The sequence below is a fragment of the Buchnera aphidicola (Anoecia oenotherae) genome, assembly GCF_005080765.1.
In the GTDB taxonomy this organism is placed as follows: Bacteria; Pseudomonadota; Gammaproteobacteria; order Enterobacterales; family Enterobacteriaceae; genus Buchnera_E; species Buchnera_E aphidicola_AB.
Map to the genome: position 1 here is coordinate 1 of NZ_CP033012.1, position 57,671 is coordinate 57,671.

Here is a 57,671-nt window from a genome sequence, read left to right on the forward strand (position 1 = left end):
TTTTATTTTTACTTTAAAATCTATATTTTACTTATTCTGTTCAATTAATTATTGAAAATTTTTCTCAATATAATCAATTTATTAAAAATAATTATTATCTTTTTTTAAAATTACAGCATATTATTATTTTAATAATAATAATAGTTAATACTTATAAATTTAAAGAAACTATTCTTTATAAAAGAAATCGTATTTTATACGTTTCCTATTCATAATTATTATATTCTATTTTATCCTGTAAATAGGAGTTGAAAATGTTAGAAATTAATACATTTAAAATAATAGTTGTAGGTGGTGGTCATGCTGGAATTGAAGCGTCATTAGCATCTAGTAGAATGGGATATTCTACTTTACTTATTACAAAAAATAAAAACACTATAGGCGCTTTATCCTGTAATCCAGCAATTGGAGGAATAGGAAAAAGCCATTTAGTAAAAGAAATAGACGCTTTAGGTGGTATTATGGCTAAAGCTATTGATAATTCTGGAATTCAATTTAAAATATTAAATTCTAGTAAAGGACCAGCGGTAAGATCTACACGAGCTCAAGCTGACAAATTTTTATATAAAAAGTATATTCAAGAAAAATTAGATAAAGAAAAAAACTTAAGTATTATTGAAAGAGAAGTTATAGCATTAATTATAAAAAATAATACTGTATTAGGAATAATAACTGAAAAACAAGAAAAAATTTATTCCGTATCAACAATTTTAACTATGGGTACTTTCTTAAAAGGAGAATTATATACTGGATTTAAAAAAACATGGGGCGGTCGAATAGGAGATCATTCTTCAGTTAAATTAGCAAATTTTTTATCTCAGATACCACTAAAAAACAATAGATTAAAAACTGGAACGCCCCCAAGGATTAAAAAAGATTCTATTAATTTTGAAAAATTAATCGAACAAAAAGGCGATGTTCCTATTCCTCATTTTTCCTTTATAAAACCATCTTCATTTCCTATACTCCCTCAAGTATCTTGTTTTATAACTTATACTAATCAAAAAACTCATGAGATAATACACAAAAACTTACATAACAGTCCTATTTATACAGGCATCTTAAAAGGAAAAGGACCTCGATATTGTCCTTCCATTGAAGATAAAGTTGTTCGTTTTTCTGATAAATTGAGTCATCAAATATTTTTAGAACCAGAAGGATTATATTCTAACGAAATTTACCCTAACGGAATTTCTACTAGTTTACCTATAACCGTTCAAGAAGACTTTGTTCATTCTATCTGCGGACTAGAAAATGCTCAAATAACTCAGTTTGGATATGCTGTAGAATATGATTTTTTTGATCCACGAGATTTAAAGTTAACTTTAGAAAGTAAAGCAATCAAAGGATTATTTTTGGCTGGGCAAATAAATGGAACAACAGGTTATGAAGAAGCTGCTGCTCAAGGAATATTAGCAGGAATAAACGCCGCTCTAAACGTATGTAAAAAAAAATATTGGATCCCAAAAAGACATGAAGCATATTTAGGAGTATTAGTTGACGATTTATGTACACAAGGTGTAAAAGAACCATATAGAATGTTTACTTCACGTGCTGAACATAGATTGATTTTAAGAGAAAATAACGCTGATTTAAGACTAACTGAAAAAGCTTATAAATTAGGATTAATAAAAAAAAATAGATGGATTTCTTATAATAAAAAAAAAGAAATAATAAAAAAAGAAACACAACGAATTAAAAACATAATAATTCCTTGTTCCTATAAAATAGTTAAAAAAAATCTAAAAATAATAATAAATAAAAAAACAAATGGTCTAACCTTATTGAAAAGACCAGATGTAAATTACAAAACACTAATTTCTTTAGATATATTTCAACCTGGAATCAATAATAAAAAAGCTATCGAAGAAATAGAAATAAATGCAAAATATTCAGGATATATTCAAAGACAAAATCAAGAAATAAATAAACAGAAACTTCAAAAAAACTTTTCTTTACCAGCATCTTTTAATTATAAAACAATAGCGGGATTATCTAATGAAGCAAAAACAATCCTAAACAAACATAAACCTACATCTATTAGTCAAGCAGCTAGAACGTTTGGAATTACTCCAGCTACAATTTCAATTTTACTAATTCACATAAAACGTGGAACTTTTAAATAAAGGATTTTTTTAAACACATTTAAAATAAATTTCACAATTTTTTATAATTAAATTATAATAATAATTATATATTATGTACATTAAAAGCTATTTAATGTTTTTTAAAATAAAAAATATTTATTTTCTTTAATAAAGTATATATTTGAATTTTACTTTTATTGCAAAAATACAATAGTTTTTTACTTATATATAAATGCAAATTGATAAAATTGACAAAAACATATTTTTATTTAAATACATATTATATTTTATATTATTCATTAACTTTACATAAACTATTTATTTAAAATAATTTACTGTATCTTCACGTACTATAAATTATATATATATATATATATATATATATTTCTCATGCATATATACTATATATATTTATAATACTAATAAATTTTTTAAATAGCATTAACAGTTAATATAAATTAAATTTTCATAAAAAATCTATAACTATTTATCATCTACGACTTTTTAAAAATTTATTTCTATTAAAAATACAATCTCTTTAAAAAATTAACTATATTTAATAAATATATTTACATTTCTCTTAAATACATTTTTAATATCTAGATGTTTTTATCTATCCACTATTTTAAAAAATAAATAATTACGATATAAAATACAATATATTTATATATCGTAATTATTTTTTTAAAATAAATTTATTATAGACTCATTAATTTAATTAAATTTATTAATATACAAATTAAAAGATCTATGTAATATACAAAATATTTTAATACAAATATTCCATATAGTTTAAACAAGGATTTATAACTATGGATTTTAACAACATCAACAATTCTAAAGAATATATTCTTCACCATTTACATCATTTACAACTTAATTTAAATACTTTTAAAATAGTTAATTTTCATGACATTAAAAATACTTTTTGGATAATTAATATTGATTCTATAGCTATATCTTTTTTACTTGGATCTATATTTTTAATAATTTTTTATATAGGATCAAAATCATTCGATAACGAAAATCCTAAAAATTTGCAGATCTTTATAGAAATAATTATTACTTTTATTGAATCTAATATTAAAGACATGTTCAAAAAAAAAAATGAGTTAATAGCTCCACTATCTTTAACAGTATTTACTTGGATATTTCTAATGAATTGTATGGATTTAATTCCTGTTGATTTATTTCCATTAATAAGTCAATATGAACTAAAATTACCTTTCTTAAGAATCGTTCCAACTGCTGACATTAATATTACATTATCTATGTCTTTAGGAATATTTTTCTTGGTTTTATTTTACAATATAAAGAATAAAGGACTATTCTATTTTTTAAAAGAATTAACAACAAAACCGTTTTCTCATCCAATTTTTTATATATTTAATCTAATGTTAGAATGTATTAGCTTATTATCACAACCTATTTCACTAGGATTAAGATTGTTTGGAAATATGTATGCAGGAGAAATTATATTCATATTAATTTCTGGTTTAATACCCTGGTGGTTACAATGGACAATTAGTTTACCTTGGGCTATCCTTCATATTCTTGTCATAACTTTACAAGCATTTATATACATGGTTTTAACTATTGTTTATCTATCACAAACATGTAAAAAAAATTAGATAAGTTTTACCTACGTTTAACTAAATAATTAAAGAGGGAAATTATGGAACATGTAAATGTTAATTTTATATATATGGCTGTAGCTATTATGATTGGACTATCAGCAATAGGAGCGGCTATTGGTATTGGTATTCTTGGGGGTAAGTTTTTAGAAGGAACAGCTAGACAACCTGATTTAACCCCATTAATAAGAACTCAGTTTTTTATCGTTATGGGATTATTAGATGCAATTCCTATGATAACCGTTGGTTTAGCTTTATATATGCTATTTTCTGTAGCTTAATCTTATTATAAATATATATTTATATATAAATTATAATATTAAAAATTAATGCAGTAATTTTGCTGTTAATTATTCAAATTTTAAAATATAAAAATCTTTAAAATCATTTTTTATAAGGAATAGTATTTATGAATCTAAATGCAACTATGATTGGACAAACTATTTCTTTTATTTTTTTTGTATTTTTTTGCATGGTATATATCTGGCCACCTATTATTAATTCTATTAACAATCGAAAAAAAAAAATCCGTGCAGGTTTAATTTTTTCTAATCAAGCTAAACTTGATTTAATCCTTGCTAAAAAAATAGCAAAAAAAAAAATTGAAGAAGCAAAAATTTCAGCTTTCAATATTATTAACGAAGCCAATAAAAATAAAAATATTATTTTAAAACAAGCAGAAAATTTAGCAAAAAAAAAAGAAATAGAATCTATTAAAAAAATAAAAAAACAAATAAAAATACAATATCAGCAAGAAATTGAAAATTTAAAACATAAAATAACTAATTTATCTATATCTATTGCTGAAAAAATTATTCAAAACTCTGTAAATGAAATAAAAAGTAAAAAAATAGTAAAAAAATTTTTTTCTGACTTTACTTAATAGGTTAAAATAATGAATATCGAATATAATATATCTAAAATTTACGCAAAAGCTGCTTTTAAATATGCGAAAGAAAAAAATTGCATACCTAAATGGACATCTATGCTTAATTTATCTTCTTTTATTGTAAAAAAAAAACTATAAATTATCATTTATCTATATTTTTATCTGAAAAATATACTACAAAAATATTTTTACTAATTACTAGACATTATATTACTTTACAATTTAAAAATTTTATAAAAATAATAGCTGAAAATAAGCGATTTTTACTTCTTCCTAATATATTTAAAGAATTCATTAACTATGTAAATAAAGATAAAAAATTAATAACCGCTCATGTTATTTCTTCAAGAACGTTAAATAAAGAAAATATACAAAATATCAAAAATTTTTTAAAAAATCGTTTTTCTAACCAAATAACCTTAAAATTTTTAATTGATCCATCTATAATTGATGGTTTTTTAATAAAAATCAACGATAACGTTATAGATGGAACTATTAAGAATAATTTAAAAAATTTAAAAAATTTTTTATCTTTATAAAAGGATGTCATCTAATGCATTTAAATACTAGTGAAATTACTGACTTAATTAAACAAAGAATAAATAAATTTAAAACTTTCAATGAAACATATAATGAAGGAAAAGTTGTTTCGGTAGGAGATGGAATAGTCCGGATTATTGGATTGTCAGACGTTATGCAAGGAGAAATGTTATCTTTTCCAAATGATATATATGGTATCGCTTTAAACTTAGAAAGAGATTCAGTAGGTGCTGTTATATTAGGAGATTTCACGAACATATATGAAGGTATGACTGTAAAATGTACTCAAAGGATTTTAGAAGTTCCTGTTGGAAATAACTTTTTAGGAAGAGTTGTTAATAGTTTAGGAGAACCAATTGACGGTAAAGGAAAAATAAAACATGAAAATTTTTTTAAAATAGAAACAACTGCACCAGGAGTTATAGATAGGTCTCCTATTATAAAACCATTGCAAACTGGATACAAATCTATTGATACTATGACTCCTATAGGAAAAGGTCAACGCGAACTTATTATAGGAGATAGACAAACAGGAAAAACTACTCTAGCAATAGATACTATTATTAATCAAAAAAAAGAAAACATAAAATGTATTTATGTAGCAATAGGAAAAAAATTATCTACTATACTTAACGTAGTCACAACTTTAGAAAAGTATAACGCTTTAGACTATACTATTATAGTATCCTCATCTTCTTCAGAAGCAGCTGTATTACAATATTTAGCTCCATATTCTGGATGTGCTATGGGTGAATTTTTTAGAAACAAAGGAGAAGATGCACTAATTATATATGATGACTTATCTAAACATGCTATTGCATATCGCCAAATGTCTCTATTACTAAGAAGACCTCCGGGAAGAGAAGCTTTTCCTGGAGATATATTTTACCTTCATTCTAGATTGTTAGAAAGATCTTCTTGTGTTACAAAAGAATATGTAGAAAAAAAAACAGGAGTTAAAAAAATAGGTTCATTAACAGCTCTTCCTATAGTTGAAACTCAAGCTGGAGATATTTCTTCTTTTATTCCTACAAATATTATTTCTATCACAGACGGTCAAATATTTTTAGAATCAAATCTTTTTAATGCAGGAATTAGACCTGCAATTAATCCAGGAATTTCAGTATCTAGAGTTGGTGCAGCTGCTCAAAGTAATATTATAAAAAAATTTGCTAGTAATATTCGAACTTCATTAGCTCAATATAGAGAATTAGCTTCTTTTTCACAATTCTCATCTGATTTAGATATTTCTACTAAAAATCAATTGATTTACGGACAAAAACTTATTGAACTTCTAAAACAAGATCAACATAATCCTTTAAGTGTCCAAGAACAAGCTATTCTTTTAATAGCAGCAGAAAAAAATTTATTAAACGATATAGAAGTAAATAAAATTCGTATATTTGAATCACTAATTCTTACTTATTTTAGAACATATTATAAAGAATTATCAGATATAATTGGATCTAAAGGATTATATAACTCTGAAATCGAATCTAATGTAATTAATTGTATTAAACTATTTAAAAAATCTACTTCTTGGAAATCTATTTAATATTTCTATTTACTTTCTAAATTTTACAAAGAAAGGAATTTATAATGCTTTGTACTAAAGAAATTAAAAATAAAATTTATAGTGTGAAAAATACGCAAAAAATAACAAAAGCTATGGAAACGATATCAAATATAAAATTAAAAAAAAATCAGTTAAAAATTAATTCAATGCGTCCTTACTTAAATGCTATTCAAATAATAATTGATAATTTAAAAAAAGGAAGTCTAGAATTCAAACATTCATTTTTAAAAACTAGAAAAGTGGAGAATGTAGGTATTATAATTATTTCTAGTAATAAAGGACTATGCGGAAGTTTAAATAACAATTTATTAAAAACAGTGATAAATACTATAAAAAAATATGAAGAAAATGGTATCAATGTAAAATTAAACATATTTGGAGAAAAAGCATTTTACAATTTAAATACTCTTTTTAAAGAAAGTGTTTTTAATTTTCAAAAAATAGAAGAAAATTTAACTTTTTCTGAATATAAAACCTACTATAATAACTTTTTACAAGAATATATTGACAAAAAAATTGATCAAATCTTAATCGCATACAATAAATATAAAAATACTGTTTTTTATACTCCTACAATCATACAATTATTACCTGTACAACAAGAAAAAAAAAAAAATGAAACAAATAATTGGGATTATATCTACGAACCACACAATAAAGAAACTTTAAATCAATTATTGCATCACTATGTGGAAATAATGATATACCAAACAATTTTAAATAATCTATCTAGCGAACATTCAGCACGTATGCTAGCTATGAAAACAGCCAATGATAATAGCAACAATATAATAACAAACTTAGAATTAGAATATAATAAAACTCGTCAATCTAGTATTACTCAAGAACTTATTGAAATTATTTCAGGTGCATCTACAATAAATGTAGATTAATCTATATATATAGGTCATATAATATGAAAACTGGTGTAATAATCCAAATAATTGGTGCAGTGATAGATGTAAAGTTTTCATCTAAATTTGTTCCAAAAATATATCATGCTCTGCAAGTAGATACTGCAAAAAGAAAATTAGTTCTAGAAGTACAACAACACTTAGGGAGTGGAATTGTTAGAACTATTGCTATGGGATCTTCTGATGGTTTTAAACGTGGATTAAAAGTAAAAAATTTAAACCATTGTATACAGGTTCCAGTAGGAGAATCTTTACTTGGACGTATTATTAATGTTTTAGGAGAACCTATTGACGAAAAAGGACCTATACAAACAAAAGATAAAAATCTTAATTTAGAAAGATGGGATATTCATAGACCAGCACCAAAATATATTGAACAATCTACATCTCAAGAAATTTTAGAAACAGGCATTAAAGTAATAGATTTAATGTGTCCTTTTTCTAAAGGAGGAAAAGTCGGACTGTTTGGCGGAGCTGGAGTTGGAAAAACTGTTAATATGATGGAATTAATTAGAAATATTGCTACAGAACATCATGGATACTCTGTATTTACAGGAGTTGGAGAAAGAATACGAGAAGGAAGTGATTTTTACAAAGAAATGAAAGATTCTTCTGTATTAGACAAAGTAGCACTTGTATATGGACAAATGAATGAACCTCCTGGCAATAGATTAAGAGTGGCTTTGACAGGATTAACTTTAGCCGAAAAATTTAGACACGATGGGAAAGATGTATTGTTATTTATTGATAATATATACCGTTTTACTCTAGCTGGAACTGAAGTATCTGCTCTTTTAGGAAGAATACCTTCTGCTGTAGGATACCAACCTACTTTATCTGAAGAAATGGGAATTTTACAAGAACGGATTACATCAACAAAAAAAGGTTCTATTACTTCTATACAAGCTGTATACGTTCCAGCTGACGATCTTACTGATCCTTCTCCAGCTACCACTTTTTCACATTTGGACTCTACTATCACTCTTAGCCGTCAAATAGCGTCTCTTGGAATATATCCAGCAGTAGATCCTTTAAGTTCTACTAGTCGTCAGTTAGATCCAGCTATAATAGGAAAAAAACACTACCAAACAGCTAACTCTGTAAGAACAATTTTACAACGATATCAAGAACTAAGAGATATCATAGCAATTCTAGGAATAGACGAACTTTCTGAAAAAGACAAAACTGTTGTCAGTAGAGCTCGAAAAATACAACGTTTTCTTTCTCAACCTTTTTTTGTAGCAGAAATTTTTACTGGATATCCTGGAAAATATGTAAGCTTAAAAAATAGTATTTTGGGTTTTAATAAAATTATTACAGGAGAACTAGATCATTTACCTGAACAATCTTTTTACATGGTTGGATCTATTGAAGAAGCAATAAAAAAATCTAAACTATTGTAATCTCATATATTATACATATTCCTTATATTGTAAAAACTACAATTTATGTACTTAAAAAGTATATATTTCTATATAAAAATTATATAGTTATAAATCAAAATGAGAAATTAGTATGGAATTGCATCTAAACTTAGTGTCTATGACACACAAGAATATTTGTGAAAAAATAAAATCAATTAAAGTACCTGGAATTGAAGGAGGATTAAATATATATCCTCAACACACTCCTCTTCTTACAACTATTAAACCTGGGATTATATCCATTACAAAAAGTAATAATACTATAAAAAATATATATATATCTTCAGGAATATTAGAAGTACAACCATTTTTAATAACTATTTTAGGAAAAACAGTACTACAAAAAAAAGATATAGATGCAGAAAAAACTAAAAAAAATATTTTTATTATAAAAAAATATATAAATAACACTCAATTATTTTCAAAAAAAATAAAAATGTTACATGAATTAGAAAAACAATTAGCTCAATTAAAATTACTAAATATTAGTAATATATAAGAATTATTATTTTTTATAGTTCTTTATTATTTTACGGTAGGAAATTGTTTTAGCCTACCGTTTAATTAGACTAATTCTTTTTATTTAGTATTTATCAAAATTTAAGATTTATATATACAAAATACAAAGCAAATATTGATCTATATTAAAAACATTTTTTTATCTATCTAAATATCAATATTTTTAGCCTTCAATGCGTTTAATTCTATAAAAGCTCTACGCGGTTCAACAACATCCCCCATTAAAACAGTAAATAATTTATCTGCTGATTTTGCATCTTCTACTCTAATTTTTAACATACGTCTAGTTTTAGGATTCATAGTTGTATTCCACAACTGATCTGGATTCATTTCTCCTAATCCCTTATACCTTTGTATGTAAATATTTTTTTGAGATCTTTGAAATAACATAAATAAAACTTTTTCAAAATCTTCGATTAAATATTCTTCTTTATTATCTCGAATAACAAATTTATTTTTAATGAAAAATCTTAATTGTTTGCTAAATAAATAAATATCTTCATATAATTTACTATTAAAAAAAGATTCGTCTAACTCACAATATTTAATTTTTCCATACTCAAAAATTTTTAATATAGGTTTATAATTAGCATTATCTACATTTTTTTTTACTATTCCAGAATAATAAATATTCCCTGTATTTCTTATATTTAAATATTTAGTTAAACTCATAGTCCATTGATATGTTTTTAACTCTTTTTTTCTGTTACAGCACTTTTGATGTAATAATGCATTTAAAACACTATGAGGAGCATTTAAATTAGACATATTTATCAATTTTTGAATTTTTAAATACCTTTTAAAAAATTTTTTTAATTCATGATTCCCATTTTTATCGATCTGTAATACATTTAAATTATTAGATAATACTACATTTTCTAATGCTGTATTAAATTGAAACTCTTGCATTTCTATATCATCTTTAATGTATTTTTCTTTATTCCCTTTTTTTACTTTATACAATGGAGGTTGAGCTATATATATATATCCTTTATCTATTAATTCTGGCATTTGTCGATAAAAAAAAGTCAATAATAAAGTTCTAATATGAGAACCGTCTACATCAGCATCAGTCATAATAATAATTCGGTGATAACGCAATTTTTTTGGATTGTATTCATTTTTTCCGATTCCACATCCTAATGCAGTAATTAACGTAGCTACTTCTTGAGAAGAAAGCATTTTTTCAAACTTTGCTTTTTGTACATTTAAAATTTTGCCTTTTAAAGGAAGAATAGCTTGATTATTACGATTTCTACCTTGCTTTGCTGATCCTCCAGCTGAATCTCCTTCCACTAAATATATTTCAGACAAAGACGGATCTTTTTCTTGACAATCAGATAATTTTCCTGGTAATCCAGTTAAATCTAAAATGTTTTTTCTACGAGTCATTTCTCTCGCACGCTTTGCAGCTTCACGAGCTCTTGCCGCTTCTAATACTTTATTAACTATTATTTTAGCATCATTAGGATTTTCTAATAAAAATTCTAAAAAATATTCATTCATTAACGACTCTACTGCAGATTTTACTTCTGAAGATATTAGTTTATCCTTTGTTTGAGAAGAAAATTTTGGATTTGAAGATTTTATTGAAATCACTGCAACTAATCCTTCTCTCGCATCATCACCAGTTGTATTAACTTTATTTCTTTTTAAATAACCTTCTTTTTCAATGTAACTATTTAAAGTTCTCGTCATAGCTGATCGAAATCCAGCTAAATGAGTTCCACCATTTGGTTGAGGTACATTATTTGTAAAACAATTTATATTTTCTTTAAAAGAATTGTTCCACTGCATAGCTATTTCAACCTTTGTATTATATTTTTTAGATGAAAAATAAAACATCTTTCCATGAATATTTTTTTTTTTTTTATTTAAATATTTTACAAAAGCTTTTATACCACCTTTAGCAAAATAATGCTCATGCATTTTTTTTTTTACATTTTTTAAATATATACTTACTCCTGAATTTAAAAAAGAAAGTTGACGTAATCTATTAGATAATATACTAAATTGAAATTTAAAAATATTTGAAAAAATTTTATTACTAGGCCAAAACCGAATTTTAGTTCCTGTTTTTTTTGTAATTCCTACTTCTAATAAATTATTATTTGGAATACCATTACGGTATGTCTGTTTAAATATTTTCTTATCTCTGTAAATAGTAAGTTCCAATTTCTCTGATAATGCATTAACAACTGAAACTCCAACCCCATGCAATCCTCCTGAAACTTTATAAGAACTATCATCAAATTTTCCTCCTGCATGTAATACTGTCATTATTACTTCTGCAGCGGATACTCCTACTTCTGGATGAATATCTACAGGAATTCCTCTTCCATTATCTTTAACAGATATAGAATTATCAACATGCATTTTTACATTAATTTCTTTACAATATCCAGCTAAAGCTTCATCTATAGAATTATCAACTACTTCAAAAACCATATGATGTAAACCGCTTCCATCATCAGTATTTCCAATGTACATACCAGGACGTTTCTTTACAGCATCTAATCCTTTCAAAATTTTTATATTTGATGAATTATACAAGCTTGTCATAAAAATCCTTATTATTATTTAAGTAACCAAACATCATTGTTTATAAAACTAAAATTAACTTAACAAAATGATACATAAACTAAATATACATACTATTTCTAAATTTCATCTTTTACTAAATTAGTGAAAATTAGAAAAACAGTAAATATATTAATTATTATACTTTTTACTAGAAATAATTTGTTTTTATTTTACTTCATTAATTAATATACAAAACATAATTTATTACAATATTAAAGGCATAATAATATATATTAAATTAGAATCTGCCTTATCTTGAATATGAATATTATTAATAGGATTATTCAAAAAAATTATTATATTCTCTCCCAAAATAACATTTAATACATCCAACATATATTTTACATTAACTCCAAATTCTATAGGATTACCTGAATAATTAATTTCTATAAATTCTTTAGATATTTCATTAAAAGAATTTTTCGCAACTATAATTAATTTATTATCATTAATTGAAATATGTACTCCATTAAACTGTTCATCAGATAAAATCAAAGCTCTAGATAATATTAATTTTAATAACTTTGTGTTAATTTCTATTTTAGAACAAAAATTATTTAACACTAAATTAGTATAATTTGGAAATTTTCCATCAATTAGTTTTGATTTTAAAATTGTATTATTTACTTGTATAAAAATATTTTTATAATCGATATTAAAAACCATTGAACCTTTATTTTCCTTTACGATTTTAATTATTTCTAAAATAGCTTTTCTGGAAATTATAATAGAAAAATTAGATATGTTTAATTCTTTTTCTATACTTACTAGTGCCATTCTATGTCCATCTGTAGCAACCGTTTCTAATTTATTATCTTTATATAAAAAAAGCATTCCATTCAAATAATGCCGTATATCATTATTTCCCATAGAAAAAACTATAGATTCAACTAAATATCGAAACGTTTCTTTAGAAATAGAAAAATGGATGGATTTTTTTATATCTTTAAACAACGGAAAATTTTCTGAAGACATAGTACATAATTTAAAATAACTATTTTTATAATTTATAACAATTCTGTTACTATTTTTTTTAATTCTTATGCACATTTTTGAATCTTTTGGAAAAACTCTACATATTTCTAACAATTTACGTCCGGACGTAATAAATTCGAAGTTTAACGTACTTGAAAATGAATTAATTATAGAAGTTATTTCTATATCTAAATTGGTACTAATTAACACTAGTCTATTATACTGTAATTTTATTAATATATTTTCAATTACCACCATTGTTGGGTTTTTAGCAACAATGGATATGACTTTTTTTACTGAAGATAATAATAAGTCTCTATGTATAGTTAATTTCATATTTATAATAAAAGTAAACTCTTAATAATAATTATTGATAATTTAACATTTTTTTTTAACTAATTATAATTTGTTTTTTATACGAACAATTTTAACTATTACTTATACCTAGGTATTAAATACTTTTATATAAAATCTAAAAATCTACAAAAATATTGTATATGTTATAAACAGTTAATTTAAATCATATAAAATATATTTATTTATATAATGTTATTTATTATTAAAATAATTATAATGGTTATTAATATTTACTCTATTTTAAAATATTAAACATATTTATATAAATATATACATATTTTTTACATAGATAAATTAATAGTCCATATTCTGTATATTTTTTATATTAAACTCATATTTTTATACTTTTATATATATACAATATGCAGTATATTGTATTCCTAATGTATATATTTGAATATTTTAAAAAATAATAATTTTATTCAATTAATTAAATTAATTCATTATTTTTACTTATAAATAAAGTTATTAATTTTGTAAATTTTATATAGAAAATTTATTTTAAACATATGATACATCAGTCTTAATAATTAAAAGTTAATTTAATATATTTAAATTGTTTACATATAATTAATTTTCTAAATTATAGAAATATTTTTTTATTACTATAAATAAAAGTAGTATTAATAATACAACTTAAAGTTTAATAACTATTGTTTAATTCTAAAACTCTATAATTTATAATTAAAAATAACAATTAAATTATTCACTTATTAAATCAATTTTTTCTTAATATATATAATCAGTACATAAAATAATTTATTTTTAAGAAAATAAAAACAACTTTATTATCTCAATACACAACATACTCTAAATATTATTGGTTATATATCCTAAAAATAAATTGTTATAAATATAATTATGTCAATTTTTACAAAAATGTAATAATATTTATGTATAACTATATATTTAAAAAATATTAAACAATAAATATTCTTAATTGATGTAAATATATTCCTAGATATGCATTATATTGAATATTAATCATAATAGAACTAAAACATACATAACTTTTAAAATAACATTACTCAAAAAAAATATTACTTAATTTTCATATAAAAAAAGAGATAAAACTATGAAAAGAACTTTTCAACCTTCTATTTTAAAACGAAACAAAACACATGGATTTAGAAATAGAATGTCTACAAAAAATGGAAGAGCAATTCTGTCTAGAAGAAGATCAAAATCGCGTATTCAACTTACTGTTTCTTCTAAATAAAATTATTTTTTATGATTTTACTTTCCTTATCTAAACAAAAAAGATTATTAAAATCTATTGATTTTAATCGAGTTTTTTCTAATCACTATAGAGTAAGCAATAAAAAATTTAGTATTTTAGGATCTTTAAACAAACTTGGTTATCCTCGTTTAGGGTGTAGTATTAGTCGAAAAAAAATTAAACTATCTAATAAGAGAAATAATATAAAAAGACTAATTAGAGAAAGTTTTAGACTCATACAATATAAATTAATTTCTATGGATTTCGTAGTTGTAATTAATCAAAAAAATATACATAAACAGTCAAACCGTGATTTAATAAAAGCACTAAAAAATCTTTGGTTAAGGTATTGTTAAACATTAAAATTATAAATTAATTTCAATACACCTTACATTTTCTTATATTAATAAATACTATTTAAAAAAATGTATACAATTACATACTAATGTCATACACATTATAATTTATCAACTAAATAAACATATTATATATTTCACAAACTACTATAACAATAGTACTTTATACATATGTTAAGTTATATTATTATCTGTTCATAAAAAAGAGAACGTTTCTAATGCATTTAAAACGTAATATTTTTATTCTAATGTTTTTATGTATAATTTTATATTCTTTTCAAATATACAAAAATTATTTTTCTCAAAATTTTATAAAAAATAAAACAATATTAAACTATGAAAATAACATAACAAAAAAAAATACATGTATTTTAAAAAATTCGGAAAAAAAAAATATTATTTATCTTAAAAATGATGTTATTTGTGCTTCTATAAATACTATAGGAGGAAACATTGAAAAAGTATCTCTACTTAAATATAAAAAAGAACTAAACTCAAATAAACCGTTTGAATTATTAACAAAAAAATCAAATTTTATATACCAAGCAAATAGTAAAATAATAGGAAATGATAGCCCAGATAGTTCTATCAACTGTAAGGACAAACCAGTTTACAAAATAGATAAAAATTTTTTTTATTTAAAAAACTTAGATAAAAACAAAAAATATATACCATTAATTTGGGAAAGTAAAAATCATTCACTATATATTAAAACTTTTATCCTTAATAAAGGAGATTATAGAATAAAAGTAGAATATAACATATATAACTATAATAAAAATATAAATATATCTACACTTAATAAATTACAACAAAATATAAATATTCAAAATACAAATTTTAACTATAACTCTATCTTCTCTAAAAATACATATAGAGGATCAGCCTACTCTAGCGACATGCATAAATTTCAAAAAAAAAGTTTTGAAGATATAAAAACACACAATACTTCAATAATACATACAAAAAATGGTTGGATAGCTATGATTCAACAATATTTTTGTACAGCATGGATTCCTAGTAATAAAGAAAATAATATTTTTTTTAAAAAAACTATAAAAAAAAATCAAGTTTCTATAAATTGTCAGTCAGACTTAGTACCTATAAACAAAAATTTTTGCCATAAAATATCATCTTCATTGTGGGTTGGACCGGAAATTCAAAAAGAAATGAAGCATATAGCTCCATACTTAGACTTTACTGTAGATTATGGATATTTATGGTTTTTTGCCAAACCGTTATTTAAACTATTGAATTTCTTTTTCAAATTAGTTAATAATTGGGGTTGGGCTATTATTTTAACAACATTAACTATTCGAACTATAATGTATCCTTTAACTAAAGTTCAATATATCTCTTCAGAAAAATTCCGTTCATTACAACCAAAAATTGAAGAAATAAAAAAAAAATATAAAAATAATAAAAAAAAACTCAATGAAAAGATTATATCTTTATATAATACAGAACAAATAAATCCTATCAGAAGTTTTATTCCAACATTACTTCAAATGCCGTTATTTCTATCTCTGTATACTATGTTAGTAGCGTCAGTAGAACTAAGACATGCTAATTTTATATTATGGATTAATGATTTATCTTCTAAAGACCCATATTTCGTACTTCCAATCTTTATGGGATTAACTATGTTTTATATTCAGAAAATATCAAATACTAATAATTCAAATTCTATTCAATCAAAATATACTCTACTTATACCTATAATATTAACTTGCTTCTTTTTATGTTTCCCATCTGGTTTAGTTTTATACTATACAGTTAATAACTTAATCACAATTATTCAACAAAAATTTATTTTAAATAAATTAAAAAATTAATAATAAACTTATGTATAAAAATTAAATATTAATCTTATCTAAACAAAATAACTAAAAAATTTTATAAATATAAATTAACTAATTTAGTATTTATGGATACAAAATGACTAACTCAAAAACTATCATAGCTCAAATAACTCCAATAGGAAAGTCTGGCGTAGGAATATTGAGAATATCAGGAAAACAATGCAAGAAAGTAGCAAAACTAGTATTAAAAAAAATTCCCAAGGAAAGATATGCAGAATATTTAGATTTTTTAAATTATAACGGGAAAATCATAGATAAAGGAATCGCTTTATGGTTCCCATCTCCAAATTCTTTTACAGGGGAAGATACTTTAGAATTGCAAGGACATGGAAATCCTATAATATTAGATATGCTTATAAATACTATTCTTACGGTAAAAAATGTTCGAATAGCTCATCCTGGAGAATTTTCTAAAAGAGCATTTTTAAATGGAAAAATAGATTTAATACAAGCTGAAGCTATAGCTGATTTAATTAATTCTAATACTGAAGAAGCTGCTATTTATTCATTACAATCTATGACAGGTAATTTATCTGTTAATATTTCCAATATTACTAAATTAATAATAAAATTAAGAACTAAAATTGAAACCCATATAAATTTTTCTTATGAAGAATCCATTCCTATTGATATTAATAGTATTAATAATACTTTATTAAATATATTAAAGAAACTAAAAATGATTAAACTATCTGAAAATAAAGGAAGTTTGCTTCATGAAGGAATTCAATTAGCCTTAATAGGACCTCCAAACACTGGAAAATCTACGTTATTTAATCGATTATCACTAAACGACTCCGCGATAGTTACTGAAATAAAAGGAACTACTAGAGATATTTTACAAGAAAAAATAAATCTAAATGGTAACCTACTACACATTTTAGACACAGCTGGATTACATAATACAAATGATAAAGTAGAAAAAATAGGAATTAAGCGAACGTGGGAAAAAATTAAACAATGTAACTACATATTATTAATTTTAGACTGTAGTACATCTTACAAAAAAAATATATCTATTTATAATTCTATACTTAAATCTTCTATAAAAGAAAATAAAATTAGTATTATTATGAATAAATGCGACTTAATCAATAAAAAACCTGGAATGCACTATATTTCAAAATTAGGAAAATGTCTCTTTGTATCTGGAAAAAAAAATACAGGAATACACCATTTAAGATCACATTTACAAAAAATTATGACTAATAACATTTGTTCAGAAGGATTATTTATTTCTAAAAGACGACATTCTTATATATTAAATAATATCTTAGAATTTCTATCAGAAACAATTTATGCGTGGAAAAAAAATAAAAATATAGAACTCTTAGCAGAAGATTTAAGACTAATTCAAAAAAAATTAGGCAAAATAACTGGGGAATTTACTACGGAAGACTTGTTAGAATCTATATTCTCTACTTTTTGTATTGGTAAATAAATATATTTAAACAAATTTAAACTATATTTTCATATATCTATCTATAAAATGTACAACTATTTAAATATTTAAAATATTTTTTTAAACGTTTACCTATATAAATCAAAATTTTATCTACGTTTTTAAAATAATTATTTTATATAGTAATATACATATTTATTTTTTACAATGTAAAATTATTTATTAACATAAAACATTATTTACATATTAGTAAAAATAATAATTAATAATAATGTTTTATATTAAAACAAAATTTAAAATATGTTATTAAATAATAACTTTCGTTTCTTTTCGACTATTAATGATAGTTATTATTTTTATTAATTACTTAATAATTCAAATTAAATTTTTATGTAATTATTGATATAATCCATTATATGTAAGTATATGCAGTATACAAATCATTCTTTTATTTTATATAAAAAATAAAATTTATAATTATAAACATAAAAATGTTTCACAAAATTTAAAAAATGCCCGAAGGCGGAATTGAACCACCGACACGGGGATTTTCAGTCCCCTGCTCTACCGACTGAGCTATTCGGGCTATGTAATATATAACCATTAAACATGCTTACATGTCAATTAATAAATTTAAAATTTAACAATTTTTTTTAAATAACTGTTTTTAAGAAAATAATTTTTTTATTTCTGAATTATTCTATCCATGACAATATTATTAAACTTCTTTTTCAAAAAAATATATTTTTTTATATAAAATTTTAAAAACTACTTGAAAGTTTAATTTAGAATCCATATATCTACATTAGACATAAAGTATGTTTTAATAACATTTAATATCATTTAAAAATTTGGTAACACTATAGAATAGGAGAAAAAAAATGAACATTCGTCCATTATATGATCGAATTATAGTGAAACCTCAAGAAATCGAATCAAAATCAGCAGGTGGAATAGTTTTAACAGGATCAGCAGCAGGGAAATCTACTAGAGGAAAAGTTTTAGCTGTAGGAAAAGGTAAAATATTAGATAATGGAAACTTACAAAAACTAGAAGTAAAAGTTGGAGATACTGTTATTTTTAACGAAGGGTACGGATCCAAAACTGAAAAAATTAATAATGAAGATGTATTAATTCTAAATGAAAGTGACATATTAGCAATTGTAGAATAATTAACGTATAAAAATTTATACAATAAAACCAAATTTTTATTTAATTAAAATATTTTTATATTTTACATAACATGTAAAACAAATAAATTATTTATATAAGGAAAAATACTATGGCTGCTAAAGATGTAAAATTTGGAAACGAAGCAAGAATTAAAATGCTTCGAGGAGTAAATGTATTAGCAGATGCTGTAAAAGTAACTCTAGGACCAAAAGGAAGAAACGTAATTTTAGATAAATCATTTGGAGCTCCAAGTATAACAAAAGACGGAGTGTCTGTAGCTAGAGAAATAGAACTAGAAGATAAATTTGAAAATATGGGTGCTCAAATGGTTAAAGAGGTTGCATCGAAAGCAAACGACGCTGCTGGAGATGGAACAACTACTGCTACATTATTAGCACAAGCTATAGTAAATGAAGGTTTAAAAGCAGTAGCAGCAGGAATGAATCCTATGGATTTAAAAAGAGGAATAGATAAAGCTGTTATTAATGCTGTAGATGAATTAAAATCATTGTCTGTTCCTTGTTCTGATTCTAAAGCAATAACACAAGTTGGAACTATATCAGCAAATGCTGATGAAAAAGTTGGATCTTTAATTGCCGAAGCTATGGATAAAGTAGGAAATGATGGAGTTATTACAGTAGAAGAAGGAACAGGATTACAAAACGAATTAGAAGTAGTTAAAGGAATGCAATTTGATAGAGGTTATTTATCTCCATATTTTATCAATAAACCTGAAACAGGAATAGTAGAATTAGATAATCCATATATTTTAATGGCAGATAAAAAAATATCTAATATTAGAGAATTACTACCTATATTAGAAGCTGTAGCAAAATCAAGTAAACCTTTATTAATTATTTCTGAAGACCTAGAAGGAGAAGCTTTAGCTACTTTAGTAGTAAATTCTATGCGAGGAATAGTAAAAATAGCAGCAGTAAAAGCTCCTGGTTTTGGAGACCGTAGAAAATCTATGCTGCAAGATATTTCTATTCTAACTTCTGGATCTGTGATATCTGAAGAATTAGCTATGAATTTAGAAAAAACTACACTAGAAGATTTAGGTCAAGCAAAACGAGTGGTTATAACCAAAGATACTACTACTATTATCGGCGGAATCGGTAAAAAATCCGACATTAAAAATAGAATAGCTCAAATAAAGCAAGAAATTCAAGAAGCAACTTCTGATTATGATAAAGAAAAATTAAATGAAAGACTAGCTAAACTATCTGGTGGAGTAGCAGTATTAAAAGTAGGAGCTGCAACAGAAGTAGAAATGAAAGAAAAAAAAGCAAGAGTTGAAGACGCATTACATGCTACTAGGGCAGCAGTAGAAGAAGGTGTAGTACCTGGTGGTGGAGTTGCTTTAGTTAGAGTTGCACAAAAAATATCTAAAATATCTGGTCAGAATGAAGATCAAAACGTAGGAATAAGAGTGGCTGTAAAAGCAATGGAAGCGCCTTTAAGACAAATTGTCTCTAATTCAGGTGAAGAACCATCTGTCGTAACTAATAACGTAAAAGATGGAAAAGACAATTACGGATATAATGCAGCTACTGATGAATATGGAGATATGATTAAATTTGGAATATTAGACCCTACAAAAGTTACTAGATCGGCATTACAGTATGCTGCTTCTGTAGCTGGACTAATGATTACAACAGAATGTATGGTCACTGATTTACCAAAAGAAGAAAAATCAGATATAAGTTCTCCTGCCGCTGGTGCTGGAATGGGTGGAATGGGCGGTATGATGTAATTATTTCTCGTTCTCAACCAATATTGATATATAAATACTACATATATTGTTGAGAACGAGTTTTTAATCTTTTACATATTTCCACACGATAAAAAATCCTTAGGATTATTAATAAATGTCAGAAAATTATACAGCTAAATTTAAACAAGGCACTAAAATAGTTTTAAATAATGAACCATACATAATAATTAATAGCACATTTGTAAATCCAGGAAAAGGACAAGCATTCGTTAGAATAACACTCAAACAACTTTGTAATGGAAAAAAAATAGAAAAAACTTGTAAAAATACTGATTCATTACCTATTGCTAACATAAAAAACATTATAGTATATTATTTATACAAAAATTATAAATCATTATTTTTTATGGAAAAAACTAATTTTGAAGAATATTCAATAGATAGAAAATTATTAAAAGAAAATGAAAAATGGATTATACCTGAAACAGAATACCAAGCTACCATTTGGAACGAAAAACTTATTACAGTAATTCCGAATAATTTTATAAATTTATATGTTGTTCAAACTAGTCCATACTATAAAAAAAAATCTATTACTTCAGGAAATAAATTAGCAAAATTAAATACAGGAGCAACTATCAAAGTTCCATTATTTATTAAAACAGGAGATAAAATTAAAATAGATACTAGAAGTTCTCAATATGTTTCAAGAATAAAATAATAATTGATATAGAAAAAATAAAAATATGTTTATTTTCTATAACATTTTTTTATTTTATGTAAAATAAAAAAATGAAACTAATATTTTTTCTCATTAACAAACTGTCTATAACTATCCCATTCAAAGTTTAACCATAATCCATTACCTAATCTCATTCTATCTATTACTCTCTCTCCTAAAAGCTGCTGCATTCCTCTATAATCTAAATTAGATAACATACCAGTAGAACGTTTTGAAGAAGATCGTCTATCCACAATTTGATTAATAATTACTTTTTCATATCTTGATTCTATTTGCATTCCTATTTCATCAATCATTAACAGATCTACAGTACTTAAGTTATGTAATAAATTTTCTTCAGTAATCCTACTATATCCATTGAAAGTTCCTTTCATATTTGACATTAAATCCGCTACAGTTACAATAAGAACTGATTTTCCACTTACAATCAAATAATTACCTATAGCAGAAGCTAAATGATTTTTTCCGGTTCCAGGTCTTCCTGAAAATATAAAACTAGCTATGTTTTTATTAAATTCTTCAGCATACCGTTTAGCAGCAACTAAAACTCTTTTATGCCCGTCATGTTCAACTTGATAATTTTCGAAAGAACAATTAATATATAGTTCTCTTATTCCAGATTGAATTAAAGCTTTTTTAAATCTTAACGTATTATTCCTTTCTAAAATTGTATTAGAAGACAAAATTCCTTCTTTTTGATTCCAACAAAATAGTTCCTTATCAGTTTTAAATTTAGGTTTTACATGTTCAGGTACTATCTTTTTTAATCGTGTCAAAAAACTAATATTCTTTTTCATTATTTTTCTCTAAAACCAATTGGAACCTCATTGCTCAAATAAGACTCTTTTTCAAAAATACTTTTTTCTTTTTTTTCTAATATAAAACTCTTATTCCTGCTATAGTCTAAACTTTGTGCTAATTTTTGCTGCCACTGTATATGGTAAAAATAACGTCCTTCTGCTTTCCAATAAGAAACAAAAAAAGATAATTCTGATTCCGTGACAGGAGTAATCAGATTAATTCCCCAAATTAGCGATTTTTTTATAAAATTGTCATCAGGAACCCACTCATCGTACATTTTAAATTTTTTTTCAACTGTAAAAAAAGGCACACTTTTCTTTTTTTCAAAATCTATTAATAATTTTTTACTGTTTCTTACTGACTCTGAAAAATACTCTTTATATGTTATAGATACTAACTTATTTAACAAACTAGCAGAAACTACATACATAATCGGTTTATTTTTTTTTATTTCAACAATACCCGATTCATTTCCCAAACGTAAATATTTTTTAGGATCTTTACAAAAAAGTTCAAATGTTACTATATTTGACACAATCAAATTAATTGACATCTAATATTCCTATATAAAAACTAATCTTTTTAAATTAACAACGAATATATAAGCTATATATTACATTTTTAGATACTTTATTCTTATATAAAATCCAGCAGTTTGGTATAATTAAATTAGTATTAATATTTTCTCGTTCTATATATATATATGACTTTTTTTTTAACCAATTATATTCCTCTAATAAATTTATTATCATTTGAACTAATCCTTGATAAAAAGGAGGATCAACGAAAACAATATCAAACTTTTTTTTTATATTTCTTTTTCTTAACCAAATGGTAGAATTAATACAAATTGTTTTTATATTACTTATTGAAATTAATCGCAAACATTTTTTTATATTATTTACTAAATTTTTATTAATTTCAAGAGATGTAACGCTCTTTGCTCCACGAGATACAGATTCTATACTCAAGGCTCCAGTTCCAGAAAAACAATCTAAACAAACAGAATCTTGAATAACTATATTTAACCAATTAAAAAGAGTTTCTCGCATATTACTAGTCGTCGGTCTTAAATTATACGAAAACGAAGGTAGTTTAATTATTCTAGAACGGAATTTTCCAGAAATAATTCGTATTTTTTTAGGATATTTTTTAAAATTTTTTAAAATTTTTAATTTTTTCATAAAATACTTTAAACATATAAATTATTAAATATAAAATCTTAAATGTATCCCATATAAAATAATAAATCTATACTACATAAGGATATTTATGTCTAAAAAAAACTATAATAATTTTTTTTCTTGGTTATGGTATAAAAAAAAAAAAAATAATAATAAACCAGAAGAAAACCAAAAACAAAATAAACAAGAAGAAACAACAAAAGATGGAATAAAAATTTCAAAAAATACGATTATTATAAAAAAAAGAAACAAAATAACAGAAAATGAAATAAAAAACAAAAATATACAAAATTTAAATAATAATAATCAAAAACAATCAATACAACTTACTCAACCCTCTAATAAAACATTAGATAATCAAAAACAAAAACTATCTACTACATCGCTGAATAATAACATTTATAAAAGTATAAAAAATAAAAAAAATGAACACAGATATAATAACGTATTTCAATCATTACAATTTTCTTTAAAAAAAACAAAAAATTATTTAGAAAAAAAAATAAAAAAAATTTTCTTTTCTAATCAAGAAAACAATCATTTATTCGAATCCATTGAAGAAATGCTATTATTATCCGATTTTGGAGTAAATACTACTGCTAATATTATTAAATCCTTAAAAAAAGAAATACATAAAAATAATACTGCTGATAAATCTGAAATTTTTCTTATTCTAAAAAAAATTCTACTAAATATTTTGAATAAATCTTCAGAAAAAAAAACAAAAATAAACCAAAAAAAACCAAAAATAATATTAATAGTAGGAGTTAATGGAGTAGGGAAAACTACTACTATTGGAAAATTAGCATATAAATTAAAAAAATCAGGAAATTCAATAATGTTAGCTGCAGGAGATACTTTTAGAGCTGCAGCTGTAGATCAATTACAAATTTTTGGAAAAAAAAATAAAGTGCCAGTTATTTATAATAGAATAGGAACTGATCCTTCTGCAGTTATTTATGACTCTATTCAAGCTGCAAAAGCAAAAAAAATAGATGTTTTAATCGCCGATACTGCAGGCAGATTACATAACAAACAACATCTTATGGAAGAATTAAAAAAAATCATTAGAATAATAAAAAAATATAATCTATCATCTAGCCCTGAAATTACTTTAGTAATAGATGCATGTAGTGGACAAAATACACTACAACAAGTGAAATTATTTAATAATACAATTAATGTTAATAATATTATCGTTACTAAGTTAGACGGAACAGCAAAAGGAGGAATTATATTTGCTATATCTGATCAATTCTCTATTCCTATTAATTATCTTGGATTTGGAGAAAAAATTTATGATTTACAAGAATTTAATAAACAAAAATTTATTGAATTTTTATTTGAAAAAAATAAAAATTAACACTGATTTTTTTAAAAATACTTTTATTTTTTCAAAATTTATAAATATAAAAAATTATTTCTTTAATACATCAATTCGCAATGTGCCAAACAAAACTATAAATATAGTGTATTATTATACTTATATAAAAAACTATTAACTATCTAAAAAATACTATATGACAAAAAAATTTACACTATTATCAAATCCGAATCTAGGTAATCTTGATTCTTATATTAGATCTGCTAACTTGTGGCCTATGTTATCATTACAAGAAGAAAAAGAATTATCTAAAAAATTTTTCTATCTTAAAGATTTAGAAGCTGCAAAAATTTTAATTTTATCTCATTTAAGATTTGTTATTCATATTGCTAGAAATTATTCTGGATATGGATTACTTCAAGCAGATCTAATACAAGAAGGAAATATTGGTTTAATGAAATCTGTTCGAAGATTTAATCCAGAAATAGGAGTCAGATTAGTGTCTTTTGCAGTACATTGGATAAAATCTGAAATACATGAATATGTATTACGAAATTGGAGAATAGTAAAAGTAGCTACAACAAAATCTCAAAGAAAACTATTCTTTAATCTTAGAAAAAATAAAAAAAGGCTAGGTTGGTTTAACTCTAAAGAAATAGAAATAGTAGCCAATGAATTAGGTGTAAGCGTGGAAGATGTAAAAGAAATGGAATCAAGAATGTCTGCACAAGATGTAGCGTTCAATACTCTACCTGAAGAAGAATACGGTGATATAAAAACAAAATCTATTCTTCCTCATTTAAAAGATAATAGTTCTAACTTTGCAAATACAGTAGAAAAAGATGATTGGGAAAAACATGCAGTAAACAAATTAAGCAATGCTCTTTTAAAATTAGACGAACGTAGTCGATATATTATTCATGTAAGATGGTTATATGAAAAAAAATTAACATTACAAAAAATAGCTAACGACTATGGTATATCAGCAGAAAGAGTTCGACAACTCGAAAAAAATGCTATTAAAAAGCTAAGAAACGAAATAAAAGACTAAAAGACACCACAATTATAAATTTTAATGTAGAAAAAAATAATAAAACACACATATTCCATTTTATTATTAATAATAAAATAATAAACGATTTATAAATAAAAAGTAAATTAGAGTTAAATTAATAAAACATAATTTATTATGTTTTATATAAATGTGTAAATAACTACATTTATGTATTTATATATTTAATGTAATTATATATATCAATATATGATTAATATGTATTGTATATTTTAGACAAAAATCTATTTATTTTAAATTAAAAAATTTACATTTTTTAAACTAAAATTTATTTAACTTTATAAATATATATATAAGTTAACTAATTTCTTATTTATAATTAATGATACATATATACAAAAATATATAAAAGTTAAAAATAAAAATTTTACATTTCATAAAACAATTAATTAATATGTAAAAATAAAATTACGTTTAAATGTATAATTAAACATTAATTATACAACTATATAATATTTACTTAATTGTTTACATTAATATCCAACATATATGATCAATCAAGTTACTTGTATCTATTCTTTATAAAAAAACGTATTACTACTTTTTACAATGTTTAACTGCTTTATTTTTTTAACTAAACGTAAATAATTTTCTTAAATTAGTTTTTTTTATTAACTAGTATAATTTATACAACTACTAAAACATTTTATTTTTTTTTATTTTTCACTATTAACTTTAAACTATTAACTATTAACATACGTTAATATACATATATTGTAGATGTAAAATGTTTTTTTAATTTCTTCTAAAACACTACATGTATATGTAATAGATTATATCATTTTATTAAAAAAATATTAATTCCTCAATAATTAAAATTAATTAATATTAATTTAATCACTTAAACAAAAAGAATAGAAAATTATATAATCTATAATATAGACTTTTTTAAATTATATCTAATACGGAATACTAAAAATATATTAGTACTAACAATAAATAAACAAATTAAAAATTAATAAAACTATATGTATAATTTTTAATTATTAAAAATTTTTTTTATTATAAAAATCTTTATTATAGAAGAGTAATATCATAAAAAATTAAAAAGGAAAAATATGACTACTATTTTTACTCATACACTAGGATTTCCTAGAATTGGAACTAATAGAGAACTTAAACAAGCTCAAGAAAAATACTGGAGTAAAAAAATTACAAAAGATGAATTATTTTCTACAGGAAAAAAAATTCGAATAAATAACTGGAAAAAACAAGCAGAACTTGGAATTGATCTTATCCCTGTAGGTGATTTCTCATGGTATGACCATGTTTTAAATACAACTATGCTGCTGGGAAATATTCCAGAAAGATTTAAAAATAAAAATAACACTATTGATATTGATACTATATTTAAAATTGCTAAAGGTTATCAATCTAAAGATAAACATATTGTTCCATCAGAAATGAAAAAATGGTTTAATACTAACTATCATTATATAGTTCCTGAATTCACAAAAAATAGCAGTTTTACTTATTCATGGAAACAACTTATAGAAGAAGTAGACGAAGCTATTGAACTAGGTTTTAATGTAAAACCAGTGATATTAGGGCCCATATCCTATTTATGGTTGGGAAAAGAAAAAGAGGAAAATTTTCATCGTTTAGATTTACTTGCAAAAATTTTACACGTGTATAAAAATATAATTTCTAAATTAGAAAAAAGAAAAATAAATTGGATACAAATAGAAGAACCTATACTTACATTAGACCTTTCAGAAAAATGGTTAAACGCATTTAAATTCTCTTATGAATTTATGAAAAATTCTAAAAAAATATTATTAACTACCTATTTTGGAAGTATATTTCATAATATAGAAACTATTAAAGAACTACCTGTGCAAGGATTACACATTGATATTACTAATAAAAATTATAATATTGATTTGTTATGTAATAATATACCAAAAAAATGGCTTTTATCATTAGGAGTCATTAACGGAAGAAACGTTTGGAAAACAAATTTAAATTCAACTATTAATACAATTAATTTAATCAAGAAAATTAAAAAAAATATTTGTATAGGTACTTCATGTTCATTAATCCATGTTCCAATTGATCTTTCAGTAGAAACTAAAATTAGCAAAATGGAAAAAAGTTGGTTATCTTTTGCTTTAGAAAAATGTCATGAATTATTCTTACTAAAAACAGCTTTGATTACCAATAACTATTCATTGTTAAAAGAATGGAGTAAACCTGTTCTTTCTAGAACACAACTAAACAAAAATATAAAAAAAGAAAAAGAAGAAGTAATATTAAAAATAAAGAAAAATAATAAATACCAAAAATCTCCATATTCTATTAGAAGTTTAGAACAAAAAAAATGCCTAAAATTACCTATTTTACCAATAACAACTATTGGATCTTTCCCTCAAACTGACTCTATTAGACAATTAAGACTTGACTTTAAATTAAAAAATATTAGTAGTAATGATTATGAAACAAAAATCAAAGAAAATATAAAAAAAATAATTTCATTTCAAGAATCTTTAAACATTGATGTATTAGTACACGGAGAAGTAGAAAGAAATGATATGGTTGAGTATTTTGGTGAACAACTGAATGGATTTTTAATTACATCTAATGGTTGGGTTCAAAGTTACGGTTCAAGATGTGTTAAACCTCCAATTATCATAAGTGATATATCACGTCCTAAACCAATGACTGTAAAATGGATGAAATATGCTCAATCTTTAACAAAAAAACCAATAAAAGGAATGCTAACAGGTCCAGTTACTATTTTATGTTGGTCTTTTGTAAGAGATGACATTAAAAAAAGTCAAGTTGCTTATCAACTAGCTTTAGCTCTACAAGATGAAGTTCTAGATTTAGAAAAAATAGGAATAAATATTATTCAAATTGATGAACCTGCTTTAAGAGAAGGATTACCTCTAAGAAAAAAATCGTGGGAAAATTATTTAAATTGGGCTACTGAATCTTTTAGGTTAACTTACTATAAAACTAAAAACAAAACGCAAATTCACACACACATGTGTTACTGTGAATTTAACGACATTATACAAGCTATTATTAAACTAGACGTTGATGTAATTACTCTTGAAACTTCTAGATCTGATATAAAATTGCTAAAATTATTTCAACAACATAACTATATCAATGAAATAGGACCTGGATTTTATGATATTCATTCCTCTACCATTCCTACTGTAAAATCAATTCAATCAAACTTAGAAATAGCATTAAAATATATTTCTATAAATAGATTATGGGTTAATCCAGACTGTGGATTAAAAACAAGAAACTGGAAAGAAATAAAACAGTCTTTAGAAAATATAGTAACTGCAACAAAAAATGTACGAAAAAAAAATAAACCAATAAATTAAAAAATTCATTAAAAATAAAAATAATAAAAAGTATACTAATTTTAATTAGTATACTATTTATTATTTTGTACTAAAATAGTTAATAATTATTAAATTCATATTTAATACTCATTAAAACTTACAATCTTAGTTATAAACTAAATTTTTATACAAAAATAAAATATCACCAGTATGTTTATTTTTAATAATAAACAATTTAAATAACTTTAAAAAAAATCCTAATGCCTAAAATTTCTCTCTTGAGTAAAAATCATAGATATATTACTTTCGTTTGCCGAACGAATAACTTCATCATCTCTGATAGAACCTCCAGGTTGAATAATACAAGTTATACTATTTTTAGCAGACAAAGACACACAATCCTTGAATGGAAAAAAAGCATCTGAAGCTAAAACAATATTTTTAAATTTAATATTTGTATTTTTTATTTTATTAATAGCTATTTTTACAGCATCTATTCTACTAGATTGTCCAGAACCAATTCCAATTGTAGAACCATTAAAAATACATACAATACCATTCGATTTTAAAAACTTACAGACTAACCAAGCAAATCTTGCATCTTTCATTTCTTTTTCACTTGGAATTCTTTTTGTAACTATATTCCATTTTTTATTTATATTTACGGTTTTTTTTTCTTGCAACAATAATCCTCCATTTACTGATCTTATTTCAAAAAAAATGTTTTTTTTTAAATTTTTCTTATAAATCAATACCCTAATATTGTTTTTAGATGATAATATTTTTTTTGCAGAAATAGTAATTTCTGGAGCTAATATAACTTCTACAAAAGAATTTTTTATTATTTTCTCAACAACAATTTCGTCTAACAAACAATTAAAAGCAATAACACTTCCAAACGCCGATACTGGATCACATTTATATGCTAAAGAATAAGCATCAACTGCAGACGAACCTATTGATACGCCACATGGAGTACCATGTTTAATAATAGCGCAAACTGGTTCTTCAAAACTAGTAACGCATTCTAATGCTATGTCTCCATCATATATATTATTATATGATAATTTTTTACTACCTATAATCATATTTTTGTTACTTAAACTATAATCAGATGAATTAAAAGAATACAAAGCTGCTTTTTGATCTGGATTTTCTCCATAACGAAGATCATCTACTTTTTTAAGTTTTAAATTAATATCTTCTTTAAAAACACGTTTATCTTTTTTGCTATTTAATACTGCTTTTTTAAAAAAATCCAAAATATTTAATTCGTAATCAGAAGTATACTCAAAAGCTTTAGTAGCTAATTTTATATTAGTTTCTAAAGACAACATATTATTTTTATTGCTATCTAATTCTTTTATTACTTGGTCATAATCATTTGTATCAACTAAAACAGTAACAAACTTATAATTTTTAGCTGCTGATCTAATCATAGCTGGACCACCTATATCTATTTTATCAACAACCATATCTATAGTACATTTACTATTTAAAATTAAACTATCTAAAGGCAAAAAATTAACGATAACCATATCAAATAATATCATTTTGTATTTTTCTATAACATTATTATCTATCCCTCTTCTAGATAAAATTCCTCCATGAATCATAGGATGTAACGTTTTTACACGTCCATTCATAATCTCTGGAAAATGTGTATAATCTGTTAATTCTATTGAATGAACTCCAAATTTTTTTAATTTGTGATACGTTCCTGTAGTTGTATAAATAGTATAATTTCTTTTTTTTAATTCTCGACAAAATGTTCTTATATTTGATTTGTTATATACACTAATTAAAGCATTTCTTTTTTTTTTTAAATCAATCATTATAATTCTAATAAACCTCTGATATTGTAATATTTTATATTTTTTTAAATTAAATATTACATTTAATAATAGTACATATATTTTAATGTTATGTATTGTAAAATATAATTTTTAATTAAAATTTATTTTTTTAAAATAAAACGAAAATTAACTAATTCATTCTTAAAAAGAAAAATTAATACACAAAATCTATTTATATGAATTTATTTTATAGCTATTCTAAAAGCTTTTCCTGAAATAAAAGTAGGTACTTTCGTTGCTGCAATATTTATTTTTTCTCCTGTTTGTGGATTTCTACCTATTCTAGCTGCTCTATTATGTACTTTAAAAGTACCAAAACCTGCTATTTGAACATTTTTTCCATTTTTTAAAGAAAGAACAATAGTTTTTAACATAGATTCTAAAATTTTTTTTACCTGTACTTTAGATACATTTGTCTCTTCTGAAATAGAACTTGTTAATTGAGTTTTATTCATAACCTTCTCCTCAATACTTTATTTTCAATGAATAATTCAAAGTTTAATTAAATCATTTCCTTTCTTTTAAAATAAAAACTAATAAAACTTATTTTTTCTTTTTATTTTATGGTAATTTTTTATAAAAAATATTTTATTTTTTTAATATAAAATATTTTTATACAATCAATTCAATTGTACATGACTAACATACTTAAAAACTTAATAAAAATATCAAATTAAAGAACTATAACACTACTTAAAAAAAATAAATATACTTTTTTAAGCCTAAAAACATGTTATATATATTTTATATTAGTTTTAAACTTGAAAATAATACTTTTTATTTTTTTAAAGTTGCATTTAACATTTCCGATAAATTAGCTGATGCTTCTTCCGCGCTTATATGTAAAGAAACAGGTTTTTTACTATTCTTTTTTAATTTTTTCTTTTTATTTAATCTATCCTTATGATATGCATATCCAGTTCCAGCTGGAATTAATCTTCCAACAATTACATTTTCTTTTAAACCCCTTAATTCATCTTTTTTCCCCGCAACAGCTGATTCAGTTAAAACTCGTGTTGTTTCTTGAAAAGAAGCAGCAGATATAAACGATTCTGTAGCTAATGATGCTTTTGTAATCCCAAGTAAATTTCTAGAAAAAGAAATAAGTTTTTTACACTGTTTCTTTAATTTTCTATTTTCTATTTTTATTCTAGAATATTCAACTTGTTCTCCTTTTAAAAAATCAGATTCTCCATTATCTACAATAGTTGCTTTTCTCAACATTTGACGAACTATAACTTCAATATGTTTATCATTTATTTTAACACCTTGCAATCTATATACTTCTTGCACTTCATTAACTATATATTGAGTTACTGATTGCACTCCTCTTAACCTTAAGATATCATGAGATGATTCCGGACCGTCAGATATAATATCTCCCTTTTTTATTCTTTCTCCTTCAAAAACATTCAACTGTCTCCATTTAGGTATCATTTCTTCATGTTTTTCATCTAAATTCGCCGAAGTTATTATTAGTCTTCTTTTACCTTTTGTTTCTTTTCCAAAAGATATAAAACCACTAATTTCAGCTAAAATCGCTAATTCTTTTGGTTTTCTTGCTTCAAAAAGATCAGCTACTCTAGGTAAACCTCCGGTAATATCCTTTGTTCCCCCTGACTCTTGCGGTATTCTAGCTAACGTATCTCCTGAAGTAACATATGATTTATTATTTAACTGAATAATAGACTTTCCAGGTAAAAAATACTGTGCTGGAATATCTGTTCCAACTATAAATACATCCTGATTATTTATATCTAAAATTTTTAAAGCAGGACGTAAATCTTTTCCTGTTAAAGGACGTTCAGAACTATCTAATACTACTATAGATGTTAATCCTGTTAATTCGTCTGTTTGTCTAGTTACACTTTGACCATCAATAATATCTACAAATTGAACATATCCATTTACTTCAGTTATTACAGGTATAGTATGAGGATCCCATTTAGCAATAATATCTCCAGACATAACTGGTTCTTTATTTCCTTTAAATAAAATTGCACCATAAGGAACTTTATAACTTTCTTTTACACAATTAAACTGATCAATAACATTAAGCTCTGCATTTCTAGATGTAATAATTATTTCATTAAAAGAATTTTTTACAAAACTAGAATAATGTAAATTTACTACTCCACTATGCTTTACTTGTATACTTGATTCAGTTGCTGAACGTGAAGCTGCTCCACCTATATGAAATGTTCTCATTGTCAACTGAGTTCCTGGTTCACCAATAGATTGAGCTGCTATTACTCCTATTGCTTCTCCTTTTTTTACTAAGAATCCTCTAGCTAAATCTCTTCCATAACAATAAGCGCAAATACCAAAATCAGTTTCACAATGCACTACTGATCTAACTTTCACTCTATCTATAGATTTTTTTTCTAATAAATCACATATTTCTTCATTTAAAAGAGTATTTCTATACACCAAAATCTGCAAAGAATTTGACATTAGAATATCTTCAGCAATTACTCTTCCTAAAACTCTTTCTCTCAACGTTTCTTTTATTTCTCCTCCTTCTATGACTGGACTCATTATAATTCCTTCGTAAGTGCCGCAATCATCTTCAGTAACTACTAAATCCTGTGCTACATCTACTAATCTACGTGTTAAATAACCTGAATTCGCTGTTTTTAAAGCAGTATCAGCTAAACCTTTTCTAGCTCCATGAGTAGAAATAAAATATTGTAATACATTTAATCCTTCTCGAAAATTTGCTATAATTGGAGTTTCTATAATAGATCCATCAGGCTTAGCCATTAATCCACGCATTCCTGCTAATTGTCTAATTTGAGCAGCGGAACCTCTAGCTCCAGAATCAGCCATCATAAAAATGCTATTAAAAGATGTTTGGTTTATTACTTGATTGTTTTTATTGCTAACTTTCTCATTTGATAAGTTTTTCATCATAGCAACAGCTACTCTCTCATTTGCTGAAGCCCATATATCAATAACTTTATTATATCTTTCACCAGATGTCACTAATCCTGCTTGAAACTGATCTCTTATTTCTAGTACTTCATTTTCTGCATCTAAAATAATATTCTGTTTTTCTTTAGGAATAACCATATCGTCAATTCCAACAGAAGCTCCAGACCGAGCGGCATAAAAAAACCCAGTATACATTATTTGATCAGCAAACTTTACTGTATCTTTCAATCCTAAAATACGGTAACAACTGTTCAACATTGCAGAAATTAAATTTTTCCCTAATGTTGTATTAACTGTAGAATAAGGTAATCCCTTAGGAACTATCATCCATAATATAGCTCTTCCTATAGTAGAATCATAAATAGTTGTTTTCTTTATAAATTTATCTTTTTTATCTTTTATATGCTCAACAATTCTTACTTTTATAGATGCATGTAATTCGGCTGATCCGGTACTATATGCTATTTCAGCTTCTTCTGGACCTGATAATACCATCCCTTCTCCTTTTCCATTTATTTTTTCTCTAGTCATATAGTATAATCCCAAAACAACATCCTGAGAAGGAACTATAATAGGTTCTCCGTTAGCTGGAGATAAAACATTATTAATAGACATCATTAAAGAACGTGCTTCTGACTGAGAATCTATTGTTAATGGAACATGAACAGCCATTTGATCTCCATCAAAATCTGCATTATATGCAGCACAAACTAAAGGATGTAACTGTATAGCCTTTCCTTCTATTAAAATTGGTTCAAATGCTTGTATCCCAAGTCTATGTAGAGTTGGAGCTCTATTTAATAATACCGGATGTTCTTTTATTACTTCATCTAATATATCCCATACTTCTGGTTCTTCTCTTTCTACCATTTTTTTTGCTGCTTTTATAGTAGCAGCTAAATTTTTCTTTTCTAACTTTCCGTAAATAAAAGGCTTAAACAATTCTAATGCCATTTTCTTCGGTAAACCACATTGGTTCAAATGTAAATAAGGTCCAACAGTAATTACTGATCTTCCTGAATAATCTACTCTTTTACCTAATAGATTTTGACGAAATCTTCCTTGTTTTCCCTTTATCATATCTGCTAAAGATTTTAATGGTCTTTTATTAGATCCTGTTATAGCTCTACCTCTTCTTCCGTTATCTAATAAAGCATCAACTGCTTCTTGAAGCATTCTTTTTTCATTTCTAACAATAATATCTGGAGCTGATAAATCTAATAACCGTTTTAAACGATTATTTCTATTAATAACTCTTCTATACAAATCATTTAAATCAGAAGTAGCAAATCTTCCTCCATCTAATGGAACTAACGGTCTTAAATCAGGAGGAAGTACTGGTAATACAGTTAAAATCATCCATTCTGGCTTATTTTTTGATTTTATAAATGATTCTAATAATTTTATTCGTTTAGTAATTTTTTTTCTTTTAGTTTCCGAATTTGTTTCACTAATTTCATTGCGTAAATCTTTACATACCGCTAATAAATCCATTGTTTTTAATAAAGATTGTATAGCTTCAGCTCCCATATTTGCACAAAATTCATCACCAAATTCTTCTAAAGAATCTAAATATTGCTCTTCACTTAAAATTTGTTTCTTTTTTAAAGAAGTAATACCATTTTCAATTACTACATAAGACTCAAAATATAATACCCTTTCAATGTCCCTTAATGGCATATCTAATAAAAGACCTATACGCGATGGCAGTGATTTTAAAAACCAAATATGTGCAATAGGAGAAGATAATTCAATATGACCCATTCTATCTCGTCTAACTTTACTTTGTGTAACTTCTACTCCACACTTTTCACAAATTACTCCGCGGTGTTTCAAACGTTTGTACTTACCACATAAGCATTCGTAGTCTTTTATTGGTCCAAAAATTCTAGAACAAAAAAGACCATCTCTTTCTGGTTTAAACGTGCGATAATTTATTGTTTCTGGTTTTTTAACTTCTCCAAAAGACCATGATCTAATCATATCTGGCGAAGAAAGTGCTATTTTTATAGAATTGAATTCTTCAACTTTAGTTTTAACCTTGAGAAATTTTAATAATTCTTTCACTAATTAGCTCCTAATGGAGTAAAATATTTAAAGAAAATAAATACAAAATAGCTTGTCTTAATAATTTAGAATCACTATTCATCTTCTAAATCAATATTTATACCTAAAGATCTTATTTCTTTTAATAGAACATTAAAAGATTCAGGCATTCCTGGTTCCATATTATAATTTCCATCTACTATATTTTTATACATTTTAGTTCTACCATTGACATCATCAGATTTTACTGTTAACATCTCCTGTAAAGTATGAGATGCTCCATATGCTTCTAACGCCCAGACTTCCATTTCTCCAAATCTTTGCCCACCGAACTGAGCTTTTCCACCTAACGGTTGTTGAGTTATTAAACTGTAAGAACCAGTAGAACGAGCATGCATTTTATCATCAACTAAATGATTCAACTTTAACATATACATATATCCAACTGTTACTGGCCTTTCAAATTTATCCCCAGTTCTTCCATCAAACAAGTCAATTTGACCAGAAGAAGGTAAATTTGTTAATTTTAACATTTCTTTAATTTCATCTTCTTTTGCCCCATCAAAAACAGGACTAGCAATAGGCATTCCATTTTTTAAATTTTTAGCTAAACAAATTACTTCATCATCAGTAAACTCTTTTAAATTTACTTTTTGTTGTATATTAGAACCTAAATCAAAAGCTTTTTGCATAAATTCACGTAAAAATTTGATTTTTTCTTTATGTTCTAACATTTTTTTTATTACTTCTCCTATTCCTTTAGCTGCTAAACCTAAATGAGTTTCTAATATTTGACCTATATTCATCCGTGACGGTACACCTAAAGGATTTAATACTATATCTACTGGAACTCCATGTTCATCATAAGGCATATCTTCAATAGGATTTATTTTTGAAATAACTCCTTTATTTCCATGTCTTCCAGCCATTTTGTCTCCAGGTTGGATTTGCCTTTTTACTGCTAAGTAAACTTTTACAACTTTTAATATTCCAGGAGCTAAATCATCTCCCTGAATAATTTTACTACATTTTTCTTTTAACTTTTTTTTAAATTTATTTTTTAATTCAATATATTGAACAGATAAAGCCTTGATTTTTTCTTCTTCAGATTTATCTTTTAATTTAAATCGAAACCAACGTTCATATGGAATAGATTCAAGTTTATCTAGAGATATACCTGAATTAATTAATACTTCTTTCACTTGACTAAATAAACTTAACTCAAAAATCTTTTTTTCTTCAGAAATATCTTTTTCAACTTGTTTTAACTGCATTTTTTCTATTGATAAAGCACGTTTATCTTTTGCTATACCATCTCGAGTGAATACTTGAACATCAATAACAGTTCCAGAAACCCCATTAGGTACTCTCAAAGAAGAATCTTTTACGTCAGACGCTTTTTCTCCAAAAATAGCACGTAATAATTTTTCTTCAGGAGTTAATTGTGTTTCTCCTTTTGGTGTTACTTTTCCTATTAATATGTCTCCACCAGTAACTTCAGCTCCTATATACACTATTCCTGAAGAATCTAATTTTGATAAAGCAGATTCTCCTATGTTAGGTATATCAGCTGTAATATCTTCAGGACCTAATTTAGTATCTCTAGAAATACAACTTAATTCTTGAATATGAATAGTGGTAAATCTATCATCTTGTACTATTTTTTCCGAAATTAAAATAGAATCTTCAAAATTATATCCATTCCATGGCATAAATGCTACACGCATATTTTGACCTAATGCTAATTCCCCTAAATCTGTAGCAGGTCCATCAGCTAACACATCACCTTTTTTTACCTCTTCATTTAAATTAATGCATGGAGTTTGATTAATACACGTATTTTGATTAGACCTAGTATATTTAGTTAAATTATAAATATCTATTCCTGATTCTCCTAACAGCATTCCTTCTTTTTTTACCCTAACAACTATTCTAGATGCATCAACATACTGAATTTTTCCACCTCTCTTCGCTACAACTGTAACTCCAGAATCAACTGCCACCGCACGTTCCATACCTGTTCCAATAAGTGGTTTTTCTGTTACTAAAGTTGGAACAGCTTGACGTTGCATGTTAGCTCCCATTAATGCACGATTTGCATCATCATGCTCTAAAAAAGGAATTAATGATGCTCCAACAGATACAATTTGCTGTGTAGAAACATCCATATACTCTACTTTTTTATAAAAAAATAAACCAGATTCCCCACGATAACGACAAGTAACTAATTCATCTATCAATTGTCCATCTTTATTTAAATTTGTATTAGCTTGAGCTATTATAAAATTACCTTCTTCAATAGCAGATAAATAAGTGATATCGTTTGTCACTACTCCACTGATGACTTTTCTATACGGTGTTTCTAAAAAACCATATTTATTAGTTCTAGCATATACAGATAAGGAATTTATCAAACCTATATTTGGACCTTCTGGGGTTTCTATAGGACACACTCTTCCATAATGAGTTGGATGAACATCTCGAACTTCAAAACCTGCTCTTTCTCTAGTCAAACCTCCAATTCCAAGAGCTGAAATTCTTCTTTTATGTGTTATCTCAGATAGAGGATTATTCTGATCCATAAATTGAGATAATTGACTAGTTCCAAAAAATTCTTTAATTGCAGCTGAAATAGGTTTTGCATTAATCATATCTTGAGGCATTAATGTATCTAAATCTCCTAAAGATAACCTCTCTTTTACAGCTCGTTCTACACGAACTAATCCTATTCTAAATTGATTTTCTGCCATTTCTCCAACAGAACGAATTCTTCTATTCCCTAAATGGTCAATATCATCTACGACTCCTTTTCCATTTCTAATACTAATTATTTTTAATATAACATCAACAATATCTGTTTTAGTTAAAACACTTTTTCCATCTATATCAACTCTTGATAAAGATCTATTAAACTTCATTCTACCAACTGGTGATAGATCATATCTTTCTTCACAAAAAAACAAATTATTAAATAAAACCTCAGCTGCTTCTCTTGTAGGTGGCTCTCCCGGACGCATCATTCTATAAATTTCTGTAAGAGCAGTATCTCTATTAATAGTATTATCAATTCGAAGAGTTTCTGATATATACGATCCATAATCTAAATCATTTGTAAATATGGTTTCAATTTCACTATATCCACTATTTTTAATTTTTTCTATAATTTCCAAAGAAAGAATAGTATTTGCTTCAAAAATAACATTATCGGAATTTTGATCTAAATATTCTTTGGCGAGAACTCGTCCTACTAAATACTCAACTGGTACTTCTATATAATTAATCTTATCTTGAACTAACATATTAATATGTCTGGTGGTAACTCGACTTCCTTTTTTTACATATATTCTATTTTTTGACTTAATATCAAACGACGCTGTTTCTCCGCGAAGTCTATTCGGTGATAAAATTAAAAAAAATTTATTTTCACGAAACTGATAAATATTTTTTTTAAAAAATATTTCTAATATTTGTTCTATATTATAATCTAAAGCTCGTAATAAAATAGTAACTGGAAATTTTCTTCTTCTATCAATTCTAACAAATAAATTATCTTTAGCATCAAATTCAAAATCTAACCAAGATCCTCGATAAGGAATTATACGAGCATTATATAATACTTTCCCAGAAGAATGAGTTTTTCCTTTATCACTATCAAAAAAAACACCAGGACTACGGTGCAATTGCGATACTACAACACGTTCAGTTCCATTAATAATAAATGTTCCATTATTTGTCATTAATGGAATTTCTCCCATATATACTTCTTGTTCTTTTATATCTTTAACTGTTGTTTGAGATGCTTCTTTTTCATAAATTATTAATCGCAGTTTAACTCGAAGAGGAGAAGAATATGTCATTCCTCTTGTTTGACATTCTTGTACATCAAAACTTGTATTATCTAAACGGTATTTAACATACTGTAATTCTGCATTACCACTATAACTTCTAATTGGAAATAAAGAACGAAAAGCAGATTCTAATCCGCATTCCCCATCAACATTTTGATTAATAAATTTTTTAAAAGAGTCCAACTGAATCGATAAAAGATAAGGAATGTCTAAAACTTTTGGTCTTTTTCCAAAATCTTTACGAATTCGTTTTTTTTCAGTATAGGAGTAAATCATGAATTCCTCATCTAAATAATAACAGTATTATATTTTTTCTATACTTAGTTATTAAAATAATTAGATTGTTATAAATAAAATTATTATTGAAATAATAAAAATATTATTTAACTAAATTATACTATTTCTCTTGAGCATATAGATATTCAAAAAAATCTAAAATAATACTATTTTGTTTAAATCAAACTAATATAAAAAAGCTGGTGACTTATAAATCACCAGCTGCTAATAGAAACAAATTTAGCAAAAATACCTGTTTCATAATCTTAAACATTTATTTAATTTCTACTTCAGCTCCAGCTGATTCTAAACTTATTTTTAAAGAATTAGCATCTTCTTTATTAATATTTTCTTTAACTATAGTAGGAGCTGACTCTACTAAATCTTTAGCTTCCTTTAATCCTAATCCACTGTTACTTCTTACAGCTTTAATAACAGATACTTTATTAGGACCTATCGATTTCAAAAAAACAGTAAATTCTGTTTTTTCTTCAATTACAGCTGTATTTGAATTTCCAGATACACTGTTTGAAATAGAAGAAGCGGAAACTCCAAATTTTTTTTCCATATCAGAAATTAAATCAATTACATTTTCAACCGACATATTTGATATAGCTTCTACAATTTTTTCTTTAGTTACAGACATATTAAATTATCCTAATTTTCATTCTAACTATCTATTTGTTTTAGGAATATATAAAAAATATTTTTTATTTTTTTATACTATCTTTTTTCTTATTATATATAGCCATTACTGTTTTAAATAATTTACCAATTGATATTTCTTGTAAAATTAACATTATTTTACCAATTGCTTCATTATAAGTAGGCATTGCAATTAAACTTTTTATTTCATCAGGCAATAACATTCTATTCTTAAAAACAGCACCTTTAATCTTTAGATTAATCTTTTTATTCTGAAAATCATCTAATAGTCTTGCTGCACTACCTGGATGCTCTAAAGAATATGCTATCAAAGTTGGTCCACTCAATTGATCTTTCAAACATTGAAACATTGTTCCATTAACCGATCTCTTAAGCAATGAATTACGTACTGAATAAACTACTACACCTACCTCTTTAGCCGCTTTTCTTAGTTTAGTAATATTATTTACTGAAACCCCAGTAATATCAGATATAACAGCAGATACAGCTAAACTATTTACTTTAGTTATTCTAGAAATGATAGTTTTTTTTTTTTTTTTATTTATCGCCATTCTACATTTTTACTCCTATATACCTTAATAATATTAAACAGTACTATGTATATTTAGCAAATTTTTATTTTTATTGATAATTTAAATGAATATTCCTATAAATACATTAATGGCATTTAATAGAAAAAAAAACCAGGTTATATGAATATATACGTTAAATATAACTCTTTACTTTTTTTAAAGTAGTCAATTTTGTATAAAACTACACATAAATTTTCAACAATTAAAACTATTTAATTAAGTAAATACAAAAAATTAGTTTTATATTAAAGATATATTTAAACTTGATTTATCAACTACAATTGAAATACCCATAGTAGTAGATAACGAAATTTTTTGTATAAATTGACCTTTTGAATGAACAGGTTTTGACTTTCTTAAAGCAAGTAACAAAGTTAATAAATTTTCCTGTAAATTATTTTCTGTAAAAGAAACATTTCCTATAGCAGCATGAATGATACCATTTTTATCATTTTTATAATAAAATTGACCTTTTTTTGCATTAATAATTGCATTTTTTATATTATCAGTAACTGTTCCTAATTTTGGATTAGGCATTAATCCTCTAGGTCCTAAAAATGGACCTAACTTCCCTACTATGTTCATTGCATCTGGAGATGCGATGACTACATCAGGTTTAATTTTTTTATTTTTTATTTTTTCAGCTAGACCCTCCATACCTACAAAATCAGCACCAGATTCTTTAGCTATTTGTGAATTAAGTTCTTGTGTAAAAACTACGACAATCCTAGATTTTCCTAATCCGAAAGGATACGTTACTGTTCCTTTAACATTTTGATTAGATTGTTTAGAATCTATTCCTAAATGAATTGATACATCAACACTTTCAACAAACTTAGAATAAGATGTTTTTTTTAATAAAGAAAGTCCTGTTGCTATATTGTAATGATTCTTAATATCTATATTTTCATAAATACGCTTCATTCTCTTTGACATTCTTTTCACTTCTACTTCTCCACAGTTACACCCATTGATTTTGCTGTTCCTTCAATACATCTAATAATGTTTTCTAAACTAGAACCTGTCATATCTTTTTCTTTTATTTTTGCAATACTCTCTAATTGTTGTTGAGTAATTACCCCTACTTTTTCTTGATTAGCTTTACTAGATCCAGATTTAATTCCTATTATTTTTTTTATTAATACAGAAGCAGGTGTTGTTTTTATAACAAAAGTGAATGTTTTATCAGAAAAAACTTTAACAACAACAGGAACAGGTAATCCTTTTTCTAAATCTTTCGTTCTAGAATTAAATAATTTACAAAATTCCATTATATTAACTCCTCTTTGTCCTAACGCTGGACCTACTGGCGGACTAGGATTAGCCATTCCTGCTAAAACTTGTAACTTTACAAAAGAATGAACTTTTTTTGCCATATTTATTTCCTTATGTCTCTAGCAAATTTTTCGTTTTATCAAAAATAAAATATTTTTATGTGTACTACATGCTATAAAATTAATTTTTTTCTACTTGTAAAAAATCTAATTCTACAGGAGTAGCTCGTCCAAAAATAGATACTGATACCGTTAATCTATTTTTATCATAATCAATTTCTTCTACTACACCGTTAAAATCTGAAAAAGGACCATCTTTTATTCTCACTGTTTCACCTGGTTCGAATAACGTTTTAGGCCTTGGTTTATTTCCTATCTTTTCTAATCTACTTATAATTGCATCAACTTCTTTATCGCTTATAGGTAAAGGTCGTTCTGTAGTTCCTCCTATAAATCCTAAAACACGAGGTACACTACGTATTAAATGCCAACTATCATTATTCATTACCATATGAATTAAAACATATCCAGGAAAGAATTTATATTCACTTTTTTTTTTTTGTCCTCTACGAATTTCTACAACTTCTTCTGTAGGAACCATAATTTTTCCGAACATATTTTCCATACTATGTAATTTTATTTGTTCATTAATAGAATTTACTACTTTTGTCTCAAAACCAGAAAAAGCCTGTAACACATACCAACGTTTTTTTACTTTAGAATCCATAATTAACATCCTAATTTAATTATACACGATATTAAATAAAAAAATGTTTTATCTATTCCATATATAACTAATGATATTAAAACTGTAATAATTATAATTATTAGAGAAGTATAAAAAGTATCTTTAATACTAGGACGAATAATATTTTTTATTTCTTTTTTTGATTCTATTAATAAATAAATTAAATATCTTGCAATTTTCGTATAAAATATTGTTGTTACTATACAAATAAGAAATGTACTTATTATTAATATATAAAAAAAAATCCATAATTTTTCTTTATAAAAATTACTTATTTCTATAATGCAATAAGATAAAAAAATAAATAACCATTTATACCATTCTTTCAAATTAAAAAACGTTTTTAACTGGCAATTATATCCCATAAACTATCCTTAAACAAAAAAATCATATATTATTGAAAATAACTAATACACTGATTAATCATTTTAAATAATCAAATTTCAATAGTTATACAAATTTTTTTTGATGAGTGAAAAGGATAATAGTAATTAGTCGCACATACATATTTATTTTCTATAAATACTATTTTAATTAAAGATATTTACGTAGATGGTGCTGATACCCAGACTTGAACTGGGGACCTCACCCTTACCAAGGGTGTGCTCTACCGCTGAGCCATACCAGCATAATTTTTGGAGCGGATAGCGGGAATTGAACCCGCATTATCAGCTTGGAAGGCTGAAGTAATAGCCTTTATACGATATCCGCATATATTTTGATATTTAATTGTTCGACGATAACATTAAATTTATTATAATTTTAATATATATAATTTATTATTTACTACACAACTGCATAACAGATAATGCTAATAATAAATAATAAATTCTAGTTTGGTGGGAGAAGGATTCGAACCTTCGAAGTCTAATGACGGCAGATTTACAGTCTGATCCCTTTAACCACTCGGGAATCCCACCATATACAACAAAATACTTTATATTTATAAAAAATATAAACCGTATGCCGGCTACCGGAATTGAACTGGTGACCTACTGATTACAAGTCAGTTGCTCTACCTACTGAGCTAAGCCGGCTATAATATATTTATAATATTTGCATTTTATAAATATAAAAAAATAATATTTTATATTATATCATGTATATTCATTGAAGTAATTAAATTATATATGATAAAATCATTTTTGTATATAATATATATCTAATTTTAAAAATTAAATAAATTGATTTTTATATTTTTTTTAAAAGTTAAAAATAAATTCTATTATTATTAATTGTATTACTATTTATCGTTAATAATACAAAAAATTAATAAAATAGCATTGTTCTCTATCTATACTACTATAAATATCTTTTATAAAAAAAATAAACAAATTTATTATTAAATAAATTTATACATTAAATTCTTTAAGTTTAAAAAAAATTAATTATACATCTCTATATTTTATTTTTTTATTTAATTCTTTAGTTATTTTAACTTATATTAAGAATTAATTTACTAGCTCAAAACTAAGAATTAAATATAAATTTAATAATTAAATTTTAATAAAAAGTACTAAAAAAGGTTAATACTATGTTATCTTCTCAAACTAATTATAATTTAGAAAAACAAAAGGGAAATTTAATTAATTCAATCTCTATATCTTTTGAATTTTTTCCTCCTAAAAATGAAGAATCAATTACACGACTTCTATCAGATATAAATGAATTTACAACCCTTAATCCATCTTTTATTTCTATAACTTGCAGTCCGCATAAAAAAACAACAAACCATACTTATAAATTAATAAAAAAAATAAAAGAACAAAACCGAATTCATACAGTTCCACACGTAACTTGTATTAATCATAAAAAAAAAGAACTTAAAACTATTGCTAAAAAATACTGGAAAAATGGAGTTAAATCTATTCTTGCATTACGTGGAGATAAAATAAAAAATTCTAATTCTAATACAATGTATGCAATAGACTTAATTAACATATTAAAAACAACAGGAAATTTTAACGTCTATGTTGCAGCTTATCCAGAAGTGCATCCAGAAGCTAAAAATCCTACTTTTGATTTATTAAATTTAAAAAATAAATTTTTAGCTGGAGCTAATAGCGCTATTACACAATTTTTTTTTAATGCAGAAACATATTTAAGATTTAGAGATAAATGTTCTAAAATTGGAATATATAATGATATAATTCCAGGAATATTACCAATAGTTGACATACAACAATTAAAACGATTTTCTTCGATGACTAATGTAAATATTCCAATTAAAATATTTAAACTATTAGATAATTTAACACCTAATTCTATACAATTTAATATCATATCTTCATATATTACTAACTCTATAATAGATGTGCTGTACAGAGAAGGAGTTAGAAAATTTCACTTTTATACATTAAATAAATTATACTTAGCACATTCGATTGCCTATATATTAAAAATGAAAAATTTTTCAGAAAAATAAAATAAAAATAATTACTACAATAATTATTGTCTATTAATAAAAATATTAATTGTAGCTAATTAAATATTAAATTTATTCATTTTTCCATTAATTTGAAATCGATTAAAAAATCTTTATAAGAAAAACAATAATTTATAACTATATGATATTCAAATAATCATAGTTGTAATTAATTGTTTTTAATTTCAATTCTATTAAAAACAAATATCATAATGATTATCAGTTAGAACTTATTATATATATATTGAAATAATGATCTATATTAACTAAATACAATTAAATATAAATATATCTATAGAATAAAAATACCTCTTTTTAATTTTTTGAAATAAAAAATTTCAAATAAATCTATAGGGAAAATAAAATTTTTCTACCTTTAGAATGAATTTCTGCATATAAAATATATCTAAATGTTAAAATAATATAAATGATAGACAAAGTAGATGCTCAAAATTAATTATTTATCACAGTAAAAATTACGCATCAATAAAACTACTATTTAAAAAATAGTTCTATTATAAATGATTACACTTAAATATAACATTAATATGTTTATTTTTTTAGTTAAAACTTAAATTTAATATTATATTATATTAATAATCTAATTATACTTAAAAAGTATAATACATATATTCTTTGTTATTCTTAATAAATACTAACTATTGATGGTAAAAATTGATTTTAATTAAGAATTAAATTTTTTTTATAATTAAAAATTACATGAATTAATTTAAACAAAAATCATTTTCAAACCTATGTATTAATATTTGAAAAAATTATATATATATATTTATTTACATAATTATTAATTATAAACTAATTTATAATATATAATAAATACTATTATATAAATAATAAATTTTTAGTTTTTTCACAAGAAATTAAATTCTCACATTAATATATTTAATGTTATAAATATTTTTTTATATAATATGTAAAAAATTATTTAATTCAAAAAAATTTAAATTCATTAATTTTATATATAAAAAATTTAAATTATTTAACTATTAATTATTTATATAAAGTAAAAAATATATAATATTCAAAATAGATTAAAAATATTTTATATTTATATCATAAATATATATGTAAATAAAAAATAAAATTAAATCTTTTACATACATTCATATTAAAATAAAGATTTAATATATAATATATAAATATATGTAGTATAAAATTTTTTTTTAAATGAATTATTCAAAACAATATATATATATATATTCTTTTGTTTTCTTTAAAACAACTAGGTAGAAAAATATATTTATATATATAAATATATGTATATATATATATATATTATGCATTATTTTATTTTCAATATTTATATCATTTGAATTATAATTTAAAAACTAAATTGCTATATTAAATACGCTAGAACAACATAATCTAACAAAATTACTACATATATTCTTTTTATCTATACAAAATTTTATAAAAATAAAAATAAAATATATATGTATTTATTACATTTAATTAAAACTATTTATTTTTAAATCTATTTCAAAAATAAATCATATTATTTGTATTTAAAACAATAATTTTTTTAACTGTAATTAAAAAATCAAAGACAGTTTTTTGTTGATCAATATCAATTGTTACTTTTTACTTTAATTAAATATTCAAAAATGTTTTTTATTTTTTTTAATCACTATTTCATACTTAACAAATAAGTATTAACCTACTATGTAATTTTACTAACAAGGGAATTTATGACAACAACTAAAAAAAATACAGTTGTATTAGCATACTCAGGAGGATTAGATACTTCAGCTATTATTCCTTGGATTAAAGAAAATTATTCTTATGAAGTAATAGCATTTGTTGCTAATATTGGACAATCTGAAAAAGATTTAATTGATATTAAAAAAAAAGCTATTTATTCTGGAGCTAAAAAATGCTATATATACGATTTGCGCTATGATTTTGTAACTAAATATATATATCCTATGCTTAAAACTGGAGCTTTATATGAAAAACAGTATTTACTAGGAACTGCATTAGCTAGACCAGTAATAGCTAAAGCACAAGTTGAATTAGCTTTAAAAACTAATTCCATAGCACTATGCCATGGATCAACAGGCAAAGGTAACGACCAAATACGATTTGAAATGGCTTATACAGCTTTAGCTCCTAATCTAAAAATTATTGCTCCATGGCGTGAATGGAACATATCTTCCAGAGAAGAGTTGATAACTTACTTAAAAAATAGAAATATTCCTACAACTACTACTGTAGAAAAAATTTATAGTAAAGATGAAAATTGTTGGCATATTTCAACAGAAGGAGGGAGATTAGAAGATCCCTGGAAATCACCTAAAAATGAATGTTGGAGTTGGACTGAAGATCCAAAAAAAACTTCTAATAATCCAGAAAAAATCTTAATCTCTATAAAAAATGGAGAAATTATAAAAATAAACAACAAACAATTAAACCCATTAGAATGTTTAAATTTATTAAATTCTATTGGATCACGTCATGGTATAGGAAGAATAGATATAGTAGAAAATAGACTAATTGGAATAAAATCTCGAGGTTGTTACGAAACACCTGGTGGAACTATTATGAATATTGCAATTAGAGCAATAGAACAACTAGTTTTAGATAGAGAAAGTTTTAAGTGGAGAGAACAAATTGGTCTAGAAATGTCTTACGCAATATATGATGGTCGTTGGTTTACACCATTACGAAAATCATTACAATGTGCTGCAGATTCTCTTTCTTATTTTATTAACGGAGAAGTAGTACTAGAACTTTATAAAGGAAATGTAATTCCTATTCAAAAAAAATCACATAATTCATTATATTTAAAAGAATATGCTACTTTTGGTCAAGATTCTATATATAATCAAAAAGATGCACAAGGGTTCATCAACTTATATTCCCTTTCATCTAGAATCCGATCATTAAATAAAAATAAATTAAAGGATGAATAATTATAACTATTTACTAATATATATAAATAAAATTTAAAATAGGAGAAATACTGTAATGGCACTATGGGGAGGTAGATTTTCTAAAAAACCAAATGATTTTTTCTGTACATTTAACAACTCTTTAAATATTGATTTTAAATTAGCAAAATACGATATTTTAAGTTCTATTGCTTGGTCAAGAACTTTAACTTCAATTAACATTTTAACAAAATTAGAACAAAAAAAAATTGAAGAAGCTTTATTAATACTACTTAATAAAGTAAAAAAAAATCCAAAAATCATGTTAAATAGTAAAGCAGAAGACATTCACACATGGATAGAACAACAGCTCATTACTATGGTTGGTTCTTTAGGAAAAAAACTACATACAGGAAGAAGTAGAAATGACCAAGTAACAACTGATTTAAAATTATGGTGTAAATATAAAGTAAATAAATTAATACAAGAAATAAAAAATTTAAAAAAAACATTAATTATTACTGCAGAATCAAACATTGATATTATTCTTCCTGGATATACACATTTACAAAGAGCTCAACCTATAGTATTTTCACACTGGTGTTTAGCTTATTTAGAAATGTTTACACGAGATAATATTCGTCTGAAAGATTCTTTTAAAAGAATGAACTTTAATCCTTTAGGATCCGGCGCTTTATCTGGAACAGCATGGAAAATTGACCGAAAAAGTTTATCTACAGATATGGGTTTTAGTTCAGAAACTAAAAATAGTTTAGATAGTGTTTCAGATAGAGACTACGTACTCGATCTTCTTTCTGCTTCCGCAATTAGTATGATGCATTTATCTCGATTTTCTGAAGACTTAATTTTTTTTAATTCAGGAGAAGCTAATTTTATTCAATTATCCGATGATATTACATCTGGTTCTTCTTTAATGCCTCAAAAAAAAAATCCAGACTGTTTAGAACTTATTAGGGCTAAATCAGGACGAGTATACGGATCTTTAATAAATACTTTAGTAGTTTTTAAAGGATTACCTCTTTCTTATAATAAAGACATGCAAGAAGATAAAGAAGGACTTTTTGATTCTTTAAAAACATGGAGTAACTGTTTAAAAATGGCTTCTTTAGTTTTAAAAAATATGAAAATAAACAAAAAAATTTGCCGTCAAGCAGCAGAACAAGGATACTCAAATGCTACAGAATTAGCTGATTACTTGGTAAAAAAAGGAGTAGAATTTCGTTCTGCACATAATATTGTTGGAAATATAGTACTAGAAGCAATAAAAAAAAATAAAAACTTAGATCAATTAAACTTGTTAACTTTAAAAAAATATTCTAATGTTATTGATCAAGATGTTTATCATCATTTAAAGTTAGAAAATATTTTAGAAAAAAGAAGTTCTAAAGGAGGCATATGTAAAAAACAAATACTATTTGCTATAAAAGAAGCTAAAAAAAAAATTTTTGATACGAAGTAAAAATAATAAATTTATTAAAAAAAACCATGGTATATAGTATTAGATCATTTTTTATATACAATATTATTAACACGATATGTAATCTTATTATATCTTTGATAGATAACATATCGCATAAACACTATTGTAAATATATATTTTATTCTTTAATAATTAATTAATAACTATTAATTTTAAATATAAAATAATTAAGTTCATTAAATTTTAAATAAGTCCCACTTACTTGTATATTCATTATTTTTATGTTTTATTCTTTTTAAAATAAACCATTATTTCTAATCTATAGTATTTTTATATTTCATATAACAATTTAAAAAAATAAATTTACTTTTAATTTTATTAAATTAAATCTTAATATATTTAATTCAAAAAACTCAACATTGTTACATACAATATAATAGTATTATTTTATTTTTAATTTAAATATCAACTACATATATATACAAAATAAATTTATTTACAAAAAATTAATATATTCATATATTATAAATAATATAAACTCGAATTATATTTTATACTTCAATATTTTTTTTAAATTAAAATTTAAATACTTGTATATATAAAATATAATACATTCATATAATAATTAAAAATATTTAATATTCAAAAATATACAATTTAGTACAACTAAGTAATATTTACGATATGTATTAAATTTTTTGTATAAAAAACTATCTATTAATAAAAAATTATACATAACTTATTTCATTAATATAAATAACATGATATTCGCAAAAATAATGTATACAATTACATGTAAAAACTATTATTTTATATTTTCACCTTATAAAAATATAATTATAAAATAATATTTTTAACATTTTTATAAAAAATGATACTAATCATCTAAAAAACTACGTAATAACTCAGATCTACTAGGATGTCTTAATTTACGTAATGCTTTAGCTTCTATTTGTCTAATTCTCTCTCGTGTTACATCAAATTGTTTACCTACTTCTTCTAAAGTGTGATCGGTATTCATATCTATTCCAAACCTCATTCGTAATACTTTAGCTTCTCTTTCTGTTAATCCAGACAATATATGATTAGTTGCCGATTTTAAACTCTCAGATGTTGCTGAATCTAAAGGTAATTCTGAAGATGTATCTTCTAAAAAATCACCAAGATGTGAATCGTCATCATCTCCTATAGGTGTCTCCATAGAAATTGGTTCTTTAGCTATTTTTAATACTTTTCTTATTTTTTCTTCTGGAATAAACATTTTTTTTGATAATTCTTCTGGAGTTGGTTCTCTTCCAAATTCCTGTAAAATCTGTCTAGAAATTCTATTAAGTTTGTTAATTGTTTCTATCATATGAACTGGAATTCTAATAGTACGAGCTTGGTCAGCAATAGATCTAGTTATTGCTTGCCTAATCCACCAAGTAGCATATGTTGAAAATTTGTATCCTCTTCTATATTCAAATTTATCAACTGCTTTCATTAAACCTATATTACCTTCTTGTATTAAATCTAAAAATTGTAAACCTCTGTTCGTATATTTTTTTGCTATAGAAATTACTAATCTCAAATTGGCTTCTACCATTTCTTTTTTTGCCCTTTTTGCTTTTACTTCTCCTATAGACATTCTTTTATTTATACTCTTTATTTCTTTTATAGACAAACCTACTTTTTTTTCAATATCTATTAATTTTTTTATAAAAACATTTATTTTTTTCTCTACTAAAATTAATTTTTCAGACCAAGGTTTGTTCATTAATATAATATTTTTCAACCAATCAGCATTATTTTTTCGATTTAGATAATATTTAACAAATATTTTTCTTGGTATTTTACATGTTTCAATACATAAATTGATAATATTACGTTCATAATTTCTAATTAGTGAAACAATTTTTCGAATTCTTTCTACTAGATATTCAAATTGTTTTGGAGCTAATCTAAATTGCTTAAAAATATCTGATAAATTGCATAATTCTTTAGTAGAAAAATGATGTTTTCTACTCATTTTTTTTATAATTTTATCTGTAATAATATTTTGTTGTTTTAAATGGAAAAATTTTTCTTTAGCTAATACTGGATCAACAATATGATATTCTTCTCCATTACTTTCTTCTATATTACTAACATTATTTAAACAACTATTATTATTTTTTAAAACAGATTTACTATCTAAATGTAACTGTATAGAACTAGATTGTTCTTCTATATTAGAATCTATAAACCCAACAATCACATCCGATAAACGAATTTCACTAGAAATTACTCTTTCATACTGTTTTAATATATAATCAACTGATTTTGGATATTTAGCTATAGCTGATTGAACTTCATTAATTCCATCTTCTATTCTTTTAGCAATGTCAATTTCTCCTTCTCTAGTTAATAAATCTACTGTACCCATTTCTCTCATGTACATTCTAACTGGATCCGTAGTTCGTCCAACCTCAGATTCAACACTAGATAAAACTTGGGTTACTACTTCAATTGCATCTTCATCAGAATTAGAACTATCATTATTTAAAATAATTAGATCATCAGAATCCGGAGCTTCTTCTAATACTTGAATTCCTAAATCATTAATCATTTGTATAATATCTTCAATTTGTTCAGAATTAACGATATCATCTGGTAGATGGTCGTTTACTTCAGTATAAGTAAGATATCCTTGTTCTTTGCCATGAGTCACTAATAATTGAAATTGTGATTGTGGATTCGACTCCATAAAAGTTTTCCATGCTACTATTATTAATTAATATTCATTGACAATTATTTGTCAATAATGAGTATGTTTATTTTTTGAACAAAGTTGTATATATAAATAAAATCTATTTTTTTAATGTAAAATTTCATTTTTATAAAATATAGAATTGACATTGAACTATTAAAATATATTCATTTAATGAAAATAAGATACTTTTAATATTCTACTAATTTCCTGATAAAACCTTACTAATATCCCATAACATATTTTTTTCTATCCAACATAATCCAATTGTTTTTTCTTTTAAAACTAATTTAAAATACTGTTTTTCTAATGCTTTATTATATACATTAACTAGTAAATCTAAAAAAACTTCAGATATTTTTTTTTTTTCTATCATAAAATCTATATGAGACAATTTACTTAATACTTTAAATTTATATGTTCCTCTATATAATTCTATTAATTGAGCAGTATTTATATTTTTATACAGTAAACATACATCTATTATTTCTAAAAAAAATATTATTTTTTGAATTTTTGCTATTTTCAAATTTTGAATATCAGGAATTATACTAGCTAAATAAGGATTTTGTACTAATAATCCTATTAATATACGTATATTAGATTGTTTTACATCTAAATAAAAAATGTTATTCTTAATATAATTTTCTTCTTTAAAAAAAATAAGTTCTTCTTTAATTCTAGAAAATCCTAAAATTGTAAATAATTGATTTTTTACTAAAAATCGTGTTATCTTTCCTGGAATCTTATTTATCAATGGAATAACTTTCTTTATAAAATCGATTTTTTGATCTATAGTATTTAAATTTTTTTTACTTAATGTTTGATACAATAAAAAATCAGATATACTTATAGATTTTTTCATTCTTTTTAAAAATTTAATTTTACCTTCTTTTCTTACTAAAGAATCAGGATCATAATCTTTTGGAATAAATACAAATTTAATACTTCTATTATCACTTAAAAAAGATAAAGAACAGATTAAAGATCTCCACGAAGCTGTTCGTCCAGCTCTATCTCCATCAAAACAATAAATAATATTATTCGTTTTTTTAAATAATAATTGAAGATGATCATTTGAAATAGAAGTCCCTAATAATGCTACTGAATGAAAAATACCATACTGAGTTAATGTAATTACATCTATATATCCTTCTACTACTATTAAGTAAGGAATATTAGAAGTCATACAAATTGATTCATATAACCCATATAAAAATTTTCTTTTTTTAAAAATTATAGTTTCTGGAGAATTCAGGTATTTAGGAAAAGCAGAACTGATATTTCTACTTCCTAAACCTATTACTTGTCCACTTTCGTCTCGTAAAGGAAAAATAATACGGTTAATAAATCGATCAAGAAAAATTTTTTGATTGTTTTCAAAAAAAACCCCACAATCTAATAATATTTCATTATTTTTCATTTTTTTAAAAAAATTATATGAGTTATTACTAGAACAACCTAAAGTAAATAAATTAATTATTTTTTTTTTAATTCCTCTATCAATCAAATAATTTAAAAATTTTTTGTTGCAAGATAAAAATATATTTTTTTGGTATATTTTTGTTATAAAATTCATAATTCGATAATATTTGACATATTTAAAACTGCTAATCTTCCTTGAAAATTTTATTTTTAATTCAGGAACATCTATATTGTTAATACTAGCTAACTCAAAAATAGCTTCTATAAAAGTTTTTCTGTCATAAGAAATTAAAAAATCAATTACATTCCCATGAACATGACAACCAAAACAATAATAAAATTGTTTTTCATAACTCACTGTAAAAGAAGGATACTTTTCAATATGAAAAGGACATCTAGCACTATAATTTTTCCCTCTCTTTATTAATTTTATACGATTTTCTATTATACTAACAATGTTTGTTTTCTGTAACAACGAGTTTATAAACTCTTTTGATATCTTTCTTTTCATATATTATATCTATTTTATCAAAGAAAACGTGACCGTACTTTAAAAAAGAACGGTCAAAATAAATTTACTAAAAAAAATTTAATAAAAAATTAATACATCCTTAACCTCTTAATATTTTCTCTATTAAGTTTTTTAGATAAACGTTTAATAGCTGAAGCTTTAGCTCTTTTTCTTTGTGTAGTTGGTTTTTCATAATATTCTCTTCTTCTTATTTCTGCTAAAATACCAGCTTTTTCACATAATCTTTTAAATCTTCTTAGAGCTATATCAAACGGTTCATTTTCACGAACTTTAATTATTGGCATATATCAAAAAACCTCTTTAAAAACTAAATATCTTTTATTTTTATATATATAAAAAATAAAAAAATAAAAATATTTGTGAAATTAACTATTCAAAATAATATAATCTATTTATATAAATTAAAAAATAAAATATTTTATAATTTAATAATTATGTATAATATATATTATTCTTTAAAAAAAAATAAATGATTTGATAAATATTAAATATGCGAATCTTAGGAATTGAAACGTCATGCGACGATACAGGAATTGCTATTTTTGATGAAAAAAATGGATTAATCACTAATCAATTAAATAGTCAATCTCAATTAAATATAAAATATGGAGGGATTATACCTGAATTAGCAGCTAGAAAACATTTAAATAATATTATACCATTAATTCGTTTAGCATTATACGATATAAACAACGAAATTTCTACTATTAGTGCTATAGCCTATACAGCTGGACCTGGACTTATTGGTTCTCTGTTAGTCGGAGCTACAATAGGAAGTTCTCTAGCCTATTCTTGGAATATTCCTGTTATACCTATCAACCATATGGAAGCTCATTTGCTTACTTTTATGATGAAAAAATTTTTTAATTCTATTGAATTTCCGTTTATCGGACTATTAGTTTCAGGGAAACACACTCAAATAATAAATGCTATTAGTATGACGAATTATAAAATAATAGGTACTTCTATGGATGATGCAGCAGGAGAAGCATTAGATAAAACTGCTCTGTTACTTGGAATCAATCCTCCAGGAGGAGCTCAACTATCAAAATTAGCAGAAAAAAGTACAAATACTAAATTCGTTTTTCCTCGACCAATGATACATCATCCTAACTTAAATTTTAGTTTTTCTGGATTAAAAACACATGCAAAAAAAATTATTCAAAATAATAAACTTAACTCTAAAATAAAGTCAGATATTGCTAGATCATTTGAAGACGCTATAATAGACGTATTAGTATTTAAATGTAAAAAAGCACTTATTCAAACAGGATACAAAAGATTAGTTATAGCTGGAGGTGTTAGTTCTAATCTTAAATTAAGAAGAGAATTAAAAAAAATGTTAAAAACTTGTGACTTACATGGAAAATTATACTATGCAGATCCTAAATTCTGCACAGATAATGGTGCTATGATTTCATATTTAGGTTTTTTAAAATTCAAAAAAGGAATTTTTACGTCACCAAAAATACAAGTTAATTCTACTTGGTCAATTTCAAAATCCCATATAATTGAATGATAATAATCAACTTACAAAAACAAATATATAAAATAAATAAAAATTATATTTTTTAAAATGTTATTAAAAATTTAAATCATATTATTTATTTTATAAAAGTATATAATACTATATGTTTAGTATATTAAAAAAACTACATAACAATAATAAACATTTACTATAACTAGTTATACAGTCATATTTATTTATTAACTTAGATCTAATTTATTAAAATAATACTCAAAACTAGTTTCACTGATATATATATACAACTATATAAAAAATATCTTCTATTTGATAATTTAATTTAATAATAAAAAATAACTATATCAATCAAATATTGATACTAACTTATTTATTTACATAAAATTTTCAAACTATAAGCTATTAACTGGAAATTATTAATCATATTTAATGTAAAACATTTAAACATAAAATACCGTTTATATTTTATTATTCTGAATATAAAAAAAAATAGATTATATTTAGCATATAATTAATATTTTCAATTTTTTAAATAAAATAAATTTAATTTATTAATTTATCTTATATATCCAATATACTTTATATATATATCTAATTTTAACGGTTTATAACTTGTTCCTATAGAAAATTAAAATTTAAACAAAAATTTATTAAAAAATTTCTCGAACAGAATTAAATAATAATAATTATTAACTCTTTTATACAAAGTAAAATTTTTTATATACAATTTTACTTTGCACAATAAAATGTTACTAATCATTCATAAATTATTATTTTTTTTATTTTAAATATTTAGATTGGACTTATGTAATAAGTTAATACTCTAAATATTTTATTTTAATACTAATTAATTGTAATTTTTTATTATTTTTTA

At 24.0% G+C, this 57,671-nt stretch carries 42 protein-coding genes and 5 tRNA genes; 24 read left to right on the plus strand and 23 right to left on the minus strand.

Annotation, left to right across the window (positions count from 1 at the left end):
* Positions 1-254 precede the first annotated feature (254 nt).
* The 10 genes from mnmG (at position 255) to atpC (ending at position 9,563) form a co-directional block, all read left to right on the plus strand.
* Positions 255-2,126, plus strand: a complete 1,872-nt coding sequence (mnmG, locus tag D9V65_RS00005; protein ID WP_158341555.1) for a tRNA uridine-5-carboxymethylaminomethyl(34) synthesis enzyme MnmG — start codon at positions 255-257, stop codon at positions 2,124-2,126.
* 773 nt (positions 2,127-2,899) lie between these two features.
* On the plus strand, positions 2,900-3,718 hold the full coding sequence (atpB, locus tag D9V65_RS00010) for a F0F1 ATP synthase subunit A (protein ID WP_158341556.1): 819 nt from the start codon (positions 2,900-2,902) through the stop codon (positions 3,716-3,718).
* 44 nt (positions 3,719-3,762) lie between these two features.
* Positions 3,763-4,002: a F0F1 ATP synthase subunit C gene (atpE, locus tag D9V65_RS00015; protein ID WP_158341557.1), complete on the plus strand. Its 240-nt coding sequence runs from the start codon at positions 3,763-3,765 to the stop codon at positions 4,000-4,002.
* 128 nt (positions 4,003-4,130) lie between these two features.
* Positions 4,131-4,604 carry a F0F1 ATP synthase subunit B gene (atpF, locus tag D9V65_RS00020; RefSeq protein WP_158341558.1) on the plus strand — a complete coding sequence of 158 codons (474 nt, stop codon included), beginning with the start codon at positions 4,131-4,133 and terminating at the stop codon, positions 4,602-4,604.
* A 12-nt stretch (positions 4,605-4,616) separates the two neighbouring features.
* Positions 4,617-4,748, plus strand: coding sequence for a hypothetical protein (locus D9V65_RS02390; RefSeq protein ID WP_261978536.1), 132 nt, complete (start codon positions 4,617-4,619; stop codon positions 4,746-4,748).
* 44 nt (positions 4,749-4,792) lie between these two features.
* Complete coding sequence (gene atpH, locus D9V65_RS02405; protein ID WP_410049986.1) at positions 4,793-5,149, plus strand: ATP synthase F1 subunit delta; 357 nt, start codon at positions 4,793-4,795, stop codon at positions 5,147-5,149.
* Between the two features lie 14 nt (positions 5,150-5,163).
* The gene (gene atpA, locus D9V65_RS00030) at positions 5,164-6,705 is read left to right on the plus strand and encodes a F0F1 ATP synthase subunit alpha (RefSeq protein ID WP_158341559.1); all 1,542 of its coding nucleotides are present in this window, start codon (positions 5,164-5,166) and stop codon (positions 6,703-6,705) included.
* Between the two features lie 44 nt (positions 6,706-6,749).
* Positions 6,750-7,619: an ATP synthase F1 subunit gamma gene (gene atpG / locus D9V65_RS00035; RefSeq protein WP_158341560.1), complete on the plus strand. Its 870-nt coding sequence runs from the start codon at positions 6,750-6,752 to the stop codon at positions 7,617-7,619.
* A 23-nt stretch (positions 7,620-7,642) separates the two neighbouring features.
* Positions 7,643-9,043: a F0F1 ATP synthase subunit beta gene (atpD, locus tag D9V65_RS00040; protein ID WP_158341561.1), complete on the plus strand. Its 1,401-nt coding sequence runs from the start codon at positions 7,643-7,645 to the stop codon at positions 9,041-9,043.
* A 112-nt stretch (positions 9,044-9,155) separates the two neighbouring features.
* On the plus strand, positions 9,156-9,563 hold the full coding sequence (gene atpC, locus D9V65_RS00045) for an ATP synthase F1 subunit epsilon (protein ID WP_158341562.1): 408 nt from the start codon (positions 9,156-9,158) through the stop codon (positions 9,561-9,563).
* 167 nt (positions 9,564-9,730) lie between these two features.
* On the opposite strand, the gene gyrB is transcribed toward atpC, so the two are convergent.
* Together gyrB and dnaN are read right to left on the minus strand one after the other, a co-directional pair.
* Entirely contained in the window at positions 9,731-12,145 is a 2,415-nt protein-coding gene (gyrB, locus tag D9V65_RS00050) for a DNA topoisomerase (ATP-hydrolyzing) subunit B (protein ID WP_158341563.1), read from the minus strand.
* A gap of 225 nt (positions 12,146-12,370) precedes the next feature.
* Positions 12,371-13,477 carry a DNA polymerase III subunit beta gene (gene dnaN / locus D9V65_RS00055; protein WP_158341564.1) on the minus strand — a complete coding sequence of 369 codons (1,107 nt, stop codon included), beginning with the start codon at positions 13,475-13,477 and terminating at the stop codon, positions 12,371-12,373.
* Between the two features lie 1,096 nt (positions 13,478-14,573).
* Between dnaN and rpmH the strand changes: the two genes are divergently transcribed.
* The 4 genes from rpmH to mnmE all read left to right on the plus strand — a co-directional run bounded on the left by rpmH (position 14,574) and on the right by mnmE (position 18,376).
* Complete coding sequence (gene rpmH, locus D9V65_RS00060) at positions 14,574-14,717, plus strand: 50S ribosomal protein L34 (protein WP_158341565.1); 144 nt, start codon at positions 14,574-14,576, stop codon at positions 14,715-14,717.
* An 11-nt stretch (positions 14,718-14,728) separates the two neighbouring features.
* On the plus strand, positions 14,729-15,073 hold the full coding sequence (rnpA, locus tag D9V65_RS00065) for a ribonuclease P protein component (protein WP_158341566.1): 345 nt from the start codon (positions 14,729-14,731) through the stop codon (positions 15,071-15,073).
* 218 nt (positions 15,074-15,291) lie between these two features.
* Positions 15,292-16,908 carry a membrane protein insertase YidC gene (gene yidC, locus D9V65_RS00070; protein WP_158341567.1) on the plus strand — a complete coding sequence of 539 codons (1,617 nt, stop codon included), beginning with the start codon at positions 15,292-15,294 and terminating at the stop codon, positions 16,906-16,908.
* 103 nt (positions 16,909-17,011) lie between these two features.
* Entirely contained in the window at positions 17,012-18,376 is a 1,365-nt protein-coding gene (gene mnmE / locus D9V65_RS00075) for a tRNA uridine-5-carboxymethylaminomethyl(34) synthesis GTPase MnmE (RefSeq protein WP_158341568.1), read from the plus strand.
* A 474-nt stretch (positions 18,377-18,850) separates the two neighbouring features.
* Here the strand turns inward: mnmE and D9V65_RS00080 are convergent.
* A tRNA-Phe gene (locus D9V65_RS00080) sits at positions 18,851-18,923 on the minus strand.
* Positions 18,924-19,218: 295 nt separating this feature from the next.
* Between D9V65_RS00080 and D9V65_RS00085 the strand changes: the two genes are divergently transcribed.
* From D9V65_RS00085 to efp, 3 genes are all read left to right on the plus strand, one after another.
* Complete coding sequence (locus tag D9V65_RS00085) at positions 19,219-19,509, plus strand: co-chaperone GroES (RefSeq protein WP_158341569.1); 291 nt, start codon at positions 19,219-19,221, stop codon at positions 19,507-19,509.
* A gap of 110 nt (positions 19,510-19,619) precedes the next feature.
* The gene (gene groL / locus D9V65_RS00090) at positions 19,620-21,266 is read left to right on the plus strand and encodes a chaperonin GroEL (protein WP_158341570.1); all 1,647 of its coding nucleotides are present in this window, start codon (positions 19,620-19,622) and stop codon (positions 21,264-21,266) included.
* Between the two features lie 115 nt (positions 21,267-21,381).
* A complete protein-coding gene (gene efp, locus D9V65_RS00095; RefSeq protein WP_158341571.1) occupies positions 21,382-21,948 on the plus strand; it encodes an elongation factor P in 567 nt (188 codons plus the stop codon).
* A 77-nt stretch (positions 21,949-22,025) separates the two neighbouring features.
* On the opposite strand, the gene dnaC is transcribed toward efp, so the two are convergent.
* From dnaC to rsmD, 3 genes are read right to left on the minus strand one after another with little or no spacing between them, the layout of a single operon-like run.
* On the minus strand, positions 22,026-22,766 hold the full coding sequence (dnaC, locus tag D9V65_RS00100; RefSeq protein ID WP_158341572.1) for a DNA replication protein DnaC: 741 nt from the start codon (positions 22,764-22,766) through the stop codon (positions 22,026-22,028).
* Positions 22,766-23,323: a DnaT-like ssDNA-binding domain-containing protein gene (locus D9V65_RS00105; protein ID WP_158341573.1), complete on the minus strand. Its 558-nt coding sequence runs from the start codon at positions 23,321-23,323 to the stop codon at positions 22,766-22,768. Before D9V65_RS00105 ends, dnaC begins: the two co-directional genes overlap by 1 nt.
* Before the next feature lie 34 nt (positions 23,324-23,357).
* The gene (gene rsmD / locus D9V65_RS00110; protein ID WP_158341574.1) at positions 23,358-23,954 is read right to left on the minus strand and encodes a 16S rRNA (guanine(966)-N(2))-methyltransferase RsmD; all 597 of its coding nucleotides are present in this window, start codon (positions 23,952-23,954) and stop codon (positions 23,358-23,360) included.
* A gap of 88 nt (positions 23,955-24,042) precedes the next feature.
* On the opposite strand from rsmD, the gene ftsY reads away from it, so the two are divergent.
* The 3 genes from ftsY (at position 24,043) to metE (ending at position 29,691) form a co-directional block, all read left to right on the plus strand.
* Positions 24,043-25,317 carry a signal recognition particle-docking protein FtsY gene (gene ftsY / locus D9V65_RS00115; protein ID WP_158341575.1) on the plus strand — a complete coding sequence of 425 codons (1,275 nt, stop codon included), beginning with the start codon at positions 24,043-24,045 and terminating at the stop codon, positions 25,315-25,317.
* A 157-nt stretch (positions 25,318-25,474) separates the two neighbouring features.
* Positions 25,475-26,329, plus strand: coding sequence for an RNA polymerase sigma factor RpoH (gene rpoH, locus D9V65_RS00120; protein WP_158341576.1), 855 nt, complete (start codon positions 25,475-25,477; stop codon positions 26,327-26,329).
* 1,079 nt (positions 26,330-27,408) lie between these two features.
* Entirely contained in the window at positions 27,409-29,691 is a 2,283-nt protein-coding gene (gene metE / locus D9V65_RS00125) for a 5-methyltetrahydropteroyltriglutamate--homocysteine S-methyltransferase (RefSeq protein WP_158341577.1), read from the plus strand.
* A gap of 218 nt (positions 29,692-29,909) precedes the next feature.
* Here the strand turns inward: metE and purH are convergent, their stop codons facing one another.
* The 14 genes from purH to D9V65_RS00195 form a co-directional block, all read right to left on the minus strand.
* The gene (purH, locus tag D9V65_RS00130; protein ID WP_158341578.1) at positions 29,910-31,487 is read right to left on the minus strand and encodes a bifunctional phosphoribosylaminoimidazolecarboxamide formyltransferase/IMP cyclohydrolase; all 1,578 of its coding nucleotides are present in this window, start codon (positions 31,485-31,487) and stop codon (positions 29,910-29,912) included.
* A gap of 203 nt (positions 31,488-31,690) precedes the next feature.
* The gene (locus D9V65_RS00135; protein ID WP_158341579.1) at positions 31,691-31,963 is read right to left on the minus strand and encodes an HU family DNA-binding protein; all 273 of its coding nucleotides are present in this window, start codon (positions 31,961-31,963) and stop codon (positions 31,691-31,693) included.
* A 322-nt stretch (positions 31,964-32,285) separates the two neighbouring features.
* On the minus strand, positions 32,286-36,509 hold the full coding sequence (gene rpoC / locus D9V65_RS00140) for a DNA-directed RNA polymerase subunit beta' (protein WP_158341580.1): 4,224 nt from the start codon (positions 36,507-36,509) through the stop codon (positions 32,286-32,288).
* Positions 36,510-36,583: 74 nt separating this feature from the next.
* Positions 36,584-40,612: a DNA-directed RNA polymerase subunit beta gene (rpoB, locus tag D9V65_RS00145; RefSeq protein ID WP_158341581.1), complete on the minus strand. Its 4,029-nt coding sequence runs from the start codon at positions 40,610-40,612 to the stop codon at positions 36,584-36,586.
* Between the two features lie 274 nt (positions 40,613-40,886).
* Positions 40,887-41,258: a 50S ribosomal protein L7/L12 gene (gene rplL, locus D9V65_RS00150; RefSeq protein ID WP_158341582.1), complete on the minus strand. Its 372-nt coding sequence runs from the start codon at positions 41,256-41,258 to the stop codon at positions 40,887-40,889.
* 64 nt (positions 41,259-41,322) lie between these two features.
* Entirely contained in the window at positions 41,323-41,829 is a 507-nt protein-coding gene (gene rplJ / locus D9V65_RS00155; protein WP_158341583.1) for a 50S ribosomal protein L10, read from the minus strand.
* A gap of 261 nt (positions 41,830-42,090) precedes the next feature.
* Positions 42,091-42,786 (minus strand): 50S ribosomal protein L1, encoded by a 696-nt coding sequence (rplA, locus tag D9V65_RS00160; RefSeq protein WP_410049987.1) that lies wholly within the window; start codon positions 42,784-42,786, stop codon positions 42,091-42,093.
* An 11-nt stretch (positions 42,787-42,797) separates the two neighbouring features.
* Positions 42,798-43,226: a 50S ribosomal protein L11 gene (gene rplK / locus D9V65_RS00165; protein WP_158341585.1), complete on the minus strand. Its 429-nt coding sequence runs from the start codon at positions 43,224-43,226 to the stop codon at positions 42,798-42,800.
* A gap of 79 nt (positions 43,227-43,305) precedes the next feature.
* On the minus strand, positions 43,306-43,851 hold the full coding sequence (gene nusG / locus D9V65_RS00170; protein ID WP_158341586.1) for a transcription termination/antitermination protein NusG: 546 nt from the start codon (positions 43,849-43,851) through the stop codon (positions 43,306-43,308).
* A gap of 2 nt (positions 43,852-43,853) precedes the next feature.
* Complete coding sequence (gene secE / locus D9V65_RS00175; RefSeq protein ID WP_158341587.1) at positions 43,854-44,237, minus strand: preprotein translocase subunit SecE; 384 nt, start codon at positions 44,235-44,237, stop codon at positions 43,854-43,856.
* A 188-nt stretch (positions 44,238-44,425) separates the two neighbouring features.
* Positions 44,426-44,500: transfer RNA gene (locus D9V65_RS00180), tRNA-Thr, on the minus strand.
* An 8-nt stretch (positions 44,501-44,508) separates the two neighbouring features.
* Positions 44,509-44,583, minus strand: a tRNA-Gly gene (locus tag D9V65_RS00185).
* Positions 44,584-44,709: 126 nt separating this feature from the next.
* Positions 44,710-44,792, minus strand: a tRNA-Tyr gene (locus D9V65_RS00190).
* A gap of 44 nt (positions 44,793-44,836) precedes the next feature.
* Positions 44,837-44,909: transfer RNA gene (locus tag D9V65_RS00195), tRNA-Thr, on the minus strand.
* Positions 44,910-45,406: 497 nt separating this feature from the next.
* Between D9V65_RS00195 and D9V65_RS00200 the strand changes: the two genes are divergently transcribed.
* The 3 genes from D9V65_RS00200 (at position 45,407) to argH (ending at position 50,668) form a co-directional block, all read left to right on the plus strand.
* The gene (locus tag D9V65_RS00200) at positions 45,407-46,297 is read left to right on the plus strand and encodes a methylenetetrahydrofolate reductase (RefSeq protein ID WP_158341588.1); all 891 of its coding nucleotides are present in this window, start codon (positions 45,407-45,409) and stop codon (positions 46,295-46,297) included.
* A 1,709-nt stretch (positions 46,298-48,006) separates the two neighbouring features.
* Positions 48,007-49,230 (plus strand): argininosuccinate synthase, encoded by a 1,224-nt coding sequence (locus tag D9V65_RS00205; protein ID WP_158341589.1) that lies wholly within the window; start codon positions 48,007-48,009, stop codon positions 49,228-49,230.
* 55 nt (positions 49,231-49,285) lie between these two features.
* A complete protein-coding gene (gene argH, locus D9V65_RS00210; protein ID WP_158341590.1) occupies positions 49,286-50,668 on the plus strand; it encodes an argininosuccinate lyase in 1,383 nt (460 codons plus the stop codon).
* 838 nt (positions 50,669-51,506) lie between these two features.
* Here the strand turns inward: argH and rpoD are convergent.
* From rpoD to rpsU, 3 genes are all read right to left on the minus strand, one after another.
* Positions 51,507-53,354, minus strand: coding sequence for an RNA polymerase sigma factor RpoD (gene rpoD, locus D9V65_RS00215; RefSeq protein WP_158341591.1), 1,848 nt, complete (start codon positions 53,352-53,354; stop codon positions 51,507-51,509).
* A 205-nt stretch (positions 53,355-53,559) separates the two neighbouring features.
* Entirely contained in the window at positions 53,560-55,293 is a 1,734-nt protein-coding gene (gene dnaG / locus D9V65_RS00220) for a DNA primase (RefSeq protein ID WP_158341592.1), read from the minus strand.
* Between the two features lie 89 nt (positions 55,294-55,382).
* Entirely contained in the window at positions 55,383-55,598 is a 216-nt protein-coding gene (gene rpsU, locus D9V65_RS00225) for a 30S ribosomal protein S21 (protein ID WP_158341593.1), read from the minus strand.
* A gap of 206 nt (positions 55,599-55,804) precedes the next feature.
* Here rpsU and tsaD point away from each other — a divergent pair, with 206 nt between their 5' ends.
* Complete coding sequence (gene tsaD, locus D9V65_RS00230) at positions 55,805-56,833, plus strand: tRNA (adenosine(37)-N6)-threonylcarbamoyltransferase complex transferase subunit TsaD (RefSeq protein WP_158341594.1); 1,029 nt, start codon at positions 55,805-55,807, stop codon at positions 56,831-56,833.
* Positions 56,834-57,671 lie beyond the last annotated feature (838 nt).

Bases quoted from the DNA above. Each gene is read 5' to 3' on its own strand.
- mnmG (WP_158341555.1), top strand. From the start codon at position 255: ATGTTAGAAATTAATACATTTAAAATAATAGTTGTAGGTGGTGGTCAT.
- atpB (WP_158341556.1), top strand. From the start codon at position 2,900: ATGGATTTTAACAACATCAACAATTCTAAAGAATATATTCTTCACCAT.
- atpE (WP_158341557.1), top strand. From the start codon at position 3,763: ATGGAACATGTAAATGTTAATTTTATATATATGGCTGTAGCTATTATG.
- atpF (WP_158341558.1), top strand. From the start codon at position 4,131: ATGAATCTAAATGCAACTATGATTGGACAAACTATTTCTTTTATTTTT.
- D9V65_RS02390 (WP_261978536.1), top strand. From the start codon at position 4,617: ATGAATATCGAATATAATATATCTAAAATTTACGCAAAAGCTGCTTTT.
- atpA (WP_158341559.1), top strand. From the start codon at position 5,164: ATGCATTTAAATACTAGTGAAATTACTGACTTAATTAAACAAAGAATA.
- atpG (WP_158341560.1), top strand. From the start codon at position 6,750: ATGCTTTGTACTAAAGAAATTAAAAATAAAATTTATAGTGTGAAAAAT.
- atpD (WP_158341561.1), top strand. From the start codon at position 7,643: ATGAAAACTGGTGTAATAATCCAAATAATTGGTGCAGTGATAGATGTA.
- atpC (WP_158341562.1), top strand. From the start codon at position 9,156: ATGGAATTGCATCTAAACTTAGTGTCTATGACACACAAGAATATTTGT.
- gyrB (WP_158341563.1), bottom strand. From the start codon at position 12,145: ATGACAAGCTTGTATAATTCATCAAATATAAAAATTTTGAAAGGATTA.
- dnaN (WP_158341564.1), bottom strand. From the start codon at position 13,477: ATGAAATTAACTATACATAGAGACTTATTATTATCTTCAGTAAAAAAA.
- rpmH (WP_158341565.1), top strand. From the start codon at position 14,574: ATGAAAAGAACTTTTCAACCTTCTATTTTAAAACGAAACAAAACACAT.
- rnpA (WP_158341566.1), top strand. From the start codon at position 14,729: ATGATTTTACTTTCCTTATCTAAACAAAAAAGATTATTAAAATCTATT.
- yidC (WP_158341567.1), top strand. From the start codon at position 15,292: ATGCATTTAAAACGTAATATTTTTATTCTAATGTTTTTATGTATAATT.
- mnmE (WP_158341568.1), top strand. From the start codon at position 17,012: ATGACTAACTCAAAAACTATCATAGCTCAAATAACTCCAATAGGAAAG.
- D9V65_RS00085 (WP_158341569.1), top strand. From the start codon at position 19,219: ATGAACATTCGTCCATTATATGATCGAATTATAGTGAAACCTCAAGAA.
- groL (WP_158341570.1), top strand. From the start codon at position 19,620: ATGGCTGCTAAAGATGTAAAATTTGGAAACGAAGCAAGAATTAAAATG.
- efp (WP_158341571.1), top strand. From the start codon at position 21,382: ATGTCAGAAAATTATACAGCTAAATTTAAACAAGGCACTAAAATAGTT.
- dnaC (WP_158341572.1), bottom strand. From the start codon at position 22,766: ATGAAAAAGAATATTAGTTTTTTGACACGATTAAAAAAGATAGTACCT.
- D9V65_RS00105 (WP_158341573.1), bottom strand. From the start codon at position 23,323: ATGTCAATTAATTTGATTGTGTCAAATATAGTAACATTTGAACTTTTT.
- rsmD (WP_158341574.1), bottom strand. From the start codon at position 23,954: ATGAAAAAATTAAAAATTTTAAAAAATTTTAAAAAATATCCTAAAAAA.
- ftsY (WP_158341575.1), top strand. From the start codon at position 24,043: ATGTCTAAAAAAAACTATAATAATTTTTTTTCTTGGTTATGGTATAAA.
- rpoH (WP_158341576.1), top strand. From the start codon at position 25,475: ATGACAAAAAAATTTACACTATTATCAAATCCGAATCTAGGTAATCTT.
- metE (WP_158341577.1), top strand. From the start codon at position 27,409: ATGACTACTATTTTTACTCATACACTAGGATTTCCTAGAATTGGAACT.
- purH (WP_158341578.1), bottom strand. From the start codon at position 31,487: ATGATTGATTTAAAAAAAAAAAGAAATGCTTTAATTAGTGTATATAAC.
- D9V65_RS00135 (WP_158341579.1), bottom strand. From the start codon at position 31,963: ATGAATAAAACTCAATTAACAAGTTCTATTTCAGAAGAGACAAATGTA.
- rpoB (WP_158341581.1), bottom strand. From the start codon at position 40,612: ATGATTTACTCCTATACTGAAAAAAAACGAATTCGTAAAGATTTTGGA.
- rplL (WP_158341582.1), bottom strand. From the start codon at position 41,258: ATGTCTGTAACTAAAGAAAAAATTGTAGAAGCTATATCAAATATGTCG.
- rplJ (WP_158341583.1), bottom strand. From the start codon at position 41,829: ATGGCGATAAATAAAAAAAAAAAAAAAACTATCATTTCTAGAATAACT.
- rplA (WP_410049987.1), bottom strand. From the start codon at position 42,786: ATGTCAAAGAGAATGAAGCGTATTTATGAAAATATAGATATTAAGAAT.
- rplK (WP_158341585.1), bottom strand. From the start codon at position 43,226: ATGGCAAAAAAAGTTCATTCTTTTGTAAAGTTACAAGTTTTAGCAGGA.
- nusG (WP_158341586.1), bottom strand. From the start codon at position 43,851: ATGGATTCTAAAGTAAAAAAACGTTGGTATGTGTTACAGGCTTTTTCT.
- secE (WP_158341587.1), bottom strand. From the start codon at position 44,237: ATGGGATATAATTGCCAGTTAAAAACGTTTTTTAATTTGAAAGAATGG.
- D9V65_RS00200 (WP_158341588.1), top strand. From the start codon at position 45,407: ATGTTATCTTCTCAAACTAATTATAATTTAGAAAAACAAAAGGGAAAT.
- D9V65_RS00205 (WP_158341589.1), top strand. From the start codon at position 48,007: ATGACAACAACTAAAAAAAATACAGTTGTATTAGCATACTCAGGAGGA.
- argH (WP_158341590.1), top strand. From the start codon at position 49,286: ATGGCACTATGGGGAGGTAGATTTTCTAAAAAACCAAATGATTTTTTC.
- rpoD (WP_158341591.1), bottom strand. From the start codon at position 53,354: ATGGAGTCGAATCCACAATCACAATTTCAATTATTAGTGACTCATGGC.
- dnaG (WP_158341592.1), bottom strand. From the start codon at position 55,293: ATGAAAAGAAAGATATCAAAAGAGTTTATAAACTCGTTGTTACAGAAA.
- rpsU (WP_158341593.1), bottom strand. From the start codon at position 55,598: ATGCCAATAATTAAAGTTCGTGAAAATGAACCGTTTGATATAGCTCTA.
- tsaD (WP_158341594.1), top strand. From the start codon at position 55,805: ATGCGAATCTTAGGAATTGAAACGTCATGCGACGATACAGGAATTGCT.